The sequence below is a fragment of the Streptomyces sp. NPDC050546 genome (assembly GCF_044457425.1).
Classification (GTDB): Bacteria; Actinomycetota; Actinomycetes; order Streptomycetales; family Streptomycetaceae; genus Streptomyces.
Genome location: NZ_JBITGX010000032.1, coordinates 1 through 56,295 on the forward strand (window position 1 = coordinate 1; position 56,295 = coordinate 56,295).

At 70.6% G+C, this 56,295-nt stretch carries 50 protein-coding genes, 2 tRNA genes and 1 pseudogene (1 of these 53 only partly in view); 19 read left to right on the forward strand and 34 right to left on the reverse strand.

The annotated features are described in order from the left end of the window. Positions 1-88: 88 nt before the first annotated feature. The 5 genes from ACIBK5_RS43080 to ehuB all read right to left on the reverse strand — a co-directional run bounded on the left by ACIBK5_RS43080 (position 89) and on the right by ehuB (position 4,128). Positions 89-847 carry an IclR family transcriptional regulator gene (locus ACIBK5_RS43080; RefSeq protein ID WP_399028889.1) on the reverse strand — a complete coding sequence of 253 codons (759 nt, stop codon included), beginning with the start codon at positions 845-847 and terminating at the stop codon, positions 89-91. A 207-nt stretch (positions 848-1,054) separates the two neighbouring features. Further along, complete coding sequence (ehuA, locus tag ACIBK5_RS43085) at positions 1,055-1,852, reverse strand: ectoine/hydroxyectoine ABC transporter ATP-binding protein EhuA (protein ID WP_399028891.1); 798 nt, start codon at positions 1,850-1,852, stop codon at positions 1,055-1,057. Beyond that, the gene (gene ehuD / locus ACIBK5_RS43090) at positions 1,842-2,492 is read right to left on the reverse strand and encodes an ectoine/hydroxyectoine ABC transporter permease subunit EhuD (RefSeq protein ID WP_399028893.1); all 651 of its coding nucleotides are present in this window, start codon (positions 2,490-2,492) and stop codon (positions 1,842-1,844) included. Before ehuD ends, ehuA begins: the two co-directional genes overlap by 11 nt. Further along, positions 2,489-3,190, reverse strand: coding sequence for an ectoine/hydroxyectoine ABC transporter permease subunit EhuC (ehuC, locus tag ACIBK5_RS43095; protein ID WP_399028895.1), 702 nt, complete (start codon positions 3,188-3,190; stop codon positions 2,489-2,491). The genes ehuD and ehuC overlap by 4 nt, the downstream gene beginning before the upstream one ends. Continuing rightward, complete coding sequence (ehuB, locus tag ACIBK5_RS43100) at positions 3,187-4,128, reverse strand: ectoine/hydroxyectoine ABC transporter substrate-binding protein EhuB (protein ID WP_399028897.1); 942 nt, start codon at positions 4,126-4,128, stop codon at positions 3,187-3,189. Before ehuB ends, ehuC begins: the two co-directional genes overlap by 4 nt. 106 nt (positions 4,129-4,234) lie before the next feature. On the opposite strand from ehuB, the gene ACIBK5_RS43105 reads away from it, so the two are divergent. Then, positions 4,235-4,729: a DUF3830 family protein gene (locus ACIBK5_RS43105; protein WP_399028899.1), complete on the forward strand. Its 495-nt coding sequence runs from the start codon at positions 4,235-4,237 to the stop codon at positions 4,727-4,729. On the opposite strand, the gene ACIBK5_RS43110 is transcribed toward ACIBK5_RS43105, so the two are convergent. Then, positions 4,710-6,119, reverse strand: a complete 1,410-nt coding sequence (locus ACIBK5_RS43110; protein WP_399028901.1) for an amidase — start codon at positions 6,117-6,119, stop codon at positions 4,710-4,712. The two genes, ACIBK5_RS43105 and ACIBK5_RS43110, sit on opposite strands and share 20 nt — an antisense overlap. A gap of 155 nt (positions 6,120-6,274) precedes the next feature. Between ACIBK5_RS43110 and ACIBK5_RS43115 the strand changes: the two genes are divergently transcribed. Then, positions 6,275-7,471, forward strand: coding sequence for an RNA-guided endonuclease InsQ/TnpB family protein (locus ACIBK5_RS43115; RefSeq protein ID WP_399028902.1), 1,197 nt, complete (start codon positions 6,275-6,277; stop codon positions 7,469-7,471). A gap of 53 nt (positions 7,472-7,524) precedes the next feature. Here ACIBK5_RS43115 and ACIBK5_RS43120 read toward each other — a convergent pair whose 3' ends face one another. Continuing rightward, positions 7,525-8,472 carry a D-2-hydroxyacid dehydrogenase gene (locus tag ACIBK5_RS43120; RefSeq protein WP_399028904.1) on the reverse strand — a complete coding sequence of 316 codons (948 nt, stop codon included), beginning with the start codon at positions 8,470-8,472 and terminating at the stop codon, positions 7,525-7,527. Between the two features lie 197 nt (positions 8,473-8,669). On the opposite strand from ACIBK5_RS43120, the gene ACIBK5_RS43125 reads away from it, so the two are divergent. After that, a complete protein-coding gene (locus ACIBK5_RS43125) occupies positions 8,670-9,485 on the forward strand; it encodes an aspartate/glutamate racemase family protein (protein WP_399028906.1) in 816 nt (271 codons plus the stop codon). Then, positions 9,482-10,213, forward strand: coding sequence for an aspartate/glutamate racemase family protein (locus ACIBK5_RS43130; protein WP_399028909.1), 732 nt, complete (start codon positions 9,482-9,484; stop codon positions 10,211-10,213). Before ACIBK5_RS43125 ends, ACIBK5_RS43130 begins: the two co-directional genes overlap by 4 nt. A gap of 66 nt (positions 10,214-10,279) precedes the next feature. On the opposite strand, the gene ACIBK5_RS43135 is transcribed toward ACIBK5_RS43130, so the two are convergent. Then, entirely contained in the window at positions 10,280-10,408 is a 129-nt protein-coding gene (locus ACIBK5_RS43135) for a hypothetical protein (RefSeq protein ID WP_399028911.1), read from the reverse strand. A gap of 430 nt (positions 10,409-10,838) precedes the next feature. Then, positions 10,839-14,078, reverse strand: coding sequence for an RHS repeat-associated core domain-containing protein (locus tag ACIBK5_RS43140; protein WP_399028992.1), 3,240 nt, complete (start codon positions 14,076-14,078; stop codon positions 10,839-10,841). Between the two features lie 559 nt (positions 14,079-14,637). On the opposite strand from ACIBK5_RS43140, the gene ACIBK5_RS43145 reads away from it, so the two are divergent. Then, positions 14,638-15,714, forward strand: coding sequence for an LLM class flavin-dependent oxidoreductase (locus tag ACIBK5_RS43145; protein ID WP_399028994.1), 1,077 nt, complete (start codon positions 14,638-14,640; stop codon positions 15,712-15,714). Here ACIBK5_RS43145 and ACIBK5_RS43150 read toward each other — a convergent pair. Continuing rightward, on the reverse strand, positions 15,690-17,579 hold the full coding sequence (locus tag ACIBK5_RS43150; RefSeq protein WP_399028913.1) for a putative bifunctional diguanylate cyclase/phosphodiesterase: 1,890 nt from the start codon (positions 17,577-17,579) through the stop codon (positions 15,690-15,692). The two genes, ACIBK5_RS43145 and ACIBK5_RS43150, sit on opposite strands and share 25 nt — an antisense overlap. A 277-nt stretch (positions 17,580-17,856) precedes the next feature. Between ACIBK5_RS43150 and ACIBK5_RS43155 the strand changes: the two genes are divergently transcribed. Next, complete coding sequence (locus ACIBK5_RS43155) at positions 17,857-19,152, forward strand: M6 family metalloprotease domain-containing protein (protein WP_399028915.1); 1,296 nt, start codon at positions 17,857-17,859, stop codon at positions 19,150-19,152. 59 nt (positions 19,153-19,211) lie between these two features. Here the strand turns inward: ACIBK5_RS43155 and ACIBK5_RS43160 are convergent. From ACIBK5_RS43160 to ACIBK5_RS43190, 7 genes and pseudogenes are all read right to left on the reverse strand, one after another. Next, positions 19,212-19,285, reverse strand: a tRNA-Lys gene (locus ACIBK5_RS43160). After that, positions 19,276-19,984, reverse strand: a pseudogene (locus ACIBK5_RS43165) (bifunctional DNA primase/polymerase). Before ACIBK5_RS43165 ends, ACIBK5_RS43160 begins: the two are co-directional and overlap by 10 nt. A gap of 141 nt (positions 19,985-20,125) precedes the next feature. Continuing rightward, a complete protein-coding gene (locus tag ACIBK5_RS43170; protein WP_399028917.1) occupies positions 20,126-20,494 on the reverse strand; it encodes a hypothetical protein in 369 nt (122 codons plus the stop codon). A 339-nt stretch (positions 20,495-20,833) separates the two neighbouring features. Continuing rightward, on the reverse strand, positions 20,834-22,168 hold the full coding sequence (locus ACIBK5_RS43175) for an AAA domain-containing protein (protein WP_399028919.1): 1,335 nt from the start codon (positions 22,166-22,168) through the stop codon (positions 20,834-20,836). After that, positions 22,165-23,757 (reverse strand): hypothetical protein, encoded by a 1,593-nt coding sequence (locus tag ACIBK5_RS43180; protein ID WP_399028922.1) that lies wholly within the window; start codon positions 23,755-23,757, stop codon positions 22,165-22,167. Before ACIBK5_RS43180 ends, ACIBK5_RS43175 begins: the two co-directional genes overlap by 4 nt. Then, positions 23,748-24,869, reverse strand: a complete 1,122-nt coding sequence (locus ACIBK5_RS43185) for a hypothetical protein (RefSeq protein ID WP_399028996.1) — start codon at positions 24,867-24,869, stop codon at positions 23,748-23,750. Before ACIBK5_RS43185 ends, ACIBK5_RS43180 begins: the two co-directional genes overlap by 10 nt. Then, on the reverse strand, positions 24,820-25,857 hold the full coding sequence (locus tag ACIBK5_RS43190) for a phosphatase PAP2 family protein (protein WP_399028924.1): 1,038 nt from the start codon (positions 25,855-25,857) through the stop codon (positions 24,820-24,822). Before ACIBK5_RS43190 ends, ACIBK5_RS43185 begins: the two co-directional genes overlap by 50 nt. Before the next feature lie 189 nt (positions 25,858-26,046). On the opposite strand from ACIBK5_RS43190, the gene ACIBK5_RS43195 reads away from it, so the two are divergent. After that, positions 26,047-26,643 (forward strand): histidine phosphatase family protein, encoded by a 597-nt coding sequence (locus ACIBK5_RS43195; protein ID WP_399028927.1) that lies wholly within the window; start codon positions 26,047-26,049, stop codon positions 26,641-26,643. A 14-nt stretch (positions 26,644-26,657) separates the two neighbouring features. Here ACIBK5_RS43195 and ACIBK5_RS43200 read toward each other — a convergent pair whose 3' ends face one another. After that, positions 26,658-28,109, reverse strand: coding sequence for a hypothetical protein (locus ACIBK5_RS43200; RefSeq protein WP_399028929.1), 1,452 nt, complete (start codon positions 28,107-28,109; stop codon positions 26,658-26,660). 298 nt (positions 28,110-28,407) lie between these two features. On the opposite strand from ACIBK5_RS43200, the gene ACIBK5_RS43205 reads away from it, so the two are divergent. Together ACIBK5_RS43205 and ACIBK5_RS43210 are read left to right on the forward strand one after the other, a co-directional pair. Next, positions 28,408-28,758, forward strand: a complete 351-nt coding sequence (locus ACIBK5_RS43205) for a hypothetical protein (RefSeq protein WP_399028930.1) — start codon at positions 28,408-28,410, stop codon at positions 28,756-28,758. Positions 28,759-28,822: 64 nt separating this feature from the next. Continuing rightward, positions 28,823-29,692 (forward strand): spermidine synthase, encoded by an 870-nt coding sequence (locus tag ACIBK5_RS43210; protein ID WP_399028932.1) that lies wholly within the window; start codon positions 28,823-28,825, stop codon positions 29,690-29,692. 89 nt (positions 29,693-29,781) lie between these two features. Here ACIBK5_RS43210 and ACIBK5_RS43215 read toward each other — a convergent pair whose 3' ends face one another. Next, the gene (locus ACIBK5_RS43215; RefSeq protein ID WP_399028935.1) at positions 29,782-30,303 is read right to left on the reverse strand and encodes a hypothetical protein; all 522 of its coding nucleotides are present in this window, start codon (positions 30,301-30,303) and stop codon (positions 29,782-29,784) included. A gap of 99 nt (positions 30,304-30,402) precedes the next feature. Between ACIBK5_RS43215 and ACIBK5_RS43220 the strand changes: the two genes are divergently transcribed. The 5 genes from ACIBK5_RS43220 to ACIBK5_RS43240 all read left to right on the forward strand — a co-directional run bounded on the left by ACIBK5_RS43220 (position 30,403) and on the right by ACIBK5_RS43240 (position 35,851). Continuing rightward, positions 30,403-31,107, forward strand: coding sequence for a response regulator transcription factor (locus ACIBK5_RS43220; protein WP_382494342.1), 705 nt, complete (start codon positions 30,403-30,405; stop codon positions 31,105-31,107). Continuing rightward, a complete protein-coding gene (locus tag ACIBK5_RS43225) occupies positions 31,104-32,504 on the forward strand; it encodes an ATP-binding protein (RefSeq protein WP_399028937.1) in 1,401 nt (466 codons plus the stop codon). Before ACIBK5_RS43220 ends, ACIBK5_RS43225 begins: the two co-directional genes overlap by 4 nt. Positions 32,505-32,682: 178 nt before the next feature. After that, the gene (locus ACIBK5_RS43230) at positions 32,683-33,996 is read left to right on the forward strand and encodes an ABC transporter substrate-binding protein (protein ID WP_399028939.1); all 1,314 of its coding nucleotides are present in this window, start codon (positions 32,683-32,685) and stop codon (positions 33,994-33,996) included. Beyond that, on the forward strand, positions 33,993-34,967 hold the full coding sequence (locus tag ACIBK5_RS43235) for a carbohydrate ABC transporter permease (protein WP_399028941.1): 975 nt from the start codon (positions 33,993-33,995) through the stop codon (positions 34,965-34,967). The genes ACIBK5_RS43230 and ACIBK5_RS43235 overlap by 4 nt, the downstream gene beginning before the upstream one ends. Further along, positions 34,964-35,851, forward strand: a complete 888-nt coding sequence (locus tag ACIBK5_RS43240) for a carbohydrate ABC transporter permease (RefSeq protein ID WP_399028944.1) — start codon at positions 34,964-34,966, stop codon at positions 35,849-35,851. Before ACIBK5_RS43235 ends, ACIBK5_RS43240 begins: the two co-directional genes overlap by 4 nt. Positions 35,852-35,878: 27 nt before the next feature. On the opposite strand, the gene ACIBK5_RS43245 is transcribed toward ACIBK5_RS43240, so the two are convergent. The 6 genes from ACIBK5_RS43245 to ACIBK5_RS43270 all read right to left on the reverse strand — a co-directional run bounded on the left by ACIBK5_RS43245 (position 35,879) and on the right by ACIBK5_RS43270 (position 42,355). Beyond that, a complete protein-coding gene (locus ACIBK5_RS43245; protein ID WP_399028946.1) occupies positions 35,879-36,967 on the reverse strand; it encodes a hypothetical protein in 1,089 nt (362 codons plus the stop codon). Then, on the reverse strand, positions 36,968-37,321 hold the full coding sequence (locus ACIBK5_RS43250) for a hypothetical protein (RefSeq protein ID WP_399028948.1): 354 nt from the start codon (positions 37,319-37,321) through the stop codon (positions 36,968-36,970). A 229-nt stretch (positions 37,322-37,550) separates the two neighbouring features. Beyond that, the gene (locus ACIBK5_RS43255; RefSeq protein ID WP_399028950.1) at positions 37,551-38,990 is read right to left on the reverse strand and encodes a GH1 family beta-glucosidase; all 1,440 of its coding nucleotides are present in this window, start codon (positions 38,988-38,990) and stop codon (positions 37,551-37,553) included. 102 nt (positions 38,991-39,092) lie between these two features. Next, on the reverse strand, positions 39,093-39,998 hold the full coding sequence (locus ACIBK5_RS43260; RefSeq protein ID WP_399028952.1) for a carbohydrate ABC transporter permease: 906 nt from the start codon (positions 39,996-39,998) through the stop codon (positions 39,093-39,095). A gap of 12 nt (positions 39,999-40,010) precedes the next feature. Further along, on the reverse strand, positions 40,011-41,024 hold the full coding sequence (locus tag ACIBK5_RS43265; protein WP_399028954.1) for a carbohydrate ABC transporter permease: 1,014 nt from the start codon (positions 41,022-41,024) through the stop codon (positions 40,011-40,013). A gap of 5 nt (positions 41,025-41,029) precedes the next feature. Beyond that, entirely contained in the window at positions 41,030-42,355 is a 1,326-nt protein-coding gene (locus ACIBK5_RS43270; protein ID WP_399028956.1) for an ABC transporter substrate-binding protein, read from the reverse strand. A gap of 399 nt (positions 42,356-42,754) precedes the next feature. Here ACIBK5_RS43270 and ACIBK5_RS43275 point away from each other — a divergent pair, with 399 nt between their 5' ends. Then, complete coding sequence (locus tag ACIBK5_RS43275; RefSeq protein ID WP_399028958.1) at positions 42,755-43,810, forward strand: LacI family DNA-binding transcriptional regulator; 1,056 nt, start codon at positions 42,755-42,757, stop codon at positions 43,808-43,810. A 30-nt stretch (positions 43,811-43,840) separates the two neighbouring features. On the opposite strand, the gene ACIBK5_RS43280 is transcribed toward ACIBK5_RS43275, so the two are convergent. The 5 genes from ACIBK5_RS43280 to ACIBK5_RS43300 form a co-directional block, all read right to left on the reverse strand. After that, positions 43,841-45,031, reverse strand: coding sequence for an MFS transporter (locus ACIBK5_RS43280; RefSeq protein ID WP_399028960.1), 1,191 nt, complete (start codon positions 45,029-45,031; stop codon positions 43,841-43,843). Positions 45,032-45,126: 95 nt separating this feature from the next. Next, positions 45,127-45,199, reverse strand: a tRNA-His gene (locus tag ACIBK5_RS43285). Positions 45,200-45,314: 115 nt separating this feature from the next. Further along, the gene (orn, locus tag ACIBK5_RS43290; protein ID WP_399028962.1) at positions 45,315-45,917 is read right to left on the reverse strand and encodes an oligoribonuclease; all 603 of its coding nucleotides are present in this window, start codon (positions 45,915-45,917) and stop codon (positions 45,315-45,317) included. Between the two features lie 133 nt (positions 45,918-46,050). Further along, positions 46,051-47,313 (reverse strand): helix-turn-helix domain-containing protein, encoded by a 1,263-nt coding sequence (locus tag ACIBK5_RS43295; protein ID WP_399028964.1) that lies wholly within the window; start codon positions 47,311-47,313, stop codon positions 46,051-46,053. A gap of 377 nt (positions 47,314-47,690) precedes the next feature. Continuing rightward, the gene (locus tag ACIBK5_RS43300; RefSeq protein WP_189723843.1) at positions 47,691-48,023 is read right to left on the reverse strand and encodes a hypothetical protein; all 333 of its coding nucleotides are present in this window, start codon (positions 48,021-48,023) and stop codon (positions 47,691-47,693) included. Between the two features lie 305 nt (positions 48,024-48,328). Here ACIBK5_RS43300 and ACIBK5_RS43305 point away from each other — a divergent pair, with 305 nt between their 5' ends. Continuing rightward, positions 48,329-48,856 carry a universal stress protein gene (locus ACIBK5_RS43305; RefSeq protein ID WP_399028966.1) on the forward strand — a complete coding sequence of 176 codons (528 nt, stop codon included), beginning with the start codon at positions 48,329-48,331 and terminating at the stop codon, positions 48,854-48,856. Between the two features lie 114 nt (positions 48,857-48,970). Beyond that, positions 48,971-49,531 (forward strand): GPR1/FUN34/YaaH family transporter, encoded by a 561-nt coding sequence (locus ACIBK5_RS43310; protein WP_399028968.1) that lies wholly within the window; start codon positions 48,971-48,973, stop codon positions 49,529-49,531. Positions 49,532-49,691: 160 nt separating this feature from the next. On the opposite strand, the gene glmS is transcribed toward ACIBK5_RS43310, so the two are convergent. Both glmS and ACIBK5_RS43320 read right to left on the reverse strand, forming a co-directional pair. Further along, entirely contained in the window at positions 49,692-51,509 is a 1,818-nt protein-coding gene (gene glmS, locus ACIBK5_RS43315) for a glutamine--fructose-6-phosphate transaminase (isomerizing) (RefSeq protein WP_399028970.1), read from the reverse strand. 12 nt (positions 51,510-51,521) lie between these two features. After that, entirely contained in the window at positions 51,522-51,779 is a 258-nt protein-coding gene (locus ACIBK5_RS43320) for a hypothetical protein (protein ID WP_399028973.1), read from the reverse strand. Positions 51,780-51,944: 165 nt separating this feature from the next. Here ACIBK5_RS43320 and ACIBK5_RS43325 point away from each other — a divergent pair, with 165 nt between their 5' ends. Further along, a complete protein-coding gene (locus ACIBK5_RS43325) occupies positions 51,945-53,510 on the forward strand; it encodes a fibronectin type III domain-containing protein (RefSeq protein ID WP_399028998.1) in 1,566 nt (521 codons plus the stop codon). Positions 53,511-53,522: 12 nt separating this feature from the next. On the opposite strand, the gene ACIBK5_RS43330 is transcribed toward ACIBK5_RS43325, so the two are convergent. Next, positions 53,523-54,404, reverse strand: coding sequence for a DUF4429 domain-containing protein (locus ACIBK5_RS43330; RefSeq protein ID WP_399028975.1), 882 nt, complete (start codon positions 54,402-54,404; stop codon positions 53,523-53,525). 95 nt (positions 54,405-54,499) lie between these two features. Here ACIBK5_RS43330 and ACIBK5_RS43335 point away from each other — a divergent pair, with 95 nt between their 5' ends. After that, the gene (locus tag ACIBK5_RS43335) at positions 54,500-56,089 is read left to right on the forward strand and encodes a beta-N-acetylhexosaminidase (RefSeq protein ID WP_399028977.1); all 1,590 of its coding nucleotides are present in this window, start codon (positions 54,500-54,502) and stop codon (positions 56,087-56,089) included. A gap of 143 nt (positions 56,090-56,232) precedes the next feature. Here the strand turns inward: ACIBK5_RS43335 and ACIBK5_RS43340 are convergent, their stop codons facing one another. Continuing rightward, positions 56,233-56,295, reverse strand: the 3' portion of a protein-coding gene (locus ACIBK5_RS43340; protein WP_399028979.1) for an IucA/IucC family protein. 1,707 nt of this gene lie beyond the right edge of the window; 63 of the gene's 1,770 nt are visible here — the last part of the coding sequence; the start codon falls outside the window, past its right edge; it ends in the stop codon at positions 56,233-56,235.

Sequence of the window (56,295 nt, forward strand, 5' to 3'; positions counted from 1 at the left end):
TCCACGCCTACAACCACCACCGCTGCCACACCGCACTCGCAGGTCAGCCACCCATCAGCCGTGTGAACAACCCCGCGGGTCAATACACCTAGATCGCCATGGACAGCAGGACCGGTGCGGCGTTGCGGTTGAGGGCGTCCGCGGCCTGGCGGAGGCGGTGGGCGTGCTCGACCGGGAGGGACAGGGCCAGGCAGCCGACGGAGGAGCCGGCCGTGATGGGGACGGCCGCGCAGACCGTGCCGACCGCGTACTCCTGGAGGTCCAGGACGGGCACGGTCGCCGGCTGGGCCTCCAGGCGGGAGAGCAGCAGCCGGTCGCTGGTGATGGTGCGCGAGGTGAGGCGGGCCATCCTGTGCCGGGCCAGGTGGTCGCGGCGGCCGGCGTGGTCGAGCTGGGTCAGCAGGCTCTTGCCTATCGCGGTGGCGTGGGCCGAGGAGCGGAAGTCGACCCACTCGTTGACCTTGGGCGTGGCCGGGCTGTCGGCGTACTGGGTGATGCTGATCTCGCCGTCGACGTAGCGGCTCATGTAGACGGCGGCGCCGACCGAGTCACGCAGCCGGTCGAGGGTGTGCTGGAGCTTGTCGCGCAGGGCCTGCTCGCGATGGCGGGCGGAGCCGAGGCGGGCCAGGGCCTCGCCCGTGACGTACGCGCCGTCGGTGATCTGCTCGACGTAGCCCTCGCGGCGCAGCATGCGCAGCAGCGCGGTGAGCCGCTCCGGCCCGATGCCGGTGCGCCGGGCGAGCTCGGCGTCGGTGACGCCGGAACTGTTTCGCGCCACCGTCTCCAGGACGCGCAGGGCTTCCTGGGCCGAGTGGTACGGGGTGGTCGGCTCGTTCCTCAGCGCCACGGTGGTCTCCCCCTGCGCTTGCTGTTGGCCGTAATCCGGACAGCGAATCACCTCCACGATAACCGGCAAAGGGGTTGTGCAGAGCGGAGGTTGACAAGATTCCGGGCCCTCGGACTGGGGCATTGACCCGCTGGCATATGCCAGGAGCATGCCCCGATCCGAGGGCCCGGTGTTCGGCCTCGCGTCGGCCCTGTTCACGGGCCGTAGTCAGAGGACCGCGCTGAGGAACTCCCTCGTCCGGTCCAGCTCCGGGTCGCTGAAGATCTTCTCCGGCGGGCCCGACTCGATGACCCGACCCGAGTCGAACATCAGTACCTGGTCGGAGATGTCCCGGGCGAAATTCATCTCGTGGGTCACGCAGAGCATGGTGATGTCCGTGCTGCGGGCGATGTCCCGCAGCAGGTCCAGCACGCCCGCGACCAGCTCCGGGTCGAGCGCGGAGGTCACCTCGTCCAGCAGCAGCACCTTGGGCTGCATCGCCAGCGCCCGGGCGATCGCCACGCGCTGCTGCTGACCGCCGGAGAGCTGCGAGGGGTGGGCGTCGCACCGGTCGGCCAGGCCCACCATGTCCAGCAAGCCCTTGGCGCGCTCCACCGCCTCGTCCTTCGACATGCCGAGGACGGTGACCGGCGCCTCGGTGAGGTTGCGCAGCACGGTCATGTTCGGGAACAGGTTGAACTGCTGGAAGACCATCCCGATCTGCTTGCGGACCTCGCGGACCTCCTTGTCGGAGGCGGGGAACAGCTTCTGCCCGTCGACCGTGATCGTGCCCTCGTCGGGCTTGAGCAGGGTCATCAGCAGCCGCAGGATCGTCGTCTTGCCGGAGCCGGACGGCCCGATCAGGGTGACGTGCTTGCCGGCGTCGACCGAGAAGTCCAGGTGGTCCAGAACGGTGTTCTGGCCGAACCGCTTGGTGACCTGTTCCAGCCGGATCAGCTCGCCGCTGCTCTTGGCGGGGTCCTTCTCGGGGTTGGTCCCGGGGGTGGGGAGAGTGTCAGTGGGCAAGGCGTCGCTCCAGGGATCGCAGGGCAAGGGAGGCCAGGTAGGAAATGACGATGAAGGCCACGCCGATCACCGTGAGGGGCTCGGTGAACTGGAAGTTCTCCTGCGAGAACAGGCGCGCGTGACCGAGCATCTCCAGGACGGTGATCGCCATCAGCATCGGCGTGTCCTTGAGCATCGCGATGACGTAGTTGCCGAGCGCGGGCACCACCCGGCGCACCGCCTGCGGCAGGATCACCGCGGTCCACGTCCGCCGCAGCGGCAGGTTCAGCGCCGTCGCCGCCTCCCACTGGCCGACCGGCACGGCCTCGATGCCGGCCCGGTAGACCTGCATCGTGTACGTCGAGTAGTGCAGCCCGATCGCGAAGACGCCGGTGACCAGCGCCGAGAAGGTCAGGCCCCACTCGGGCAGCACGTAGAAGAGGAAGAACAGCTGCACCAGCAGCGGGGTGTTGCGGACGAACTCCGTGACCGCCCCGACCGGCCAGGTCACCCAGCGCGAGGGCGCCCGCATCAGCAGCGCCCACACCAGGCCCAGCGCGAACGAGATCAGCGAGCCGAACAGCAGGATCTGCAGGGTGACCAGCAGGCCCTCCCAGAAGTCCGGCATGAAGTCGGAGACCGCGCTCCAGTCCCAGTTCATCGGACCCCCTCCACCACGACCGGCTCAGGCGCCCGGGTCTTGCTGTCGGGCTTCTTCCCGACCCCGGCCTTGAGCTTCTTCTCAAGACCGCGCATGACCCGGGTGAGCAGGAAGGCGATCACGAAGTAGATGAGCAGGATGTACGTGTAGATCTCAGCGCTCTCCTGCAGCGCGAGGCGCACCAGGTTCGCGCTGAACGTCAGGTCGCCCATGCCCGTGATCGACACCAGCGCGGTGCCCTTGAGCAGCTCGATCAGCAGATTCGAGAACGGCGGGATCATCTCCGGCACCGCCTGCGGCAGCAGGATCAGCCGCAGTCGCTGCCAGGGCGTGAAGCTGAGGGCGATGCCGCCCTCCTGCTGCGCCGGGTCGACGGAGTTCAGCGCGCCGCGCACGATCTCCGCGCCGTACGCGCCGTAGGTCAGCCCGAGCGCCAGCGTGCCCGCCCACAGGGGTACGAGCTGCCAGCCGAAGGCGACCGGCAGCACGAAGAACACCCAGAAGATCATGACCAGGGCGGAGGTGCCGCGGAACACCTCGGTGTAGAAGCCCGCGAGGAAGCGGACGATCTTCAGCCGGTGGCTGCGCGCGACGCCGACCACGAAGGAGACGGCCGCGCCCAGCAGGGCGCTGCAGACGAGCAGCTGGACGGTGGTCCATACGCCCTTGAGTACGAGTTCCCAGAGTCCCGAGGTCATCCGCCGCACAGCTCCTTCGCGGTCAGATCCGTCATCTCGGCCTTGGTGAAACCGAAGGGCTTGAGGATGCGGAACAGTTCGCCGCTCTTCTTGAGCTTGCGCAGCTCGACGTTGAAGGCGTCCCGCAGGTTCGTCTCGGTCGGCCGGAACGCGAAGGCGCCTCCGTCGACGTGCGGCTTGCCGCCCACGATCGGCGTGAAGGGCTTGGTCGCCTCCGCCTTGGCGGACTTCTTCACCACCTCACGGGCGGTGAGCGCCGTACCGGCGAACACGTCCACACGCCCCGCCTCGACCGCGTTCAGGCCCGCGACCTGGTCCGGGACGATGAGGATGTCGCTCTCCTTGTACCCCGCCTCGACGGCGTACTGGATCTCGGCGTAGCCGGTCCCGGTGGCGAACTTCGCCTTCTTCCCGACGACGTCCTTGTAGTTGTGCAGCCCCATCGGGTTGCCCTTGCGCACGATGAACGCGTCGAGCATCTGGTAGTCGGGGTCGGAGAAGATGACCTGCTCGCAGCGCTCGGGGTTGACGTACATCCCGGCCGCGACGACGTCGAACTGCTGGGAGTTCAGGCCCGGGATGAGCGAGCCGAACTCGGTCGGCACGGGCTGCACCCGGTCGACGCCGAGACTCTTGAAGATCACCTTGGCCAGCTCCGGCGCCTCACCGGTCAGCTTGCCGTTCTTGTCGATGAACCCGAACGGGATCTCGCCGGCGATGCCGAGGCGGACGACGCCCGCGGCCCGGAGCCGTTCGAGCAGATCACCGCCCTCGACGTCCGAGGCGGTGGCGACCCGGCTGCATCCGGTGGCGCCCAGCGCGCCGAGCGCCGCGACCCCCGCGAGCAGCGATCGGCGTGTCGGACCGGACACGGCCCCGGACGCGGTCCGGGATATGGGTTCCGGAATTCTGAGGGGGCTTCTCTGTGGTGGAGCCATGGGCGCGCGGCTACCCGACCGCACCTGAGTTATGCCGATCTTTTCAAGCCCCGCACTCTCCCCGTGCGCCCTTGACCGCAGGGCCGAGGGGCACTCCCATGGAGGCATGGCTGATCGCTACATCGAACTCTCGCTGGTCAAGCGTGACGTGACCTGCACGGCCAAGCTGCTGGACGACCGCGCGCCGATCACCTGCGCCGCCGTCTGGGATTCCCTTCCGCTGGCCGGAGACGTCTACCACGCGAAGTACGCACGCAATGAGATCTACGCTCTTTTCCCGCCATTCGCGGAAAACGAGCCACCCCTGGAAAACCCGACAATCACCCCAATCCCCGGTGATCTGTGCTATTTCACCTTCGCCGGGGCGGAGCTGGGCACCAAGTCCTACGGCTACGACCGCGAGGTACGCGCCGGGACCACGCTCGTCGACCTGGCCCTGTTCTACGAGCGCAACAACCTGCTGCTGAACGGCGATGTCGGCTGGGTCCCCGGCATCGTCTGGGGCCAGGTCGTCGACGGCCTGGAGAACATGGCCGAGGCGTGCAACGACCTGTGGAGGTCGGGAGCGGCGGGGGAGACGCTCAGCTTCCGGAGGGCCTGACCCGGCCGGCGGACGCCACCCCGGCCTCGTACAGCGCGTGGGCCGCCCGCAGCACCAGATCGTCCCGGTGCCGGGCGGCCACGAGCTGCAGACCGATCGGCAGACCGTCCCCGTCCGCGCCGACCGGCACGCTCGCCGCGGGCTGCTGCGTCATGTTGAACGGGTAGGTGAACGGGGTCCAGCCCGTCCAGCGCCGGTGGCCTGATCCTTTCGGTACCTCGGCGCCCGCCTCGAACGCCGTGATCGGCAGGGTCGGGGTGAGCAGCAGGTCGTAGGTGTCGTGGAAGCGGCCCATCCGGCGGCCCAGGTCCATCCGGACGTCCACGGCGGCCAGATAGTCCAGGGCCGAGTAGCGAGCCCCCCGGTCGCAGATCTCCCGCAGTCCCGGGTCCAGCAACTCCCGCTGGTGCGGGCCCAGATGCTCGGTCACCCGGGCCGCCCCGCTGAACCACAGGGTGTGGAAGGCCTCCACGGGGTCCGTGAGATCCGGGTCGGTCTCCGTGACGTACGCGCCGAGCTCCGCCAGCCGCTCCACCGCCCGCCGCACCGCCGTGGCGACCTCCGGACGCACCGCCACCTGCCCGCCCAGCGACGGCGAGTACGCCACGCGCAGCCCGCGCACCCCGCCCGCCAGACCGTCCGTGTACGGACCGGGCGGCGCCGTGAGCGCCGACCAGTCGCGGGAGTCCGGGTGGCCGATCACATCCATCAGCAGCGCCGAGTCCGCCGCGTCCCGGGTCATCGGCCCGACGTGCGCCAGCGTGCCGAACGCGCTCGCCGGGTAGAGCGGCACCCGCCCGTACGTCGGCTTCAGCGCGAAGATCCCGCAGAACGACGCCGGGATACGGACGCTGCCGCCGCCGTCCGTGCCGAGCGACAGCGGCCCCGCACCGAGCGCCACGGCCGCCGCGCTGCCGCCGCTCGAACCGCCGGCGGTGCGCGAGGGGTCGTACGGGTTGCGGGTCACGCCGCTGAGCGGCGAGTCCGTCACGCCCTTCCAGCCGTACTCCGGGGTCGTCGTCTTGCCGATGAAGACCGCCCCGTGCTCCCGCAGCCGGGCCACGGACGGGGCGTCCTCGTCCCAGCGGCCCGCCGGATCCACGGCCTTCGACCCGCGCAGGGTCGGCGCGCCGCGCTGCAGCAGGATGTCCTTCACCGTGACGGGCACCCCGTCCAGCAGCCCCTGCGGCTCACCGCGCCGCCATCGCTCCTCCGACTCCCGGGCCCGGGCCAGCGCGTCCTCGGCGGTCAGCCGGACGAAGGCGTTCACCTCCGGCTGGATCGCCTCGGCCCGCTCCAGCGCCGCCCGGGTCGCCTCCACAGGACTCCACTCGCCCTTGCGGTACCCGTCGAGGAGCCGTACGGCGGTCAGGTCGGTGAGCTCGGTCATCGGTATTCCTCCGTAGACACCCCGGCCTTCAGGCGGGGGAGGGAACGGGCTCCTGCGGAGCAGGGCAGGGAGCGCCGGTTCGCCCTCCGGGCGGCCCGGCGTACATCACCAACAGCTATCATATGGCTACAATTTGTGATGATATTCTGTGAGTCGTGGCCACTCACGTGAAGCGGGCCTTCAAGTACCGCTTCTATCCGACCGATGCTCAGGCAGCGGAGCTGTCGCGCACGTTCGGATGTGTGCGCAAGGTCTACAACATGGCGCTCGCCGCCCGCACCGAGGCGTGGGCGCGGCAGGAACGGGTCAACTACAACCAGACCTCTGCCATGCTGACCGCGTGGAAGAAGACCGAGGAACTGGCCTACCTGAACGAGGTGTCCTGCGTTCCCCTGCAGCAGACACTGCGGCACCTGCAGATGGCCTTCGCGAACTTCTTCGCCAAACGTGCCAGGTACCCGCGCTTCAAGGCCAGAAAGAAGTCCCGGGCGAGCGCGGAGTACACCTCCTCCGCCTTCCGTTTCCGCGACGGCCGGCTGACGCTGGCGAAGATGGCCGATCCGCTGGACATCGTCTTCTCGCGTCCCCTGCCTGAAGGGGCATCGCCGAGCACGGTGACCGTGAGCCGGGACAGCGCCGGACGCTGGTTCGTCTCCCTGCTGTGCGAAGACCCGACGGTCACGCCGCTCCCGGCCTCCCCAGCGGCGGTTGGCATCGACGTCGGTCTGGATCACCTGCTGACCCTCTCGACCGGAGAGAAAATCGCCAATCCCCGGCACGAGCGCCGCGACCGTGAGCGTCTGGCCCGGGCCCAGCGGGAGCTGTCCCGCAAGGCCAAGGGGGATGGCGCCAACCGGCGCAAGGCGCGGGCGAAGGTGGCGAAGATCCATGCCCGGATCGCCGACCGCCGGCGGGATGTACTGCACAAGCTGACCACTCGACTCGTGCGTGAGAACCAAACGCTCGTGATCGAGGACCTGGCCGTGCGCACTATGGTCAAGAACCGGACTCTGGCCCGCGCCATCAGCGATGCCGCGTGGTCGCAGTTCCGGAGCATGCTGGAGTACAAGGCCGGCTGGTACGGGAAGGACGTGATCGCGGTGGACCGCTTCTTCCCCTCCTCCAAGCTGTGCTCCCACTGCGGCACCCTCCAGGCGGAGATGCCGCTGGACGTCCGTACCTGGACGTGTGACAGCTGCGACACGACCCACGACCGGGACGTGAACGCGGCGAACAACCTTCTGGCCGCCGGGCTGGCGGTGACAGTCTGTGGAGCCGGTGTAAGACCTCAACGGAGAACTCCGGGCGGGCAGTCGGCGGCGAAGCAGAAAACCCCAGGGCGCGAGCCGTAGGAACCCCCTCGTTCACGAGGAGGAGGAAGTCAACCACCCTCCAAGGAACGACGTCAGTGTCCGGGTACATACCCGCGCTGTTTGTCGACCACGTTCACCAGCGGCTTGCCCGCCTCCCAGAGTTCGTACAGGTCCACGAACTGGGCGCCGAGCTCGTCCCGCCAGCCGACGATGTCGCCGCTCATGTGCGGGGACACGATCAGGCCCGGGAGCTGCCACAACGGGCTGTCGGGGGTCAGGGGTTCCGCCTCGAAGACGTCCAGTGCGGCGCCCGCGATCCAGTGCTTGGCCAGGGCGTCGGCGAGGTCGTCCTCGACGACCAGCTGGCCCCGGCCGATGTTGATGAACCGGGCGGACGGCTGCATCACGCCGAAGCGGCGGGCGTCGAACATGCCGTGCGTCTGGTCGGTGAGCGGTGCCGCCGCGATCACCCAGTCGGCGCGCGCCAGCAGCCGGTCCAGGTCCTCCGGGCCGTGCACGCCGGAGCGCGGGGCGCGGCCGACCAGTGCGGTCGTGATGTCCAGTGCCTTCAGCGTGCGGGCGATCGCCCGGCCGATCGGTCCGGAGCCGACCACGACGGCCTTTCCCCCGGCGACCTTGTGCGACTCGCGGTGCCGCCAGGTCCGCTCCCGCTGGAGGTCCAGCGTCCGGGGCAGATCCTTGGCCATCGCCAGCACGAGCGCGGCGACGTACTCGGCGATCGGCTGGTCGAAGATGCCGCGCGCGTTCGTCACCACCGTGTCGGAAGCGGCGAGTTCCGGACACATCAGATGGTCCACCCCGGCGCTCGCCGTATGCACCCAGCGTGGCCGCGGACCCTCGCCGGGCCACGCGTCCCGCACGGCGCGCGAGGTGAAGTCCCACACCAGGAGTACGTCCGCACGCGGGAGGCTCTCGGCCAGTCCGGCCTCGTCGGTGTGTTCGATACGGGCGCGGCCGGTGAGGCGGCCGAGGCGGGGGAGGGGTTCGGCGTCCAGGACGAGGAGGGTGGGAGTGGGCATGAGCAGCCGTTTCTCCAGCCGTGCGGCGGGGCGGGCCGGCCTGTGGGCGCCGACCGGTGACGACGAGTTAACCGGGTGTTGACCAAGGAGTGATCCGGACGGATTGACCACGCTCGCACCCGAACCTACCGTCGTCAACACGGGCGTTCCCACGATCCGTTGCACACTAGTTGCCCAGCGTGAGGCCGGTGCCTGCCATGGACGTCTCTTTTCTCGGCGGGCCCAGCCCGCAGCGCGGGGTCGGCGTTGTCGCACCCTTCGACTTCGCACTCGACCGCGAGCTGTGGCGCTGGGTGCCGGACGAGGTCTCCCTGCACATGACACGAACACCGTTCGTGCCGGTCGAGGTGAGCCTCGATCTGGCCCGCCTGGTCAGCGAGCACGAGACGCTGAGCGAGGCGGTCCGCACCATCAACGCGATCGCACCCGAGGTCATCGCCTACGCCTGTACGTCGGGCAGCTTCGTCGGCGGTGTCATGGGCGAGCGCGCGATGTGCGAGGCGATGAGCCGGGCGGGTGCCGTACCCGCGATCACCACCTCGGGTGCGCTGCTGGAGGCCCTGGTGGAGCTGGACGTACGGCGCGTGGCGCTGGTGACGCCGTACACGGTGTCGGTCACCCAGTCGCTGGAGGCGTATGTCGCCCAGGCGGGCGTCACGATCTCCGGGTGTGCCTTCATGGGCCTGACCCGGCACATCTGGAAGGTCCCCTACCGGGAGGTGGTGGACATGGCGCGGGAGGCCGTACGCGGCGACGCCGACGCCCTGTTCATCAGCTGCACCAACCTGCCCACCTACGACGTGATCCCGCAGCTGGAGGCCGAGCTGCGGATCCCGGTGATCTCGGCCAACCAAGTGACGATGTGGGCTGCGCTGCGCCGACTGGGTACTCGTGCGGTGGGACCGTATCAAGCGCTGATCAATCCGGAGGCGCGTTCCGGTCTGGTATCGCCGGGGGTCGACCCCGGACCTGTAGTGCCGGAAGAAGAACAGCAGCAGGAAGGCTGGACATGACAGCACTGGGATTTCTCTACCCGGGACACTCCGCCGAGGACGACTATCCGCGTATCGAGCAGTTGCTGGGCAGCGACATCCGGGTGGACCTGGTGCACACCGATATCGGTGAGGACGCGCACCGGGTGGACGCGCTGCTGGAGATGGGCTCCGCCGGGCGGCTCGCGGCGGGCGTCCAGGAGCTCCGCCATGCCGGCGCGGAAGCGGTCGTCTGGGCCTGCACGAGCGGCAGCTTCGTCTACGGCTGGGACGGCGCCCAGGAGCAGGTCCGCTCGCTGGCGCAGACGGCCGGCATGCCCGCCTCCTCGACGTCCTTCGCCTTCGCGCACGCGGTGAAGGAGCTGGGGGCGCGGCGGGTCGCGATCGGCGCGACGTACCCGGACGACGTGGCGCGGCTCTTCGCCGAGTTCCTGCGGTCGGACGGTGTGGAGGTCGTGGCGGTCAACAGCTCCGGCATCATCACGGCCGCCGAGGTCGGCACCTGGGGCGAGGCGGAACTCCTCGCCCTGGCCCGGAACTCCGACCACCCCGACGCCGAGGCCCTCCTTCTCCCCGACACGGCCCTGCACACGGCCGCGCACATCCCGGCCCTGGAGAAGGAACTCGGCAAGCCGGTCCTCACCGCCAACCAGGTCACGGTCTGGGAGTGCCTGCGCCTGGCCGACCGCCGGGTGAACGCGCCGGAGCTGGGAGCCCTGTTCACGAGGGAGCCGATCGTCCAGGCGTAAGGCTCCCGGCCCCGCCCCCGCCGCCGACGGCAGTGGCCGCCGGCGGCGAGGAGGACGGTTGTTCGCCTACCGCTTGCGCTTGAAGAAGTAGGCGGCAACAAGACAGCACACGGCGAGAACGCCGAACAGCAGTGCCACCTCCACACCCCCGGGAAGCGCCGCTCCACGGGCCAGGTAAGAGATCCCGTACTTCATGCGCTTCTCCCTTCTCTGGGCTCGTCTGCACCCATGACCAGGGCAGCCTTGCCACGGCGCTTCTCTGCTCGCTTCGGGTGTCTCACCACGGCGCTTCGAGGAGCCGGTACTCATCCGTTTCTTTTCCGTGGGCAAGGAGGCGAGGCTTTGCGGATTGCCGGATCGTGCGCTTCCTCGCGGTGTTATTGGTCGCGATACAGAGACTTGCGGACCGCTCGGTTCAGTGGCGGCTGGACTATCCCAACGACGGCACCGATGGCTCCCATCACGACCGCCGCCTGCCACGGCGCCCCTATGAACCCTGAGGTCAGGCTCAACACCACACCGAGCAACGCACCTATCAGCCCAAAGAGGACTCCGCGTTTCCAGGCGACTGCACGTGCCCTGTTCGCTTCACGCACCAGGTTCTCCCTTTCATCCTGGGGCTCGGTCAGACTTTCGCTCCGCCGATGAGGCCACCGATGACGCTCCCCAGAACAGCGTTCTTGGCGTCTTCGCTGTCTCCGCCGGCGATCACTGCCCCTGCACCGGCACCAGCACCGCCCCAAAGGGCGCCCGTTACTGCCCCGGCGGCTATGCAGCCGACTCCTGCGGTTCCCGCACAGGCAGCCCCCACCACCGCGGCGGCTCCCAGACCGGCGACGGCGCCGCCGATCGCGCTTCCGACGTCAGGCAGGCTGAAGAGCCCCGTCGGATCCGTGTTGTTGACCGGATCGCCCTCCGCGTACAGGTACGGGTTGCTCTCCTGGCCCGACGGGTCGGGCTGGGTGAAGCGGCCCAGGGTCGGGTCGTAGTAGCGGGCGCCCATCTTGTAGAGGCCCGTGGGGTCGAGGTGGGCGCCGGTGTAGCGGAACGGCTGGGGAGCGGCCTCGGTCGGGGTGGTGCGGGGCAGGCCCGTGGGGCCGTAGGCGTACGTGTGCGTGCGCTTGCCCGTGGCGTCGGTGAGGCCGAGCACGTTCCCCGTCGCGTCCGTGAGGTAGTAGTAGGACTTTCCTCCAGCCACCATGGAGTTCAAGGTGCCCCCGGGTTCGCGGATGAATCCGGTGTCGGCGCCGTTCGTCGTCGTGGACGCCAGGCCGAGGGCCGTGTGGTGGAACCACGTCGAACCCAGCTTGGTGCGTTCGGAGTTGTCCGTGCCCGCGTGGACCAGGTCGTAGGACGAGCCGCCGGCGGTGACGCCGGAGAGCTGGCTGTGGTCCGTCCAGGTCTCGTTCGTGCGGGCGGTGGCGCTCGAGCCCGCGGTCTCGTTGCCGAGCCTGTCGTAGGACCAGCCGGTGGTGGAGCCGTTCTTCCCGGTCACCTCCAGGGCGTCGTCGTAGGTGTACGTCGTCCCGCCCGGGCACGCGCTCTTGTTGCCGTCCTGGGAGGTGAGGTTGCCCGCCTGGTCCCAGCAGTACAGCCAGGAGGCCTTGCGGGTGCCTGAGGCGTCGGCCTCCAGGGCGTAGGACAGCCGGTCCTGCGAGTCGTAGGTGTAGGACGTCCTCAGCTTGGTGGCGTTGTCCGTGCGGGTCCGGATCTTGGTGGTGTCCTTGCCCGCGTTCGCGTAGCTGTAGGTCAGGTCGACCAGTGTCGCCGTGCCTGACGTGGTCTTCACGGCCGACGGACGGCCGTTCTTGTCGATCGTGAACGACTGGGTCGTGCCGCCGGGGTAGACCGTCTTCGTTCGCTTGTCGTTCTCGTCGTGGTCGAAGTCGGTCTTCTTGCCGTCGGGCGCGGTCAGGTGGTCCAGCCGGCCCGCCTTGTCCCAGGTGTAGTCCGTCGTGCCGGTCGGGTCGGTGTAGTAGTCGACCTCGCCGCCCGGGGTGTACGCGAGCGCGGCCTGCGCGCCGTTCTGGAGCGTGCGGAGCTTCTCGCGGTTGAGGCCGTCGTAGTCCCAGCGTGTGGTGCCGGAGGCGTCGGAGCGGGACTTCAGGTTGCCGTCACCGTCGTACTCGAAGGTGACCGTCGCGTTCGTCGAGGACACCTTCCGCACCCGGTCCCGGGAGTCGTACACGTAGACGGTCTTGACGCCCCGCCCGTCCGTGACGGTCTCCACCCGGCCCAGCGCGTCGTAGGTGTACTCCGTCTTCCCCAGCGGCGCCGGCGGGGTGACCTTGCGCAGGTCGCCCTTGTCGTCGTACTCGAACGACGTCGTCGCCGTCTTCGTGCCGGAGACCTTCACCTTCGCCGAGCAGCGCTGCCCCTCGAAGCCGCCGCAGGTGGGCGTGGACTCGTTGTAGGTGTACGTCCGCTGCCCGCCCGCCGTGCCCGACGTGGTCACCGACATGGTGTTGCCGTTGGTGTCGTACTTGAAGCTGTCCTTGCGGCCGTCGGCGCTGGTGAAGTCGTTCGGCAGATCCGTTCCGGCGACCGTCTGGTACGCCGACACCTGCGCGGTGGCGCCCATGGGCAGCTTCGCCGAGGTGGCGTTGTTGCGGGTGTCCCAGCCGTAGGTGGTGACGTTGCCGCCGGTGCCGTCCGCGCCGGTGCCCATCGCGTCGGTCGCGGTCTGGGTGAGGTGGTTGACGTACTTGGCGTGCCGGGAGTGGTTCAGCGGGTCGGTGACCTTGCTGACCTCGCCGTCGGCGTTGTGCGTGTAGACCGTCTCGTCGCCGTCCGGGTCGGTCACCTTCGTCGTGCCCGCGTCGGACGGGGTCTCGGCCGTGTGGTCGAAACGCCAGGTCGGGCCGTCGGCCCGCTGCATGGAGGTCACCCGGCTGTGGTCGTCGTAGGTGAAGCGCGTGACCGTGCCCTCCGGCGTGGTCACCTTGGTCACCCGGCGCGAGGAGTCGTAGGCGTACGACGTCGTCTTGCCCGCCGTGTCCGTGGTGCGCTCCAGGTTCCCGGACGGGTCCAGGTCGAAGACGGCCGTCCGGCCCGTGTGGTCCTTGGCCTGCCACTGGCTCGCGTCCGTCTTCACCAGGTCGATCCAGCGGCCCGAGCGGGTCTCGGTGAGCTTGAAGCCCTTGTGCTCACCGCCCTCGTCGTGCTGGCCGACGGTGATCGTGCCGTCGTTCTTGTCGGTGACCTCGGTCAGCGTCCCGTGCTCGTCGTAGGTGTCCTTCGTCCCGGACTTGCGGTCGGTCAGGGTCCAGGTGCCGTCGGCGTTCTTCTTCAGGTCCTTGGAGTAGCCGGTCGGCGTGGTGTAGCCGCCCGTGCTCGTCTCCTCGAAGCGCAGGGCGTCGCCGGTGGCGTCGAACACCACCACCTCCCCGTCGCCCGCCTGGAGATACCGCTCGTACGCCTGCCACCAGCGCTGCGAGACCTTGCCCCAGGGCGCTTCGAGCGAGTTGAACGTCCGGGTCAGCTGGAGCTTCTGCCCCGCACCTGCGATGTCGAAGTCGGTTCCGGCCAGCATGAGGTTGCCGTCGGAGAGGTTCACCCGGGCGACCAGGGCGTCGCTCAGCCGGGTGTCGAGGATGCGGTGCCAGGGCACATCGCCCTGCCCCTCGGGCACGAACGCGGCGGCGGCGACCCGGCTCGCTTCCCCGCCGGTACGGGCCTTCTGCGCCGCGCGCCAGGCCGCCACCTCCGCCGAGGGTGCGGTCTCGGCCTTCGACGCCGGCGGCCGGGTCACCCCGGCCGGAGTGGCGGGCGCCTTCACCTTGGTCGGCTTGGTCCACGGGCTCTCCGGCTTCGGCAGCTCCGGCTCGGGAGCCGCCGCGAGGCCGGGCGCCGCGGCGACCACCAGAGCGGCGGCCGTGAGCGCGGCGACAAGCGAGGTTCTGTACGTCGTTCTGTGTGATCTCCGGGCACGCCGAGACGGCGTGCGGGCAGCACGCGAATGCATCAGCTTCCCCCCACAGGAAGTCGGACAGGGTGTCAGAACCGGTGCCGAGAAGGGCCACCGGGGCCACACAAGCTGTCACGGGAACCACCCGAAACGGCGCGCCGTGCCCTCGAACACACCTTCCATACGGGCCGGAATCGGCCCCGCCCCTTCGCCGGTGCGGATCGGGCAGAGAGGTGCGAACCGTCGATCGGTGCTGAGGAATGCCGGGCTCCGCCGAAACACCGCACGCCTGAACTGCCCGAAAGCGCGTCCCCCGCGAGGTGGGCCGGGGCCAAGCGGCGGCGGTCCACGGGGAATAACCGGAGACAGTCCCCTGTTAAGCCCGGGACGACAGCACACGGCCCACAGCAGGAGGCATCCCACCGTGGCGGCAGCAGAGACACCCGGCGACGACCAGACATCCGGCGACGGGACCCGCGGCGCCGAGACACCTGGCGACGGGACCCGCGGCGACGGGATACGCGCCCGCGCACAGGGCAGCGCCCCCGTCCCCCTCTCCGTACTGGACCTGGTCACCGTAGGGGCCGGCCGGACCGCCTCCGACGCGCTGCGCACCAGCGTCGAGCTGGCCCGCCTCGCGGAGGCCCGCGGCTTCCACCGCTACTGGGTCGCCGAGCACCACTCCATGCCGGGCGTGGCCTCGTCGTCCCCGGCCGTGATCCTGGCTCACCTCGCCGCCCACACCGACCGCATCCGGCTCGGCTCGGGCGGCGTGATGCTGCCCAACCACGCCCCGCTGGTGATCGCGGAGCAGTTCGGCACGCTGGAGGCGATGGCCCCGGGCCGGATCGACCTCGGCCTCGGCCGCGCCCCCGGCACGGACGGTGCCACGGCCGCCGCCCTGCGCCGCACCGACCGGCTGAACGAGGGAGCCGACGACTTCCCCGAGCAGCTCGCCGAGCTGACCCGCTTCCTCGACGACGACTTCCCCGACGGGCACCGCTACCGCCGTATCCACGCCGTGCCGGGCCCGGTCCAGGCGACCAGCCCCGGCGGCGTCCAGTCCCCGCACCGGCCGCCGGTCTGGCTGCTCGGCTCCTCCGGCTTCAGCGCCCGCCTCGCCGGCGTCCTCGGACTGCCCTTCGCCTTCGCGCACCACTTCTCGGCGCAGAACACCGTCCCGGCCCTGGACCTGTACCGGGAGTCCTTCCAGCCGTCCGCCGTGCTCGACCGGCCGTACGCCCTCATCGGCGTCTCCGCCCTCGCCGCCGACGAGGAGAAGGAGGCCCGCCGGCAGGTACTGGCCGCGGCCCTCAGCATGGTCCGGCTGCGCACCGGCCGCCCCGGCCTCGTGCCCAGCCCCGAGGAGGCGGCGGCCTACGAGTTCAGCCCCATGGAGCGCGACTTCGTCGACTCCTGGAACGCCAACGTCATCCACGGCACCCCCGACGAGGTCCGCTCCGGCCTGGACGACCTCGCCAAGCGCACCGGCGCCGACGAGCTGATGATCACGGCCAACGCGCACGGCGGTGACGTGCGCGTCCGCAGCTACGAACTCATCGCCGACGCCTACGGGTTGCCGACGCCCGCCTGAACGTCCGGCGTGCCCAGCAGCTCGGAGATACGGTCCGGCGACACCGGGCGGGAGTACAGCCAGCCCTGTCCGGTGTCGCAGCCGATGCGCCGCAGCCGGACCGCCTGGGCCGAGGTCTCCACGCACTCCGCCGTCACGGTCAGCCCGAGCCGGTGCGCGAGCTGGATCATCGCCTCGACCACGACCTCGTCGGCGGGGTTCGGGCGCGCGGCGGCGTCCCGGTCGTCGTACTGGAAGCCCCGCACGAAGGAACCGTCCAGCTTCAGCACCGACACCGGCAGCCGGCTCAGATACGCGAGGTTCGAGTAGCCCGTGCCGAAGTCGTCGATGGCGATGCGCACGCCCATGTCGCTGAGCGCCTTCAGGGCCTGCAACGGCCGGCCGCCCGAGCCCATCACCGCCGACTCGGTGAGCTCCAGCTGGAGCAGATGCGGCGCGAGACCCGTCTCGGCCAGGGTCTCGGCCACGTCCGCGACCAGGTCCGAGTCCCAGACCTGGCGGACCGCCACGTTGACGCTGACGAAGATCGGCGGCTCGTCCGGGTGCTCCCGCTGCCAGCGGCGGGCCTGCCGGCAGGCCGTACGCAGCACCCAGCGGCCCAGCGGGACGATCGAACCGTCCTCCTCGGCAAGTCCGATGAACCGATTCGGCGTCAGTACGCCGAACTGAGGATGATTCCAGCGGATGAGCGCCTCGACCCCGTGCAGCCGGTCGTCCTCCATGCCGACCAGCGGCTGGTACTCCAGCCGGAACTCGCCCCGGTCGATGGCCGGACGGAGCGTGGAGGCGAGGGCCTGGCGGGTCATGCGGTGGGCGTTGCGCTCCGGGTCGAACAGCGTCCAGCGGGCCTTGCCGTCGGCCTTCGCCCAGTACAGCGTCGTGTCCGCCGCCTGCACCAGGGCGGTGGGGGTGGTGCCGGCCGCGTGCCGCTCCACCACCCCGATCGACGCCGACACCGACAGCCGCTGGCCGGAGATGTCGAAGGGGTCCTGGATCGCCCGCAGCACGGCTTCGGCCAGCTCGGCCAGTTGTTCGGTGCCCGTGGAGTCCTCGACGAGCAGCGCGAACTCGTCACCGCCGAGCCGGGCCACCAGCGGGGTGCTGGTGCGGGCGAAACCGGTCTCGTCCGCGCAGCGCATCAGACGCTCGGCGACGGCGGCCAGCAGCCGGTCGCCGACGCGGTGGCCGAGGGTGTCGTTGATGGCCTTGAAGCCGTCCAGGTCCAGATAGCACAGCCCGATCCGGCCCGTGCCGCTCTGCTCGTACGACTCGGCCTCCAGTGCGGCAGACAGGCGTTCGAAGAACAGTGTGCGGTTGGGCAGCCGGGTCACCGCGTCATGCATCTGCAAGTGCCGCAGCCGGGCCTGGAGTTCCCGGCGGGAGCTGATGTCGGCGACGGACATGAGCACGCCCCGGTCCTCGGCGGGCAGCGGGGCGACCGTCACCTGCACCCACAGCGAGTGCCCGTCGGGGTGCTTGAGGCGGCGTGTGCAGCGCAGCCGCGACTGCCGGCCGCGCAGCACCTCGCGGTAGGCGTGCCAGGTGCGGGCGTCGGAGGTGAGGTCGACCAGATCGGCGGCGACGGCCCCGGTGAGTCCGTCCGGGGCGGTGCCGAGCAGCGCGGCGAGTGAGTCGTTGGCGCTGACGACCGTGCCCTCGCGGTCCACGACTGCCATGGCGAGCGGGGCGGCCGTGAAGACGGAGCGATAGGGCGGCTGCGACAGATGCTCGGTACGGGCGTTCTCGGTACGGGCGTTCTCGGTACGAGGGGGCGTATCGATCTCACTCTCTGTGACGACCGGTCGGTCGAGGTCTGCCGCGGGCGTCGGCCCTTCGGAGGTTCCGCTCACCGCTCGCTCCCGCATGTATTCGATCTCTGTCCGTGCAGGAAAGGTCAGGAAAGTGTGCCGATCATAGAGGCTGGCCCCAGGGCCTTCCAGCCGGTGTCCAGTGTTCCCGACCAACCGGCCCTTCTGCCAGATCGTTTCTGCTCGCACCTGGACGGCTTCTTCAGGCCCCCGACCAGTTGTGACGTTCCGTGAGTGCTTCTGGGATGTCGGCTTCCGCGATTTTTCGGCTCCTTCACCCGACTGGTGCAGGCAAACAGGGCGCAGTACTACAAATCGCCACAGGCTGGGTGCGGTGTCCCGCGAACCGTACCCGGAGGTATCCGTGCCGCGTCAGTTCTCGCGCGCCCGACTGCGCAGTACCGCGGCCGTGTTCACCACCATGTCGGCCCTCGCCGCCACCTCCCTCGGCGCCGGCCACTCGGCCGCCGGGCCCGGTTCGGCCGAGCCCTGCGCGCTGACCCGCACCGACGCCCACCACTCGGAGGGCCTGGACACCTGGAACGCCGCCTATCCGCGCCCCGCCCGGTCGCTGGACGCGGTCATGGTCTTTCTGTCCTTCCCGGACGCCCGTCCGCTGACCACGCCGCAGGAACTGACCGCCGACCACTTCCCGGACACCACCCGATTCTTCGAACAGGCCTCCTACGGCCGTTTCACCCTGCGCCCGCACCCGCTCGGGCACTGGATCCAGATGCCGCGCCCGTCCACGGCGTACGCCATACAGCGCGACTGGAGCGCCGAGCACCGGGCCGCGTATCTGCGGGACGCGCTCGCCGCGGCCGACCCGGAGGTCGACTTCTCGCGCTACGACGTCGTGTACTTCGTCGCCGACCCGGACGCGCCCGGCGTGGACTCCGACGCGACCAAGGTCGTCAACCTCACCAGCCCGATGCGGGCCGACGGCACCGACCTGCGCCGGGTCGTCACGGTGTTCGAACAGCATCCGCCGGACCGGCTGGTCCTCGCCCACGAGACCGGGCATGTCTTCGATCTGCCCGACCTCTACCACCGGCCCGCCGACGGCAAGGGCGACTGGGACACACATGTCGGGGACTGGGACCTGATGGGCAGCCAGTTCGGACTCGCCCCCGACCTGTTCGGCTGGCACAAATGGAAGCTGGGCTGGCTGGATCCGCGGCAGGTGCGGTGTGTGCAGGACGCCGGGCCCGCCCGGCTGACCCTGGAACCGCTGGCGGCGGCGCCCGGGGTGCCGGTCTCGGGTGCCGCCGGGGCGCCGGTCTTCGGTCTCGGGCGGGGCACCAAGCTCGCGGTGGTGCGGACGGGCCCCGACAGTGTGCTCGCCCTCGAGGCGCGGGGGCCGGCGGGCAACGACGCGGCCGCGTGCCGGCAGGGGGTGCTGGTGTACCGGGTGCGGGGCGAGGCGCAGTCCGGGGGCGGTCCCATCGAGGTGATCGACGCCCACCCGCGGACCGAGGCGTGCTGGGAGGACTCGGTGTACCCGCCCCTCGCGGACGCGCCGATCGCCCTCGGGGAGAGCTTCACGGTGCCGGGGGAGGGGGTGCGCGTGGAGGTGGAGGGGCGTACGGCTTCGGGGGCGTGGACGGTGAAGATCACGGTGGGCCGCTGAGGGGGTCACGGACATGCGAAAGACCCCCTCGCTCTCGCGAGAGGGTCTTCCACCGTCTGTGCGCCGCCAGGGACTCGAACCCCGGACCCGCTGATTAAGAGTCAGCTGCTCTAACCAACTGAGCTAGCGGCGCCTGCTGACGTCGTAGACCTTAGCACCCTGGTCGGCGGGAGGAAAAATCGAAATCCGCACCGCCGAACGGGCCGCCCGCACGGCCGCCCACAGCAGTACCTCGGGGCCCGGGAGCCAGGGCTGCCGGGTGTCGGGGGCGACGAGCCAGCGGGAATCCGGACGGCTGGGGGCGGCGGACTCCGTCGAGGCGGGGGCGGGTGCGGGGGTGGCGGGCTGCGCCGGTGCGGGGGCGGGTGCGGGGGTGGCGGGCTGCGCCGGTGCGGGGACGGGTGCGGGGGAGGCGGCCTCCGCCGGTGCGGGGATGGTCACGGCGTCGCCCGTGCCGTGGCACAGCAGAGGCGGTACGGCGCCTGTTGCGGCCGGTCTCCCCGCCGTCGCGGCCGTGTGTGCCCCACTCCTCCCACTCCAGCAGCGCCGGCAGCCGCTGGGCCGTGCCCGGCGCGGCGAACAGGAGCATGCGGCCGCGGAACTCCGCGACCGGGCCCGAGCCGGGGCCGTCGTCCCAGAGCCGGTCGAGCATCCGCCGCCCGAACATCGAGGGCGCGCTGACCACGTCGAAGACCGCCCCGCACGGCAGCACGACCGGCGCTTCCGGCCGCTCCTCCCAGAGGGCGAGCGTGCTTCGCGGATACGTTCCTGCCGAAGCGAGCCAGGCGGCTCCGTCGGGGGTGACCTGGGAGGCGTTCCATCCGCTGCTCATGACATCTACATCTACCGGCCGTGAGCGCGCGGTTCCCGAGGGTTGCGGGAAACCGGGACAGGAGGGGGTGGGAGGGAGTATCTTGCCCGCCTGGCATATGCCACGTAGATCGGGAACGGGGCGGATCTCCGCCCTCCGCTGTCACACCGGGTCGACGGGCCCCCGGCCCTCGACACCGCCCCGCATCAGGTCCCGGCCGAACTCGACCATCTTCTTGGCGTAGTCCTCGGTCCACTCGGCCCGCTCGGCAATGTCCGCGGCCGTCAGCCGGTCGAACCGCCGGGGATCGGCCAGCTGCGCCGCCGCGATGGCCTGGAACTCCAGGGCGCGGTCCGCCGCGGCCCGGAACGCCAGCGTCAGCTCCGTGGACCGGGCCAGCAGAGCCCGTGGATCGTCGATCGACTCGAGGTCGAAGAAGTGCTCAGGGTCGGAGGCCGCCTCCGCGGGCTCGAAAAGCAGGGGCGCGGGGCGTAGCCGCGGTTCGTTCCGACGCGGCGTGGGCTCCGCCATGTCTTCTCCTCCTCGTACGTCGCGCACGGCCCTCCCGGTGGAGCGGGCCACCGTCCATTGTCTCGCGGGCGCGCAAGTGGGCATCGCGGGAGTGGGTACGGCTGCCACACCACCCGGCGTTCGCCGGGGACGCCGGAACCCATGATGTTCGGCCACATGTTCCCCCGGGGCCTCTGCCTGTCCGGGTCAGGGGCGCCACGTCACGCGGTGCTCGGCCAGATGCGCCAGCACGGCGTGATTCGCCTCCCACCCGTCAGGGCTGTGTTCATGGGCCGCCTCCGGCGGCGTGCCGGCCTCCGGCCGGCGGGAGGTGGTCGGGCAGGGGGCTGCTTGGGCGGGTTACGGGCGCCACGTCACGCGGTGCTCGGCCAGATGCGCCAGCACGGCGTGGTTCGCCTCCCACCCGTCAGGGAACTTCACCACCGTCCCCAGCTGCACCGGCTCCGTCGACGGATAGTCGTCCAGCAGGTCGCTCACCCCAGCTCGGCACACCACGATGCACGCGTGCCGGTGCCGGGAGGCCAGGACGCAGAGGCGGCCTGTCTCCAGGTGGAAGGCCGTGGCGTCGGGGCGGCCGGAGAGGGGGTGCAGGACCACCGTGACGTCGTACTCGCGCCCCTGCAGCCGGTTCGCCGTGTCCACGACCACGGCGGTGACGCCGAGGTCGGCCAGGGCGGCACGTACCGCCGCCGCCTGGTCCCGGTGCGCCGTGCCGACGGCGACGCGGTCGGCGGTGAGGGGCGCCGGGTCCGGTGAGCGCTCCGACGTCGCCGCGCCGCCCCGGTCCAGCAGGCGCCGTACGACCGTCGCCACCGCCCGTACCGCCTCCGGGTCCGTGCGCGGGGTGTGCCGCGCGGGCAGTTCCAGCAGGCCCCAGCCCGACAGGGCCGCCTCGTCGATCACCCGGTCCGGGCCCGAGCCGTCGGAGGGGACGGCGAAGGACAGGGCGCGGTCGCCCGGCCCGGTGCCGCTGCGGAACGGCGTGTAGGGGTAGAACGCGTCCGAGACCAGGGGAGCCGCCGAGGCCGGGAGCCGCCAGGAGACCGGCAACCGGTGCTGGGGCAGCTCCGGGTTGTGCGCGAGCAGGGTCGTCACCGCCGAGGCCGACGGGTCGTAGGCGAGGCCCGCCCACTGCTCGCTGCCCACGATCGCGAACGGGTCCAGCTGCCCCGGGTCGCCCACGAACAGCGCCCGCTCGAACAGCCCGGCCACCGCGAGCAGCGCGTCCGAGCGCATCTGGTACGCCTCGTCGACGATCGCGTGCCGCCACGGCTCGTCGACCTTCACATGCGCCCACTTCGCCGCCGTCGAGAGCACCACCGCCAGCCCCGCGAGGTCACCCGCCTTCGCCGACTTGCGGACGTTCGGCAGATCGTCGAGCGCCTTGTCGTACGGGTCGGCGTCGCTGCTGTGCAGCCGGCCCACCGGCAGCTCGGGGTTCTTCTCGGCGAGCCTCAGGACGAGATCGTCGACCTGGGCGTTGGTCTGCGCCACGACCATCAACGAGTGTCCGGCCTCGGCGAGTTCCAGGGCCGCGCGGACCACCAGCGTGGACTTGCCCGCACCGGGCGGGGAGTCGACGACCACACCGCGCGCGGTGCCGTGCAGCGTGTCGTGGAGGATCGCGTCGGTGGCCTGTGTCGCGGCGGCGGAGGGGTCGAAGACCGTCGTCACAGCACATCCTCCTCCGTCACGGGGTCGGCCGGCTCCAGCGCCGCCTCACCCGGCGGCCCGCCGTGCGTCCACGGCGTCTCCTCCGGGTCGGGCAGCTTCGCGCCGCCCCGCTGCTCGTGCTCGAAGAGCGTGAAACAGACCCGGTCGCCCTTCTCCGGCACCGACCCCGCCTCGGGCTCCTTGCCGCGGCCCATCTTGTCGAGGACCCGCAGCACGACGTACGCGCCGTCCTCCTCGTCCCCCACGAACTCCGCCGACTGCGGCTTCCCGCCCAGCGACCGGTACACCTTCGTCCGCTCGCCGAGATGCGGCCGGTCGTCCGTGCGGACCGTGACCAGAGGGCGGGGGCTCGGCCGCTTGCCCTCGCTGTACGCCATCACGACATCGGTGACCTCGCCCGCGAACGCCTCCCCGGACAGCCGCCGGCCCGCCATCACCAGCGGATCGTCCAGGGCCTCCTGGGCCTCCAGCCGGGCCTGTTCGCGCTCGCGCGTGGCCAGCTTGTTCGCCGCGGTGACCGCGTCGTCGCGGCGCGGCTGCGGGGGCTCGCCGGCCAGGACTCGGTCGCGGTGGCCGGTGAAGGACCAGCGGTCGCGCGTCCACCGCTCCTCGGCATACGCCCCCGCGGGCAGCTCCCGCAGCAGGTCCAGCCCGCGCCAGATCGCATCCCAGGTGGGCCGGGTGCGGCTGAGCACCAGGTCGCGGATCTCCCGCTCGGCGACGGCCAGCGAGCCGAGCCGGTCGTCGGCCTGGGGACCGTCCTCGGCGACGGCGTGGGCGGTGCGGGCCCGGTCGTAGCGCTCGATGGCCGGGGCGAGCAGCTTGTTGTCGAACGCCGGGTCGGTGGCCGGACCGGCCGGGGGACACGTCAGCTGGCCCCGGTCGTCCCGCTCCAGCTCGGCCCGCAGCGCCGCCTCGGCACCGGAGAGGCCCTCCGGCGGGTCGATCCAGGCGAGCAGCGCCCCCAGGTGCTGGTCCTCCAGGGTGGACTGCCCGGTCGCCCAGTGCCGGCCCAGGACGTCGGTCATCGCCAGCAGCAGCGAGGAGCCGGGCACCCGGGCCCGTTCCCCGAAGTGCGTCAGCCACCGCCCGAGCAACGGCACCCGGGGCGGCGCCGGATACGGGGCTTCCGGGTCCTGTTCCGCCGTACGCCGGAAGCGCGTGGAGCGCCCGAGCAGCCGCACCAGGTCGATGCCCGCGCGGCTCGGCACGATCAGCTGCGGGGCGTCCGCGCACAGGTCGACCTCGACCTTGACGCGCTTGCCGGTCTCCGGGTCGGACTCGGTGCGCTCGGCGGCTTCCACGACCTCGGCGTAGGTGTCGACGTACGGCAGCACCACATCGGCCAGTTCGGCGAGGAACGCGAATCTGAGGTCGCGGTCGCGGGGCTGCGGGACGGCCAGCAGCCGTGGTGCGTCCCGGTCGGTGCCGACCAGGGCGCCGAGCGGGGCGCCGGCCTCACCGGCGGTGATGAGCGGCACGAACACCAGCGGGCGGTCGCCGAGATGCCGGTGCCGGACGGTGGCGGCGGGCTGGGCGCGCCCGGTGCTGACGGCCTCCAGCCGGGCGAGGGTGGAGATCAGCGACACGCCGCCTCCAGGGCCTCAGCGCGCAGGGCCGCCGCCCGCCGCAGCGCCGCCACCGCCGGGTCGCCGGGATCCCCGGCCTCCCCGCGGGCCGCCGCGAGGACGTCCTCGACGGTTTCGAGGCCGCCCAGTTCCGCCCGCGCCGGGCGGCCGAGCGTCGTCACCGCGCCCGCCTCCCGGGACCGGCCCCGGCAGTGGAAGGCCAGCTCACACGCGGACAGGCAGTCGGGCGCGTACGTCGCCGGGACCGACTCCACGGCGGATGTCAGCTCGTCTGCGGGCAGCCCGGGGGAGAAGCACATGCCCTCGGGGAGCTCGTCGGCGATGTCCTCGATACGGGTCAGCCGGGCCAGCTGGCGGGCCGTCACCGCACGCTGCTTGCGAATGTCGACGGCGGACGCGGCCGGCAGGTTGGAGAAGTCCCGGGGACAGACGAGCAGAATCCGGTGCCGCACGCGTGGGGCCGGATCCAGATGCTCCGCGACCTCCTCCAGCGCCAGCACGTACACCGCCGCCTGCCGTGCCGCCGCCCCGACCTTCGCCGGGTCCGCCGAACCGTCCAGCAGCGGGAAGGACTTGATCTCGACGACCGTCCAGCTGCCGTCCGGGTGCACCACCACCGCGTCCGGTTCGAGGAACGCCGGGGAGCCCGCGACGTCCAGCGCGAGCATCGGGTGGTCGAGCAGTGTCCACGCGCCCGGGTGCGCGGTGGCCTCGCGCAGCTCCAGCGCCGTACGGGCGGTGCGCCCCTGGGGGCCGGTCGCGGTCAGGTCGGGCACGCGCGCCTCGGTGGGCGGCTCGGCGGCCCGGTCCAGCTTCTCGTGCACCAGCCTCAGCAGCTCCGCGCCGCCGTCGGCCTTGACCCGCGTCTCGAACGCGTTGCCCCGGGTGAGCGCGAACTGGGACTGCCCGAAGACCGACGGCGCACCGAGCGCGCTCGCCAGCTCCGCCTTGTCCACCCCGGCACCGTCGAGGATCGCGCGCCGCGCACAACCGGGGTTGGCGGCCAGCGCCGCCAGAGCGCGCGCGTCCAGTGCCTTCGCGGGTACGTCGGGCCCGCGCAGCTCAGCGAGCCGCTGCCGGAGCGCCGTCCCCCGCGTCCTGGGGGGAGGCACTCGGCTCGGCTCCCGCTCCGAACCGCGCATCGCGCTGCCGTGGAATTCGCTCACCCGCGGAAGTCTGGCATCCGGCACTGACATTCGAGGAACCCGCGGCGGAAGAGGCCGTGGAAGTGGCGGCAGAGGTGGCGGCGGAGGCGGATGCGGAAGAGGCCGTTGAAGTGGCTGCGGCAGCGGAGTTCGCCGTGACCGGCGCGCCCGCCGTGAACCGCGGCACGAACCGTGTCCTGACCCGGTCCGCCGCGCGCATCACCAGCGGCGCCAGCAGCAGTCCGACGCCCATGACGGCCGCGCCGGCGACCGCGTCGAGGAAGTAGTGGTTGGCGGTGCCCATGACCACGATCGTGGTGATCAGCGGATAGGCGACAGCGGCCGTCTTCGCCAGGCGCGTACCGCCGTAGCGCCACAGCATCACTCCGCACCACAGGGCCCAGCCCACGTGCAGACTCGGCATGGCCGCGTACTGGTTGGTCATACCGCCCATGCCGCGCGGTGCGCTGGCCTCGGCGCCCCACCAGCCGTAGGAGCTGTACTGGGCCATCGTGTCCACGAAGCCGTGGCTCGCGGAGAGCAGCCGGGGCGGGCAGGTGGGCAGCAGGGTGAACCCGATGAGGCCGACGAAGGTCGACGTCCACAGCCAGGTGCGCGCGGCGCGGTAGCGCACGGTCCGGGAGCGGAAGAGCCATATGAGGATCGCCGGCGTGACCAGGTAGTGCAGCGACGCGTACCAGAAGTCCGCCGGTATGCCTATCCACGCCTCGTGCGTGAAGAGGCGGTTGAGCGGGTGCTCGGCGTTGAGATACAGCGCCTTCTCGATGCGCAGGATCGCCAGACCGTTGTCGACCGCCCCGGACACGTCGCCCCGCACGAGGAGCCGGCCCGCCGAGTAGCACGCGTACACCAGCAGGATGAGCGGCAGCTCCGTCCACCAGCGCAGCCGGGGCGCAGGGGCCGCCTCGGTGCCCGGTGTCTCGGTGTGCGGCATCCGATCGCCCTCCCCCTTCGTCGTCACGGCTCCCCGCCGGCCGGTCGTGCCACCTTACGGCGTATGTGCGCGCCCTTGGGGCGCCCTCCGGCCCTCAAAGACGCAGAGATCGCCCCCCGGGTTGCCCGCTACCAGCGTGCGCGATGATGGAGGAGTTCCGCTCGCGTTTTTCTCCCGGAAAGGTCCTCCATGGCTCCGCGCATCCTGCTGGCCCGGCACGGACAGACCGAGTGGTCCCTGTCCGGCAAGCACACCGGCAGGACCGATGTACCCCTCCTGGAGGAGGGCAGGCGTGGCGCCAAGCTGCTCGGCGAGCGCCTGCACCGGGCCCCGTACGACGGTCTGCCCGGCGTCGAGGTGCGCACCAGCCCGCTGGCACGCGCGCGTGAGACATGCGAACTGGCCGGTTTCGGCGACCGCGCGCATGCCTGGGACGCGTTGCTGGAGGTCGACTACGGGGCCTACGAGGGCATGACCCCGGCGGACATCCAGGCCGTCCGGCCGGGCTGGCTGATCTGGCGCGACGGCGTCCCCGGAGGCGAGACCCTCGCCGAGGTGACGGCCCGGGCGGACGAGGTGGTCTCCTGGGCACGCTCCGAGGACCGTGACGTCCTGGTCTTCGCCCACGGGCACATCCTGCGCACCCTCGGCGCGCGATGGCTGGGCCTGCCGATCGACTTCGCGGCACGGATACGGCTGAATCCGACGTCCTTGTCGGTCCTGGGGTGGGCGTACGGCGAGCCGGCGATCGAGAGCTGGAACGACATCGGGCACCTGGGCGGCTAGACCCGTCGTTCGGATCAGGTGATCCTCGGCGCCGACGCGTGCCGTTCCAGGAACGCCGACACCCCCGAAGCCCGGCGATGCGGCAACAGCACGCGTGCCGTGGCCGCCAGCATCGTCTGGATGCGGGACGACTGGACCTCCTCCAGCAGATCCAGCACCTTCATCCCCGCCACCGCCGCCTCGTCGGGCCGGCCGCCCCGCGCGAGGTCGTCCGCCAGTTCCGCCGTGTACAGCGCGATGTTCCGCGTGAAGTGCGGATCCTGAAGGTCCGCCGCCCGCCGCGCGTGCCGCGCCGCCCGGGGCCAGTCGCCGAGCGCGGACCAGCACTGCGCCTCCAGGCCCTCCAGTTCGGCCTCTCCGTAGAAGCTCATCCACTCGGGGTCGGCCTCCGAGGTGCCGCGGTCGAAGAAGGTCTGCGCCCGGGCCAGTGCCTGCTCGCAGCCGACGCGGTCGGCGAGTCCCGCCCAGCCGCCCGCCTCGCGCAGCGCGAGCAGCGACATCAGCCGGGCCGAGGCCACGGGCCGGGCCACGCGCTGTGCGGCCTGGGCCGCCCGGACCGCCTCACGCGGCCGGCCCGCGTCGCGCGCGAGGAACGCCGTATTGCAGAAGGCATGCGCCTCCAGGCCGGGATCGCCGGTCATCCGGGCGGTCGCCAGGGCCTCCGCGTAGTGGGAGCGGGCGTCGTCGAAGCGTCCCGAGTCGTGGGCCAGCCAGCCCACGGAGATGGCCAGTTCACCGGCGCCGGAGTAGAGCCGGTCCGCGGTGGTCTGCCGGGTCGCGCCGGCGTCCAGCAGGGCGTAGGCGGCACGCAGCGGGGCGGCCGCGCGACGGTAGAGGCCGTCGGCTCCGTGCCGGTCGTCGAGCAGCCGGATGCGGCGGACCGCTTCTTCCAGGGCACCCGCGTCACTCGCCCCGGAGCGGCGCACGGGGCGCTGTGCCGCCGAGGCGTCGAGGGCGAGGCCGACGGGTCCCAGCGAGGCGGCTGCCACGGTGGCGCCCCCGCTGGTCATGAATGCGCGACGTAGCACGTCGCTCTCCTCGTAGGTGTCGTGCGGGTGGTACGGGTCGTACGGGTTCTGCGTTTCATACGGCTCGCACGCCCCGCTGGTCTCACTCGTGGCGTTCGCCGGGTTCGCGGTGCACGTCAGGGGCGCGTCCTCGGTGTCGCGCGCCCGGCGTCCGCGTACCGACGAGCGGGGCGCGAACCCCAGGTCGGTGAGCGTGCGGCCTGGGAACATATGCAGAAACACCCGTTCGTACGCGTAGTTGGGGCAGCGGATCTCACCCGCCTCGACGCGGCCGATGTACCGCGCGTCACAGCTGACCTGCTCGCCGATCTCGAGGGCGGCCCGGCGGATCACCGCGGCGAACTCGGCCGGCGAGCGCTGTCCACGCAGTTGCCGGAAGGCGAGGTTCGGCCGTGGCGGCCGATCGGGTGGGGACGAGGTCACTGTTGACGACGCCATGGCCGGGTCCTCTCGTGCGAACCGTCGAACCATGCCGGAAATGGGGTGACTTGTACGTGTTGTCCGCAAGGCCACGCCCTGTGTCCGGCGAGCAAGAACGTACCTGCTGTGCCGGAGTCGTCACGCTGGGTTTGGCTACAAACCGGATATCTCATACGTGATCTGCCATGAACTGCCATCCTTTGCGGCTGACTTCCGCCGTAGCCGTTGACGGGCGGCCGCGTTGAACCCCGCGGACCGGGAGGCCCCCGACTTCCGACCGCTCGTCCAAGCAGGGGTTCTCGTGGTGGAGGCCGGGATGGAGATCAGCTGCGATGTCGTGACGGTGCCGGCCCGGCAGGGGCTGGAGGCGGTCGACATCCTCCGGCGCGGCACCGCCGAAGCGGTCGGACCCGTCCTGCACGACGACGGGGGCGGCACCCTGGGGTTCCTGGTCCCGCCCGGGACGGCCGCGGCGTGGGACATGCCGGGGAGCACCTGCACCGGGACCGACGGGCGCGGCATGACCCTGGCCCCCGAGCCGCCGGTGGAGGGCTCGGACTGGCTGCTGCCGCCCGGGGAGGCGGACCTGGCGACGGACCCCGCGGTACTGCGCGAGGCCCTGGGGGAGGCGGCCCGGATGATCAAGGCGGCGGACAGCTGCCGCTGAGGCGCCGGAGCCGCCGCCGGGGAGCGTACGCCCTGCCTACCGGCCGGACCCCGATAATGACCCCATGGGAAAGTCGAGGAGCGGCCGGCGCAGACAGGCCGACGCGGAGGCCGTCGTCGAGAGCGTCGACGGCGGGCTCGCCGAGCTGATCCCCGACCGCGAGCGGACCCGCGCCTGGACCCTGGTGATCGACGGAGCCCCGCAGTCGCACGTCGACCTGGACGATCCCGCGTACCTGTCCTTCGAGTACCAGCGCCGGCTCGGGCATGTCGTCGACCTCGCCGCCCCGCCGGGCCGGCCCGTGCACGCCGTGCACCTCGGCGGCGGCGCGTTCACCCTCGCCCGCTACGTCGCCGCCACCCGGCCCCGCTCCACCCAGCAGGTCGTCGAACGGGACGCCGCCCTTGTGCAACTGGTCCGCCGCGAGCTGCCGTTGGATTCGAACGCCCGGATCCGGGTGCGGTCCGTCGACGCCCGCGAGGGCCTCGCCAAGGTGCCGGACGGCTGGGCCGATCTCGTCGTCACCGATGTGTTCAGCGGGGCCCGGACACCGGCCCACCTGACCTCGACCGAGTTCCTCGACGATGTGCGCAGGGCCCTCAAGCCCGGCGGTGTCTACGCCGCCAACCTCGCCGACGGGCCGCCGCTGACCCACCTGCGCGGCCAGATCGCCACCGCCGCCGCCCGTTTCGAGCAGCTCGCGCTGGTCGCCGACCCCACGGTGCTGCGCGGTAAGCGCTTCGGGAACGCCGTCCTGGTCGCCTCCGACCACCCGCTGCCCGTCGCAGAACTGACCCGCCGCGCCGCCTCCGACCCGCATCCCGGCCGGGTCGAGCACGGCAGGACGCTCACCGACTTCACCGGCGGGGCCGCGCCCGTGACGGATCTCGCGGCGGTGGCGTCCCCGGCCCCGCCGGCGTCGGTGTTCAGATGACCCCGCACGTGACGACCCTGCACGTGACGACCCCGCACGGGACTTGACCCCGCACGGGACTTGACCCCGTACGGCACTCCGTACGTCTCTCAGTAGTTCCCGATCTCCACGCGCGGCGGTCCGTCGTGCCAGGTGCAGAACACCGACACCCGGTCCGCGCCCGAGGAGAACTCCACGCGGATCCACGACTCCGTCTTCCACACCTGCATCGACCAGCCCGCCCCGGGGGTCGCCGAGACCAGCGAGGCGGAGGTCCGCCCGAGGTCGAAGACGGCCCGCCCGCCGTCGGTGTCGTAGCTCTTGACCTCTCCGGGGGCGGAGGCCGAGGCGGGAGCCCTGGGGGAGGGGCTGGACGGCTCGGTGCGGGCCGGGCTCGGCTTCTTCGGGGCGGGCGGTGCGCTCGGGGTGCGCCGCGGCGGACTCGGCACCCGCGTCGGCGTGGCCGACGGCTCCGGCTTCCGCCCGGTCGTGTCGGCGGCCTTGATGGGCAGGGCGCGCGGCGGGTCGTAGGCCGTGCCCGCCATCACCGTGTGGACACCCCACCACGACAGCGTGACCGCCGCGCCCGTGGCGAGCAGCCAGGCCAGTACGTGTACGAGTCCTCTGCGCATCGCGGGCCATACTGCCCCACCCGTCCCACGAGTTGTCCACAACCGAGAGTTATCCACAGGCCCGCACCCGGCTGTTCGAGATGGCGTACGGTGCGGCGCATGGCACGTGTACTCGTGGTCGAGGACGACCAGTTCGTACGCTCGGCGCTCATCCGGCACCTGACCGACGCCTCGCACACCGTGCGCAGCGTGGGGACGGCGCTGGAAGCGCTGCGCGAGGTCGCCCATGTCCGCTTCGACGTGGTGATCCTGGACCTCGGACTGCCCGATCTCGACGGGTCCGAGGCCCTCAAGATGCTGCGTGGCATCACGGACGTGCCGGTGATCGTCGCCACGGCCCGGGACGACGAGACGGAGATCGTCCGGCTGCTGAACGCGGGAGCGGACGACTATCTGACCAAGCCCTTCTCGGTCGAGCACCTGTCGGCCCGTATGGCGGCCGTGCTGCGCCGCGCCCGCTCCGGAGCCGGAGAGGGGGAGCCGTCCCCGGTGATCCGGGTCGGCGGTCTGACCGTCGACCCGCTGCGGCGCCAGGCCGAGCTGGACGGCGCCCGGCTCGACCTCACCCGCCGCGAGTTCGACCTGCTCGCCTTCCTGGCCCGCCGGCCCGGTGTCGTCGTCCCCCGCAAGGAACTGCTCGCCGAGGTGTGGCAGCAGTCGTACGGCGACGACCAGACCATCGACGTCCATCTGTCCTGGCTGCGCAGGAAACTGGGTGAGACCGCCGCGAACCCGCGCTATCTGCACACCCTGAGGGGCGTCGGTGTGAAGCTCGAACCGCCGGGGGCGGAGGTGCCGCGATGAGGTGGGCCCTGGTCAAGGTGTCGCTGGCCGTGACCACCATGGTCGTGCTCGCCTTCGCGGTGCCGCTCGGGCTCGTCATCCGCGAGATGGCCCGGGACCGCGCCTTCTCCAACGCCGAGCGGGAGGCCGCGGCCGTCGCCCCCGCCCTGTCCATCACCACCGACCGCGATCAGCTGGAGCGGGTCGTCGCCTCCGCCGGCTCCGATGCCGGGATGGCCGTGCACCTGCCGGCGGGCGACGGCCAGGACGCCATCGAACTCGGGCGGCAGCGCGCCGCCGACGAGGACATCGCGGCCGTGCGGAAGCTGGGCCGCGCCTCCTCCACCGCTGTCGCCGGCGGCTCGACGCTGCTCCAGCCGGTCGCGCTGAGCACCGGCGAGATCGCGGTCGTCGAGGTGTACGTACCGGAGTCCGAGGTCACCAACGGCCTGGGCACGGCCTGGGCGGTGCTCGCCGCGGTCGGTGTCGCGCTGATCCTCGGCTCGGTCGCGGTCGCCGACCGGCTGGGCGTGCGGATGGTCCGGCCCGCGAAACGCCTGGTCGAGGGGGCGCATGAACTGGGGGAGGGCAAGCTGGGCGCCCGGGTGCCCGAGGAGGGCCCGACCGAACTGCGGCTCGCGGCGGTCGCGTTCAACTCCATGGCCGACCAGGTCGTCCAACTGCTGGCGAACGAGCGGGAGCTGGCGGCCGACCTGTCCCACCGGCTGCGGACGCCCCTGACCGTGCTGCGGCTGAACACCGCCTCGCTCGGCGACGGACCGGCAGCCGACCAGACCCGGACCGCGGTCGAGCAACTGGAGCGCGAGGTCGACACGATCATCCGCACGGCCCGGGAGGCCAAACCGCAGACGGCGGCCGCCGGTCCCGGCGCCGGGTGCGACGCGGCCGAGGTGGTCCGGGAACGGATGGCGTTCTGGTCGGCGCTGGCGGAGGACGAGGGCCGCAAGTGGCGGGTGGCCGGTGCCGAGCGGCCGGTGCGCATACCCGTGGCCCGCGCCGACCTGGTCGCCGCGCTCGACGCGCTGCTCGGCAACGTCTTCCGGCACACCCCGGAGGGCACCGCCTTCGCGGTCGACCTGCACAACGGCGAGGACGCGGTGATCGTCCTCGTGTCCGACGCGGGCCCGGGCATACCCGACCCGCAGGCCGCGATGGCGCGGGGCCGCGGTTCCGGGAGCGACGGCTCGACCGGGCTCGGCCTGGACATCGTGCGCCGGCTCGCCGAGTCGACCGGCGGGGACGTACGGATCGGCTCCTCCGTGCTCGGCGGGACCGAGGTGCGGATCTGGATCCAGCTGGACGGGAGAGCACCGGTCGGCGGGGGGCACCGCGGGGCGGTGCGACGCCGGCGGCCCGGCAGGCTGGCCGCCGCCTACCAGCGCTCCCGCTCCGCCTGACCGAGCCGCTCTCACGGGTCGGTCACGTTTCGACAAATGAAGTCAACGGCTCTTGACGCATGACCGGACATACGGCTGTCATTGCGCCACCGTGTTCGGTCAAGTTGATTTCTGGTTGATTACGACCGGATTTCAAGCCACACCCCTCGTGACCGAACCCTGCCCTCAGGAGCCGTTCATGCACGACCTCTCCCCCTCCGGACTCGCTCTCCCCGCTCCCAGCCGCCGCACCCTGCTGCGCGGCGTCGGTGGCGCCGCCCTGCTCGGCGCCGGCATACCCCTGCTGAGCGCCTGCGGCGGCAGCGGTACGGCAGCCGACCCGAAGACGGTGACCCTCGGCTCCAAGGCCTCCGACCCGGTGCCGAAGAAGGCCTTCGCCGACATCTACGCGGCCTACACCAAGCAGTCCGGCATCAAGGTCGACGTCAACACGAAGGACTCCAACACCTTCCAGGAGCAGATCAACGCGTATCTGCAGGGCACGCCCGACGACGTGTTCACCTGGTTCGCCGGCTACCGCATGCAGTTCTTCGCGGCCAAGGGCCTCGCCACCCCGGTCGACGACGTGTGGCAGAAGATCGGGGGCAACTTCCCGGACGCGATGAAGGCGCTCAGCAAGGGCGAGGACGGCAAGTACTACTTCGTGCCGCTGTACACGTACCCGTGGGCGGTCTTCTACCGGAAGAGCGTCTTCCAGGAGAAGGGCTACGAGGTCCCCACCACGTGGGACGACTTCGTCGCCCTGTGCAAGCGGATGCAGAAGGACGGCCTGGTCCCGATCGCCTTCGGCGACAAGGACGCCTGGCCCGCGCTCGGCACCTTCGACCAGCTCAACTTCCGCAAGAACGGCTACGACTTCCACGTCGACCTGATGGCCGGCAAGGCGTCCTGGACCGACGCCAAGGTGAAGGCCGTCTTCGACCTGTGGACCGAGATCCTCCCCTTCCATCAGGAGGGCGCCGTCGGCCGTACCTGGCAGGACGCGGCCCAGACGCTGGTCGCCAAGAAGGCCGGCATGTATCTGCTGGGCACCTTCGTGGCCCAGCAGTTCACGAACAAGGCCGACCTGGACGACCTGGACTTCTTCGCCTTCCCGGAGATCGACCCGGCGTACGGGCAGGACACGGTCGAGGCGCCCACCGACGGGTTCATGCTCAGCAAGAACCCGAAGAACAAGGAGGGTGCGGCCAAGCTGCTGGAGTACCTGGGCGGCCCGGCCGCCGAGGAGATCTACCTCAAGTCCGACCCGAGCGTCGTCGCCGCCTCCACCAAGGCCGACACCTCCGCGTACACGCCCCTGCAGAAGAAGGCGTACGAGATGATCGGCGGCGCCAAGAACCTCACACAGTTCATGGACCGCGACTCCCGCCCGGACTTCACCTCCACGGTGATGCAGCCGTCGTTGCAGAACTTCGTCCGCAACCCCAAGAACGTCGACAGCATCCTCTCGTCGATCGAGCGCCAGAAGAAGACGATCTTCGCCTCCGCATGAGCACCGACACCACCACCGAGAACCCGGAGGCGGCCGCCGAGCCGTCTCCGGGAGCCGCTCCCCGCAAGAGCCCGACGGGCCACCGTCGCCTTCTCACCCGCCGCGACCGGATCACGCTCGGTCTGATGGCGGGCCTCCCCACGATCCTGCACGTCCTCCTCGTGTGGCTCACCGCCCTCGCCTCCATCGCGCTGGCCTTCACCAGCTGGAACGGCATCGGCTTCGACTCCATCCAGTGGGTGGGGCTGCAGAACTTCAGGGAACTGTTCACCAACAACCCGCAGTTCTGGCCGGCCGTCGAGCACAACGTCGTCTGGTTCGTGGTGCTCATCCTGCTGCCCACGCCCTTCGGGCTGTTCCTCGCCGTGCAGCTGGACAAGAGGATCCGCTTCAGCCGCGTCTACCAGACCGCGTTCTTCCTGCCGGTCGTGATGTCGCTCGCGGTGATCGGGTTCGTCTGGCAGCTGGTCTACAACCCCGACACGGGCCTGATCAACAGCGTCATCGGCGCCAACAAGCCCGGCCACTACATCGACTGGATCGGCGACCCCGACCTCAACCTGTGGGCCGTACTGATCGCCGCGTCCTGGCGGCACGCCGGCTACATGATGATCCTGTACCTGGCCGGCCTGAAGGGCGTCGACCCCGCCCTGCGCGAGGCCTCCGCCCTGGACGGCGCCAACGAGTGGCAGACGTTCAAGAACGTCGTCTTCCCCACCCTTAGGCCCACCAACACCGTCGTCCTGGTCGTCACCATCATCGAGGCGCTGCGCGCCTTCGACCTGGTCTTCGTCTTCAACAAGGGCGCCCAGGGCACCGAACTGCTGTCGATCCTCGTGACCAACAACATCATCGGCGAGTCCAGCCGCATCGGATACGGCTCCGCCATCGCCGTCGTCCTGCTGGTGATCTCGCTCGCGGTGATCATTCCGTATCTGATCGCCACCTTCCGGAAGGAGCGGCGCGCATGAGCACCGTCGCAGGCGCTCCGAAGCAGCGCACCCCGATCCGCCCCGCCCGGATCCTGCTGCACACCTTTCTCGTCGTCACGGCGCTCGCCTGGCTCGCGCCGCTGCTGTGGGCGGTCCTCGCGGCCCTGCGGCCGTACGCGGAGACCAGCGAGAAGGGCTATGTCTCCTGGCCCGACAAGCTGACCCTGGACAACTTCACCAACGCGTTCACGCAGTCCGAGATGACGCACTACTTCGTGAACACCCTGATCATCGCCGTCCCGGCGGTGCTGCTGACGCTGCTGCTGTCGTCGATGGTCGCCTTCTACGTCAGCCGCTTCGACTTCCGGGTCAATCTGTCGCTGCTGCTGCTCTTCACGGCGGGCAATCTGCTGCCCCAGCAGGTCATCATCACCCCGCTGTACCGCCTGTACCTGCTGATCGACCTGCCCGGCATCACGATGAGCGGCAAGCTGTACGACTCCGCGCTCGGCCTGGTGCTGATCCATGTGGCGTTCCAGTCCGGCTTCTGCGCGTTCGTGCTCAGCAACTACATGCGCTCGCTGCCGCACGAGCTGACCGAGGCCGCCCTGGTCGACGGCGCCTCCGTCTGGCGGCTGTACTGGCAGATCGTGCTGCCCCTGTGCAAGCCCGCGATGGCCGCCCTCGCGACCCTGCTCTCCATCTGGATCTACAACGACTTCTTCTGGGCCATCGTGCTCATCTCCACCGGCGAGAACATGCCGATCACCTCGGCGCTGAACAACCTCTCCGGCCAGTACTTCACCGACCCCAACCTGGTCGCCGCCGGCGCCCTGCTCACCGCGATCCCGACCCTGATCGTCTACTTCGTGCTCCAGCGCCAGTTCGTCAGCGGCCTGACCCTGGGGGCCAACAAGGGCTGACCCGTCCACGCGATCGAGTCTGGGAGGTCAGCGCCTGGAGAACACCGGCGTCCAGCGGCCGCCGTAGTGGAGGTCGGCCTTCCGGAAGCCGGACAGCGGGGTGACGCTCTTTCCGTCCAGGCCCACCAGGACCAGCTGGTTGCGGAACTCACCCTTGCCGGGGTCGCACCGCTCGGGGTCGCATCTCCATGCGATGAGCGAGTCGTCGTCGGCCCAGGCGAGCAGTTGCTGGCCGGGCACGAGCGCGACCCGCCTGCCGTCGCTCGCGTCCAGCACCTCGGAGACGATCCGGCCGTCATCGCCCGCGAAGTTCCCCGTGACGAGCTTCTTGTCAGGGGAGAGGAGCGCCCCGGGAGCGCCCAGTCGCGCCTCCTGTTCCGGAGCGGGCACCTCCTTGCCGGCCACGTCGTAGAACACCTTGCCCGTCTCGTTCGCCCAGGGCTCCCACACCAGGGTGCTGTCACGGCTCCAGAGGAAGTCCTGGCGTCCGCCGCGGGCGCTGGACCCGCGGTCGGCCTTCCGGGGCGGGAGCTCGGTGAAGTCCGCCCGTCCGGAGGCGACGTCGACGACGTAGAAGCCGGTCCGGCTCGGCTCCGGCCCGAGAGCGTCCGGGTCGCGGCCGTAGGCGGTCGCCACCAGTCGCTTGCCGTCGGGGGAGAACCGCACCCCGCCCACGCCCCGGTCCACCTCGATCCAGCGCTCCACCTTGTGCGTGGCCGGATTCAGCAGTCCGATGCGGTCGGCCGGCAGACCGCGCTCCAGCACCGCGGCGGTCTTCATCCCGGGAGCCACGTCGAGCCAGGCCCAGTCGGTCTTCCGGTAGCGGCCGGTGGTCGTGTCGAGCAGACTCCACTCGTACGCGACGGCGCCGTCCCCCTTCGGCTGCCGCACGGATCTCGAGGTGAAGTACGCCGAGAGGGCGACCCTGCCCGCTGCGATGCGGTCCCGTGGCGGCGACTGGTCCGGCCGTGCCCGGACGTCCGGGGCCGGGAGCCCGCTCGCGGACCGCTCCGGCGAAGGGTCACCCCCGGCCGTGGCCAGCGACACCGCCACCCCGCACGCGACGACCGCCGCGACGGCACCGGCCACCACGGTGCCTCGGATCGTCGTCCTCATCTACTCGTTGAACCACTCGGACTTCACGTCGTAGCCGTCGCCGTTCCACGAGAGCTGCATCTGGTACGAGCCGGACTGACCGACGTCGTAGCCCTTCTTGCCGCAGCCGGAGTCGCCGCCGTCGGTGATGTAGAGCTTCTCGTTGTAGTTGTTGTCGATCAGGCGGCCCGAGACACCATGGCCGTCGGCCTTCGTGTCGCAGACCTTGAACATGTCTCCGTCGTCGATGAAGGTCATCGTGCCCCGGCCACCCGGAAGCGAGATCTTCTTGTCGCTGTCGAGAGTGGAGAAGTCGGAGGCCTGAGCCGTCGACGTGGTGCCGACGAGGACCGTGGCCACAGCCGCACCGGCCATGGCTATACGGGTGAACGATCTGAACACTGCACTTCCCTTTCACCGCAGGACTGCGGAGCAGCCCCACGGCCCCCCGCCCTGATCGACATCGACCTTAGACACATCATGATCAAATGGGAATCGAATTCAGGTCATGTGCGACTTAACGGAATTCGGGATTCCAGAAACGTCGGGGCGCGGCACCCCCCGTCGGGTGCCGCGCCCCTTTCCCCGTTCCCCCAGGGATGGCCTACGCGGCCGGCTCCAGTGGCGGCAGCGCCCCGGTGCGCGCCGCCTTCCCGTACCACAGCGCGCTGGACTTCGGCGTCCGCTGGAGCGTCGCGTAGTCCACGTACACCGCGCCGAAGCGCTTGCCGTAGCCGTACGCCCACTCGAAGTTGTCCAGCAGGGACCACAGGAAGTAGCCGCGGACGTCCGCGCCGTCGGTGATCGCGCGGCGGACCGCGGACAGATGGCCGTGGAGGTAGGAGACCCGCTCCGGGTCGTGCACCCGGCCGTCCGAGTCGATCTTGTCGTCGTAGGCCGCGCCGTTCTCCGTGATGTACAGCGGCAGGCCCGGCGCTTCCCGGTGGTAGCGCATGATCAGCTCGTGCAGACCCGTCGGGTCGATCGTCCAGCCCATCTCCGTGCGGTCACCGGGCGTCTGGTGGAAGGCGACGTCGCCCGCGGCCGGCCACGGCGAGTGGTCGCTCGCCCCGTGGCCGTCGGCGCGCGGCGCCCGCGCCGCCGCGTCCGCCGCCGAGACCAGTGCCGGCGTGTAGTAGTTGAGGCCCAGCGCGTCCAGCGGCTGGTTGATCAGGGGCAGGTCGCCGTCCAGGACATAGTCCCAGTCGGTGAGTTCCGCCGTCGCCGCGTACAGCGACTCCGGGTAGGCGCCGTGCAGGATCGGGCCGTGGAAGACCCCGTTGGCCAGGTCGTCGATCTTCTGGGCCGCCGCCAGGTCCGCCGGGCTCTGCGAGAGCGGCCGCACCGTCGCGGAGTTGAGGGCGATCGCGACCTGGTTGCGGGCCGGCATCACCGACCGCAGCGCCGCCGCGCCAAGCCCGTGCGCCAGGTTCAGATGGTGCGCCGCACGCAGTGACGCCGCCGGATCCGTACGGCCCGGCGCGTGCACCCCCGACGCGTAGCCCAGGAACGCGCTGCACCACGGCTCGTTGAGCGTCATCCACTGCTCGACGCGGTCGCCCAGCGCCTCGCCGACGATCTGCGCGTACTCCGCGAAGCGGTACGCCGTGTCGCGCTCCGGCCAGCCGCCCGCGTCCTCCAGCTCCTGCGGCAGATCCCAGTGGTAGAGCGTGACGGCCGGCTTGATGCCCTTGGACAGCAGCTCGTCGACCAGCCGGCGGTAGAAGTCCAGGCCCTTCTGGACGGCCGGGCCCCGGCCGGTCGGCTGCACCCGCGACCACGAGACGGAGAAGCGGTAGGCGCCCAGGCCCAGGTCCGCCATCATCGCCACGTCCTCGCGGTAGCGGTGGTAGTGGTCGACAGCGATGTCACCGTGGTCGCCGCCGACGGTCTTGCCCGGCGTATGGCTGAAGGTGTCCCAGATCGACGGCGTACGGCCGTCCTCCCGCACCGCGCCCTCGATCTGGTACGCGGAGGTGGCCGCGCCCCAGACGAAGGCGGGCGGGAAGGTCACCGCGGTGGCCGGGTTCTCGGAATCAGGCATGGAAGCGCTCCCATTGGGGGTCGTGGAGAGGCGACGGTGGAGGGAAGAGAAGCGAGGGGCCGAGGCGGCGATGACCCGGCCCCCGGGAAAGGAATGAGGGCGTCAGCCCTTCACGGCGCCCTGCATGATGCCGCCCACGATCTGCTTGCCGAAGATCGCGAAGACCAGCAGCAGCGGCAGCGTGCCCAGCAGCGCGCCGGCCATGATCAGGGACTGGTCGGGGGTGTACCCGCGGCCCAGGCCCGCGACCGCGACCTGCACGGTCGGGTTGCCCATCTGGGTCAGCACCAGGAACGGCCACATGAAGTCGTTCCAGGTCTGCACGAACGTCAGCATGCCCAGCACGGCCATCGCCGGCCGCGCCGCCGGGAACACCACGTGCCACACCACGCGCCAGCTGCTCGCCCCGTCGACCCGGGCGGCCTCTATGATCTCGTCCGGCAGCGCCTGGATCAGGTACTGCCGCATGAAGAACACACCGAACGCGCTCACCAGCGACGGGAAGATCACCGCCTGCAACTGGTCCGTCCAGTCGAGCTTGGCGACCATCATGTACAGCGGGATCACGCTCAGCTGCGGCGGCACCATCATCGTGCCGATCACGATCAGCATCAGCGCGCCGCGGCCCCTGAACCGCAGCTTGGCGAAGGCGAAACCGGCGATCGTCGACAGGACGACGATGGTGGCCGCCGAAACCCCCGCCACGATCGTGGTGTTGAGGAACGCCTCCCCGAGGTTGGCGTCCTTCCAGGCGATCTCCAGCTTGTCGAAGAGGCCGGAGCCGAACCAGAACGGCGGCGGCGTCTCGGCGAGCCGCTGATTGTCACGCGAGGCGGCGATCGCCGTCCACACCAGCGGGAACAGCGAAACGATCGTGAACAGGATCAGGATCGCGTAGGCGATCGGACCGCCGTGCAGCTGCCCGCCGGCCCGTGCGGACTTCGGTAGCCGGGGGCGTTTGGAACTCTCGACGGGCTTGGTGTCCGGGGGCGTCACAGTCGTCGTCACGGCCACCACTCCTTAACTACTGGCGCGCAGCCGGCGCGAGATGACGTAGTTGACGATGCCGATGACGATCAGGATCAGGAACATCGTCCAGGCGATCGCCGAGGCACGGCCCAGGTGCTGGGCGACCCAGCCCTGCTCGTACAGATACAGGCCGAGCGTCTGGAACTGGTGCTCCGCGCCGCCCGAGGTGCCCTTGTTGGCGTCGAACAGCAGCGGCTCGCCGAAGACCTGGCTCGCCCCGATCGTCGAGACGACACAGGTGAACAGGATCGTCGGGCGCAGCGACGGCAGCGTCACATGGATGAACTGCTGCCAGCGGTTGGCCCCGTCCAGGGCCGCCGACTCGTACAGATCCTGCGGGATCGCCTGCATCGCGGCCAGGTAGATCAGCGCGTTGTAGCCGGTCCAGCGCCAGATGATGATCGTCGAGACGGCGATCTGCGAGGGCCACTTGTCGTTCTGCCAGTCGAGCGGGTCGATGCCGGCGAAGTCCAGCGCCCAGTTGATCATGCCGTAGTCACGGCCGAAGAGCAGCACGAACACCAGCGAGGCGGCGGCGATCGACGTCGCGTACGGCGCGAGCATCGCGACCCGGAAGAAGGTCGAGGCCCGCAGCTTGTAGTTGAGGATGTGGGCGATGCCCATCGCCATCAGCAGCTGCGGGACGGTGGAGATGATGCCGATGGTCAGGGTGTTCTTCGCCGCGTTCCAGAAGAAGTCGTCGTCGAAGATCCGGGTGTAGTTGCGCAGCCCGACCCAGTTCATGTCGGTCGGCGCGGTCAGCTCCACCTGGTGCAGCGAGGCCCAGCCCGTGTAGACCAGCGGAAACAGGCCGAACGCGACGAACAGCAGGAAGAACGGGGACACGAAGGCGTACGGGCTCCAGCGGATGTCCCGCTGCCAGCGCCGGGACAGCCGGTCCCGGCGCCGCCGCTCCTTCTCCACGGCAGCGTCGCCCCCGGGCGGGCGGCCCGGGGCCGCGCCCCCCTCCACGGGGGGCGCGGCGGTGTCGTGACGGGTGGCCATACGGGTCACTGGTCCAGCTTGTTGTCGATGGTCTTGACCGCGGACTCCCAGGCCTCCTTGGCCGACTTGCCCTTCGTCACCAGGATCACGCCGTTGTCCGACAGGCCCTGCATGATGATCTGGTCCTTCGGACCGATCACCTGGACCGGAGCGGCCTTCGCGGCCTCGGCGAAGATCGGGCCGATCTCCTGCTTACCCGTCATCTCGTTCGTGGCGCCCGTCACTTCGGGCATGGTGTAGGAGGACGGGGCGCTCGGGAAGCTGGCCTGCACCTTGAACAGCTTCGCCTGCTGCTCCGGCGCGGTCAGCCAGGCCACGAACTTCTGGGCCTCCTTCACGTTCTTGCCGCTCTTCGGCACGGTGAGGAAGGTGCCGCCCCAGTTGCCGCCCTTGGGCGCCTCGGCCACGGCCCACTTGCCGGCCGCGTCCGGCTTCGCGTTGCCCTTGATCGTGCCCAGCATCCACGGCGGGCAGGCGATCGAGGCGAACTTGTTGTTGGCGATCGTGGAGTTCCAGGACGGCTGGAACTGCGTCTGCGACTGCACCAGGCCCTTCTCGGCGGCCTCGGAGGTCAGGTCGAAGGCGGCCTTCACGGCGGGGTTGGTCTTGTAGATGACCTTGCCGGAGGCGTCGTAGAACTTCTCCTTCTCGCTGCCCAGGATCGCGTTGATCAGACCGCCGGGGGAGTCCATGAAGAAGGTGCCCTTGGGCGCCTTCGACTTGTAGCGCTCGCCGACCTCGACGAGCTTGGCCCAGTCACCGGCCCACAGCTTGCCGACCTCGGCCGGGTCGGTGGGCAGTCCGGCCTGCTTGAAGAGGTCCGTGCGGTAGCAGATCGCCATCGGGCCGACGTCGGTGCCGAGGCCGATCGTCTTGCCGTCCTTGGTGGTGGCCTGCTGCCACTTCCAGTCCAGCCAGTTGCTCTCGCTCACGCCCGAGATCTTGGACATGTCCTCGAGCTTGTCGGCCTGGGTGGCCGTGACCTCGGCGATGTTGGCCACTTCGACAGCCTGGACGTCGAGCAGACCGCTGTTGGTGGTGAGGTGGTTCAGCAGCGCCGGGTAGTAGTTCTCGTTCCGCTCGACGACGTTCTGCTCGATCTTGATCTTCGGGTTGAGCTTCTCGTACTCGTCGTAGAGGCCGGCCTCCTTGAAGCCCATGGTGCCGAAGAGCCCCACCGAGATCGTGGTCTTGCCGCTGCTGTCGCCGGACGAGGAGCCGGAACTGTCGTCGCCGCCGTCGTCGGCACAGCCGGCCAGCAGCCCGGCGCCCAGCGACGCGACGGCCGCGACGACCATCGCCTTGCGGGCGGTTCGGATGCGTGCTCGCATGTCGTCCTCCTGTTGCCCTGACGTGCCGACCCCCCGGCCAACTGCATTGTTGGACCCGTTTTTACTCGCTTCGGCTCGGGCGGGGAACGTGCGGGTTGTGTATGTGTCAGGTACTGTGGGAGCGCTCCCACCGGTGATGTGTTGAAGGTTGTCCGGTCGGGGCGGGGGTGTCAAGGGACCGGACAGGGAGAGATGCGTTCAGTTATCGGGCCGTTAACTGGACCCGGACCGGGGCCCGTTGCGACGCGGTCCGGCGGTGCCGAGCCGGCCGGACCGGCTTGTGGAGGCTCAAGCGGAGGCCGGGGGCGGCAAGCCCTCGGCGGCGGTCACTACAGCTGACGAGCCTGTTAAATTCCAGGCCAGCCGCAGAGTGCGGGTGTGGACGGGAAGGCGGAGCCCATGGCAAGCCACGGAGCGCGGGGCCGAAGCGGTGGCCGGCCCACCCTCGAAGAGGTGGCGGCGCGCGCCGGTGTCGGCCGCGGCACCGTCTCCCGGGTGATCAACGGCTCGCCCCGGGTCAGCGACGCGACCCGCGCGGCCGTCGAGGCGGCGGTCGCGGAGCTCGGCTACGTCCCGAACACCGCGGCGCGCGCCCTGGCGGCGAACCGCACGGACGCGATCGCGCTGGTCGTGCCCGAGCCGGAGACCCGGTTCTTCGCGGAGCCGTACTTCTCGGACATGCTGAAGGGCGTCGGGGCGGCGCTCTCCGACACGGAGATGCAGCTGCTGCTGATCTTCGCGGGCAGCGACCGCGAACGCGCCCGTCTCGCCCAGTACCTGGCGGCTCATCGGGTGGACGGTGTCCTGCTGGTCTCCGTGCACGCGGACGACCCGCTGCCCGACCTGCTGGCCCAGCTGGAGATACCCGCCGTGATCAGCGGCCCGCGCTCGTCGGCGGAGACCCTCCCGTCGGTCGACTCCGACAACTACGGCGGGGGCCGCCAGGCCGTCGAGCACCTGTTGTCCGGTGGCCGCCGCCGGATAGCCCACATCACCGGCCGTCTCGACGTCTACGGCGCCCAGCGCCGTATCGACGGCTACCGCGACGCCCTGAGCGACGCGGGCCACGAGCCGGACGAGGCCCTGATCGAGGCGGGCGACTTCACGGAGGAGGGCGGCCGCCGTGCCATGGCGGCCCTGCTGGAGCGCCGCCCCACCCTGGACGCGGTCTTCGCCGCCTCCGACGTCACCGCGGCCGGTGCCCGCCAGGCCCTGCGCGAGGCGGGCCGCCGCATCCCCGATGACGTGGCACTCGTCGGCTACGACGACTCCGCCATCGCCCGCCACATGGAGCCGCCCCTCACCAGCGTCCGCCAGCCCATAGAGGAGATGGGCCACCGCATGATCGACCTCCTCCTCACGGAGATCGCCGACCGCCGCCCCTCGGCGTCCCGGGGCCTGGAACGCCGCCAGATGGTCCTGGCCACGGAGCTGGTGCCCCGGTCGTCGTCGTGACAGCCGTGACAGCCGTGACAGTCGTGCGAGTCATGTCCTGGCCGGGGCCGGCCGCCGGAGCAGATAGGCGGCCGCCGTCGAGACCAGGACCGCCATGCACGCGATGAACACCAGGCCCGCGCCCTCCAGACCGATCGGGCCCGCCAGCAGGCCCACGCCGATCACCGGGACCGAGATGCCCGCGTAGGCCACCACGAACAGGGCCGAGATCACCGCGGCGCGCTGATGCCCGGGCGAGGCCCCGGCCACCTCGGACAGCGCCCCGCGGAACGCCAGCCCCTGCCCGGTCCCGCCGATGAGCGCGCTCAGCACCACCAGCGCCATCAGGTCCCACCGCAGCGCCCCCGCGAGCAGGGCGAGCCCGGCGAGAAGCCCGGCGCATCCCAGCGGCAGGGAGCGCCGTACACCGACCCGGCCGACCGCGAGTTGGCCGGCGGTCGAGGCGAAGAAGGCCAGCGCGACGATCAGCCCGCTCACGGCGTGGTCGGTCACACCCAGGGACTCGGCGAGGAACTCCGGGCTGACCGACGTGAACACCCCGAACAGCGCGAACCCCACGAACGAGGCGGTCGCCGCCGGCCCGAACACCGCCCGCACCCGCGGGGGCAGAGCGGGCCGCTGCGGCCGTACGGTGCGCAGCGGCCGCCGCTCCCGCACGGTCTCCGCGAGCCTCAGCAGGACGGCGGCGGAGGCGGCCACCAGGGCGAGATGCGTGACGAAGGGCAGATACAGCGGCCACGGCGCGTACTGCGCGAGCACCCCGGACAGCAGCGGACCGCAGCCCAGTCCGCCCATGTTGGCGGCGGTCGCCACGAACGTGGCCCGGGAGGCGCCGCCCTCGGGTGCCAGCTCCATCACATACGCGGTGGCCGCCCCGGTGAACAGCCCGGCGGACAGTCCCGACAGCAGCCGCCCCGTGTACAGCCAGCCGAGCCCGGTGGCGCACAGGAAACAGACGGCGCTCGCCGCGGCGAGGCCCAGGCCGCACAGCAGCACCGGGCGTCTGCCCACGGCGTCCGAGGCGTCGCCGACCAGCAGCAGCACGCCGATGACGGCGAAGGCGTACAGGGCGTACACCACGGTCACCGTCAGCTCGGAGAATCCGAACTTGTCCTGATAGAGGGGGTAGAGGGGGGTCGGCAGCGTGGTACCGGCCATGCATACGGCGAACACCGCCCCACTGAGCACACACGCGCGCCACTCTCGGCGTCCACCGTCCATGCCGCCGACGGTAGCCAGCCTGCCGTGTCGCCCCGGAGAGGCGCGCAAAAAGCTTCAGCCGGTGGCTTCGTCGAAGCCACCGGCTGATTACTCAGGGTGAGTGACGGGACTTGAACCCGCGGCATCCTGGACCACAACCAGGTGCTCTACCAGCTGAGCTACACCCACCATGACCGGCTTGGAGGTCCCTGACTTCCTGACCGGCCGAGAAAAAGTGTACAGGGTCCGAAGGGGTGCTCGCGCCCGGCTTTCGCGGCGCCCCCCGTCGGGCCCCCGGATGTCCTTACTGAGCAGGCAGGACGTGCTTCGCGGCGATCGTCTTCGCCGTGTCCGAGTCGGGCCCGGGCTGCGGGACGAACACGGCCTCGCGGTAGTAGCGCAGCTCCGCGATGGACTCGCGGATGTCGGCGAGCGCGCGGTGGTTGCCGTTCTTCTTGGGGCTGTTGAAGTACGCCCGCGGGTACCAGCGGCGGGCCAGCTCCTTGACCGACGAGACATCGACGATCCGGTAGTGGAGGTAGTCCTCCAGCGTCGGCATGTCGCGCAGCAGGAAGCCGCGGTCCGTGCCGACGGAGTTGCCGCACAGCGGGGCCTTGCCCGGCTCCTTGACGAACTCCCTCACATACGCCAGGACCTGCTCCTCGGCGTCCTTCAGCGTCGTGCCGTCCGCCAGCTCGGCGAGCAGCCCGGACGCGGTGTGCATCTGACGCACCACGTCCGGCATCGTCTCCAGCGCCCGGTCCGGCGGCCGGATCACGATGTCCACGCCTTCGCCGAGCACGTTCAGCTCGGAGTCGGTCACGAGGGCGGCCACCTCGATGAGCGCGTCGTCCGACAGCGAGAGGCCGGTCATCTCGCAGTCGATCCACACCATGCGATCGTTCATGTGTCTAACCTTACGGCCCACTGCCCCGAGCTCGGCCCGTCCGTGCAGCGACCTCGTGGTCGAGGGCCGGCCCGCTCCGAAACGGCGCCGGGCCCGCGGGGAGGTCGTCCTCCCCGCGGGCCCGGTCACCGGCTCAGGTCGCGCTGCGCTGCCCCGGCAGACTCGCCCGGGCGGATATATAGGCCTCCCGGCCGTTGTCGGACGCGGCCGCCGACAGTGCCGGGGACGCCCCGACCGCGCTCGCGGCCGCCGTACGGCGGGACTGGAGCGGGACCGGGTGCTCCGGGTGCAGCGCGGCGGGCGCCTGGCCGGGATGCCCGGTGTGGCCGGGCATGCCTCCCGGTCCGCCGTCGACGTCCTGCTGGGGCCGCTCGGCCTGCGGACGCCGGGCGCGGTACGCCGCCCGGTAGGCGGCCGGGGACGAGCCCAGCTGCCGCCGGAAGTGCCCGCGCAGGGCGACCGGCGACCGGAAGCCGCAGCGTCCCGCCACCTCGTCCACCGAGTAGTCCGACGTCTCCAGCAGGCGCTGCGCCTGGAGCACCCGCTGCGTGATCAGCCACTGCAGCGGGGCACTCCCGGTCAGCGAGCGGAAGCGGCGGTCGAACGTACGCCGGCTCATGTACGCGCGTGCCGCCAGTGTCTCCACGTCGAACTGTTCGTGGAGGTGCTCCAGCGCCCAGGCGACGACCTCCGCGAGCGGGTCGGCGCCGATCTCCTCCGGTAAAGACCTGTCGAGGTAGCGCTCCTGGCCGCCCGACCGGCGCGGCGGGACCACCAGACGGCGGGCCAGCGCGCCGGCCGCCTCGTTGCCGTGGTCCGTCCGCACGATGTGGAGACAGAGATCGATTCCGGCCGCGGTGCCCGCCGACGTCAGCACGTCCCCGTCGTCGACGAACAGCTCGCGCGGATCGACGTGCACCGACGGATAGCGCTTCGCCAGCGTCGGCGCGTACATCCAGTGTGTCGTCGCGGGCCGGCCGTCCAGCAGGCCCGCCGCCGCGAGGACGAAGGCGCCGGTGCACAGCCCGACGATGCGGGCGCCCTCCTCGTGGGCGCGGCGCAGCGCGTCGAGCGCCTCGTCCGGTGGCGGAGAAGTGATCGAACGCCAGGCCGGTACGACGACCGTGCCCGCCCTTGAGATCGCTTCCAGGCCATGCGGTGCGCTGAGTTCGAGGCCCCCTGTGGTCCGCAGCGGGCCGTCCTCACCGCCGCACACCAGCAGTCGGTAGCGCGGCACGCCGGCGTCCTGGCGGTCGATCCCGAACACCGACAGTGGTATGGAACTCTCGAAGATGGGGCCGCCGCTGAACAGCAGCACCGCGACGATCTCCTTGCGGCGTCGCCCGGAAAGCTTCCGGACGCCGGCTTCCGGCGCGGCAGTGGAGTCGTGGCTCATACTGCTAAGCCCCCCTCGGTGGTCGCGGCTCCTCGGTTGTGTCGCTCCTGCACGTTTCCCCTCGGTCCTGCACGAGTCCCCCGCCGTAGACAGTCAAGATCGAATCTACTGTGTCCCGTCGTGCCGAGGTGGCCGGTTCGGCACTCGGCACATTGTCGACTTGGCAACTTGGCGTGAAGCATTCGATCACGAAGCGTTGCACTCGTGGGGCGTGCAGGGAAGTGCGCCTTGTCGCGGTGGCCAATCCGCGTAGGGTGCGCAGGCCCCCTGAGGCCCTTTCCGTGCAGGTCGAACGAGGGTTGGGGGGTGCTTCGGCAGGGTGATGCACAGGTACGAGAAGTTGGCTGAAAACCAACGTGCACGTGCACTGAAACCGGTCAGCCGACCGGTGTATCTCCTCCAGTGTGCCGTCCGCCCCGATGTGACCCCGTTCCGGTGCGGTGGTGCCGTCCCCGGTGGGGTGCCCGGTCCTCGGCCGCCAGCCGGGCCGCGCCGCGCTCGGACTGGCGCAGCAGCACCCGGCAGGCGCCCGTGACGGCGGCGAGCCCTAGGGCCGTGCCGGCGGCACCGGCCAGGGAGCTGCCGTAGCCGAGGAGTACGACCGGGACGAGCAGGCAGCTGAAGGCCGCCCAGCGAACCACATCCGTCGCGGTGTCCCGCGGCGGCGGGGCCGCGCGGTCCGCCTCGGCGGCGATGCTCGGTCCGGACATGGGCGCTCCCTGTGGCGTGACTCACGGGGTTCAACGCGCGGCCGGGGCGTCGGTCACTGGGTGAGCCGATCACCACCACGGGTAAGTGAATCCTGTGCAAACCGCCTGTACAGCGCAGCAACCATTGCGTTACGGGCGTCGCCTCGTGCATGCTCCCTGGAACCCGCACGCACGGTGAGCGGGATCTGGGCTGAGGAGGCGTGCCGCCGTACCCTTGGGGGTATGGGGCTGGAAAGACCATTCCCGGACACAGCTCAGCCGCACACTGTTGTCCCCCATATAAGGATCACGACGCCGAGACAGCCATGGCCGGTCACGAATTCTTCGAACCAGCGGACCGCAAGCGGCCCGTCGCCGATCCCACGGCGGCCGAGCCCCTGGCGGCGGAAGAGCCACGCCATTCCTGCGATCCCGCCTTCAAGCACGGCGTCGTCGTCGGATTCGACGGCTCCACGTCCAGTGAACGCGCCCTGGCCTATGCGATCGGGATGGCCCATCGCTCCGGGTCGGGTCTGGTCATCGTCCATGTCGCCAACCGGCTGCCGACCACGGTGTGGGCCGGCTGCGAGCCGCCCGTCTTCGTGGACGTGCCGGACCACCGGACCGAGGTGCTCGGGCTGGAGCTGGCGTGTGCGGAGTATCTCTCCGAGGTGCCCTGGATCCTCGTCGAGCGGGGCGGGGACATCTGCCACGAACTCGAAGAGGTCGGCCGGGAGTACGAGGCCGACGCGATCGTCGTCGGGTCGAGTCACGGCATCGTGGGGCGCATCTTCGGCTCGGTCGCGGGGCGGCTCGCCAAGCGGGCGCAGCGGCCGGTCGTCGTCATCCCCTGAGTTCAACTCCCTTGGTGCCACGCGTGAACCTACTCGCGCGTAGAGGTGTTTGTGCCCTTGTGAAGGGCATATACGGAGCACCGCACAACTGCACATGCACGAAGGGAGCCCGCCGTGGACAAAGACGTCTCCGCGGGAAGCGGAATCACGACCGTGGCCGGTCGACTCGCCCTCGGAATCACCCTGTTGGCCTTCGGGCTGGGGCATACCGCTGTGATCGACGGGGTGTCAGCTTCTGACGCGACATCAATCGCCCAGTACGTGGGCGGTATCGCACTCTTCGTCGCCGGGCTGATGGCCCTGCGGGAGGGGGACTCCGCCGGTGGTACGGCGTTCTCGGTGCTCGGGGCGCTGTGGTTCACGTGGGCCGTGGCGGGCGGCGCCGCCGGTAACGAGGCCGGGCTGTTCCTGCTGTTGTTCGCCCTTGTGGCGCTGTCTTTGACCCTCGCGGGTGAGGACCAGCTCGGTCAGGGGATGTACGGGCTGTTCTTCGTCGCCCTGTTGCTCATGGCGATCGCCGAGTTCGCCGGTAACGAGGGGCTCGCCAAGGTGGGTGGATGGTTCGCCGTGGCCTCGGGCGCGGTGGCCTGGTATGCGGCGACGGCGGTGCTCGCGCACTGGCCGACGGTGCTTCCGCGGCGTGCTGCCGGTCGGGGCGTGACGGCCACCGGCTGAATTCGGCAGCCGATGCCGGGGTATTGGGCGGCCCCGGCGTGTGAAAACGGACCCCCTGTGCGCTTGGTGGCAGCGCGTGGGGGTCCGTCCTCTTGTTTGGCCTGTGCGGGTGCGTGGGGGTTGATCGCGCAGTTCCCCGCGCCCCTGACAAGAAGGCCGATTACTCCACTGTCACCGACTTGGCGAGGTTCCTCGGCTTGTCGATGTCCCGGCCCAGGGCCAAGGCCGTGTGGTACGCGAGGAGTTGGAGGGGGATGCCCATCAGGATCGGGTCGAGTTCGTCCTCGTTCTTCGGGACGACGAGCGTCTCGTCGGCCTTCTCCTGGTGCTGGTGGGCGACCGCGAGGATCTTGCCGCTGCGGGCCTTGATCTCCTCCAGGGCCGCGCGGTTCTTCTCCAGCAGGTCGTCGTCGGGGACGATCGCGACCGTCGGGAGGGCCGGCTCGATCAGGGCCAGCGGGCCGTGCTTGAGCTCGGAGGCGGGGTAGGCCTCGGCGTGGATGTAGGAGACCTCCTTGAGCTTCAGGGAGGCCTCGCGGGCCACCGGGTAGCCCCGGACGCGGCCGATGAAGAGCATCGAGCGGGCCTCGGCGAACTGCAGGGCCAGCTTCTTGACGTCCTCCTCGTGCTCCATGATCTCGGCGATCTGGGCGGGCAGCTTCCGCAGGCCCGCGATGATCCGCTTGCCGTCCCGGACCGAGAGGTCACGGGTGCGGCCCAGGTGGAGGGCGAGCAGGGCGAAGGCGACCGTGGTGTTGGTGAAGCACTTGGTGGAGACCACGCAGACCTCCGGCCCGGCGTGCACGTAGATGCCGCCGTCGGCCTCGCGGGCGATCGCCGAACCGACCACGTTCACCACGCCCAGGACCCGTGCGCCCTTGCGCTTGAGCTCCTGCACGGCGGCGAGGACGTCATAGGTCTCGCCGGACTGGGAGACCGCGACGTAGAGGGTGTCGGGGTCGACGACCGCGTTGCGGTAGCGGAACTCGGAGGCGGGCTCGGCGTCGGCGGGGATACGGGCCAGTTCCTCGATCATCTGGGCGCCGATCATGCCCGCGTGGTACGAGGTGCCGCAGCCGAGGATCTTCACGCGGCGGATCCGGCGGGCCTCGCGGGCGTCCAGGTTGAGGCCGCCCAGGTGCACGGTGGAGAAGCGGTCGTCGATGCGGCCGCGCAGCACGCGGTCCACGGCGTCGGCCTGCTCGTGGATCTCCTTGTGCATATAGGTGTCGTGGCCGCCCATGTCGTACGACGCCGCTTCCCACTCCACGGTGGTGGGCTCGGCCGTCGTGCGGGTGCCCTCCGTGGTGTAGGTGCGGAAGTCGTCGGCCTTGAGGGTGGCCATCTCGCCGTCGTCCAGGGTGACGATCTGGCGGGTGTGGGCGACCAGCGCGGCGATGTCCGAGGCGACGAACATCTCCTTCTCGCCGATGCCGAGGACGACCGGGGAGCCGTTGCGGGCGACGACGATCCGGTCGGGGAAGTCGGCGTGCATGACGGCGATGCCGTACGTGCCCTCGATGACCCGGAGGGTCTCGCGGACCTTGTCCTCCAGCTTGGTCGCCTGGGAGCGGGCGATGAGGTGGGTCAGCACCTCGGTGTCGGTCTCGGAGAGGAACTCGACGCCGTCCGCCTCCAGCTTGCGGCGCAGGTCGGAGGCGTTGTCGATGATGCCGTTGTGCACGACGGCGACCTTGCTGTCGGCCGACATGTGCGGGTGGGCGTTGACGTCCGAGGGGGCGCCGTGGGTGGCCCAGCGGGTGTGGGCTATGCCGGTCGTGCCCTTGAAGCGGGCCGGGACCTTGGCCTCCAGGTCGCGCACGCGGCCCTTGGCCTTGACCATCTTCAGGCCCGACGTCTTCGGGGACGTGACGACGATGCCCGCGGAGTCGTAGCCGCGGTACTCCAGGCGCTGGAGGCCCTCCAGGAGCAGGGGAGCGACGTCACGCTTGCCGATGTAGCCGACAATTCCGCACATAGATACGTATTCCTAGCCGTAGACGATGCGTCGCAGCTGCCGGAGCGAGAGTTCCGGCGGTGCCACCACGCGATATTTCAGATCCGCCTCGATCCGTTCGAAGATCGCCGTGTTCACCAGGCCCTGGGCCTGGAGCTCACGGTGGCGGCGACGGACGTACTCCTCGGTCGTCTCGTCGAAGTACGCGAGCACGTCCTGGATCACGCGCAGCGCCTCGCCCCGGCTGAGGGGGCTGGACCGCGTCAGATGATCAACGAGTTCGTCGTGCACTCGCTAGATCCTGAGGCACCGGCAGTACTTTCGCAAGAAATCTGCCCGGTTTCGGGCAGATGAGTGTTGGAACACTTATGGGACGCCCATGGGAGTCTGATGGGTGATTGTTCCCCGGGCGGATGTGTCAGGGGAGCAATTTGTGGCGCCATGGACATACCTCGTATGGGCGTACCCGAGCGGCTCGCCGAGCGCATGAGCATGGCTGAGCAGCACGAGTACCTGCGCGCCAGATTCTCCCGGCGCACGATGATCAGAGGCGGTGCCGTCACGCTCGGCGCCGTCGCGGGTGGCGCCTTCGTTCCGGGTGCCACCGCCCAGGCGGCCGTACCGACCGCCCGCACCGCCCCCGCGACCGAGACCGTCGACGGCGCCTTCGTCGCCCCCTTCGGCCGCCACCTCGCCTACGGCGCCGACCCGCGCACGGAGATGACCGTCTCCTGGCAGGTCCCGGTCGCCGTCAAGAAGCCGTTCATCCGGATCGGCGCCCACCCCACCGACCTCTCCCGGAAGATCGACGCCGAGGTCCGCACCCTCTTCACACCCGCCGGAGTCGGCGCCAGCGGCAACCACACCCAGTACTACGTGCACGCCGAGCTGACGCATCTGCGCCCGGGCCGGACGTACTACTACGGCGTCGGCCACCAGGGCTTCGACCCGGCCGCCCCGCACCTGCTGGGCACCCTCGGCACCTTCACCACCGCCCCCGCGCACCAGGCGCCCTTCACCTTCACGGCCTTCGGCGACGAGGGCGTCAGCTACCACGCGCTCGCCAACAACAGCCTGCTGCTCGGCCAGAACCCGGCGTTCCACCTGCACGCGGGCGACATCGCGTACGGCGACCCGACCGGCCAGGGCAGGACCGACGACACCGGCTTCGACTCGCGCGTGTGGGACCAGTTCCTCGCCCAGACCGAGTCCGTCGCCAAGTCCGTCCCGTGGATGCCCGCCTACGGCAACCACGACATGGAGGCCTGGTACTCGCCCAACGGCTACGGTGGCGAGGAGGCCCGCTGGAACCTCCCGGGCAACGGCCCCGACAAGAAGAACCTGCCGGGCGTCTACACCTTCGTCTACGGCAACACGGCGGTCATCTCGCTCGACGCCAACGACATCTCCTTCGAGATCCCCGCCAACCTCGGTATCTCGGGCGGCACCCAGACCAAGTGGCTGGAAGCCCAGCTGAAGAAGTACCGCGCGTCGAAGGACGTCGACTTCATCGTGATCTTCTTCCACCACTGCGCCTACTGCACCTCCACCTCGCACGCCTCGGAGGGGGGCGTGCGCCAGGAGTGGGTGCCGCTGTTCGAGAAGTACACGGTGGACCTGGTCATCAACGGCCACAACCACCAGTACGAGCGCACGGACGTCATCAAGGGGAACAAGGTGGCCAAGAAGCTGCCCATCGGCGGCACGGCCTACCCCGAGACCGACGGCGTCGTGTACGTCACGGCCGGTGCGGCGGGCCGCAGCCTGTACGCCTTCAGCGCCCCGCTGTCCTACGAGGGCTACGAGCAGAACGTGGACTCCGTGGCCTCGTTCGTCAACGTCAAGGGCGGCAAGCAGAACGAGACCGTCGCCTGGTCCCGGGTGCGCTACCTCGACTACTCCTTCCTGCGCGTGGACGTCACCCCCGCGCCGAAGGGGCGGACGGCCACGCTCAAGGTGCGCGGAATCGCCGAGAGCGGTGAGCAGGTGGACCACTTCACGGTGGCGCGCCGGGCCAAGTAGCGTCCAGGGGCGCTACATCCGCTTGAGGATCGCCTGCTTCGCGAGCGCGAACTCGTCGTCCGTCAGGACGCCCGTGCGGTGCAGTTCGCCGAGCTCGCGCAGGCGGCGCAGGAAGGCGTCGTGGTCGTCCTCCGTGGGCGCGACCGGAAGAGAAGGCGTTTCCGGTCGCGCCTCCGGTACGTCGGCGGTGGTCCCGGCCGGGTGCGGAAGCCTGGCCTGGACCGCCGCCGCGACCAGTGCCATCAGCGGGTCCTTCTTGAAGCCCCACAGCTCCACGGAGTTGGGGTCGTACTTGGGCGGGGCCTTGGTGGGCGCGTTCCGCACGGTGAAGCGGACGTAGCCGTTCTCCAGGCCGGCCGCCGGCTGCCACTCCACGGCCGTGATGTCGGTGAGCGCGAGCGTGCGGGCGCCGGCGGCTGCCTTGGCGTCCTCCGTCTTCCAGTTCCACTCCAGGCGTATGCGCTCACCGTCGAAACTCGCGGTGCCGTCCCCGGCGGAGACCGAGAGCGGCACGGCGGGCCCCGGCAGCAGGTACGCGGTCACCGGGTCGGCCGGCACCTGGTCCAGGAGCAGCGCGCTCCGCACCTCGTCCGTGAAGTACTCGGCCACCCCGTAGCGGTCGGACTCGACGAGCAGCTGGTACGGGTCATGGGGCTCGGTGAGCCGCCCGCCGGTCGCGTGCAGCAGCGGATCGGCACCGTCGCGCAGGCGCAGCCGCAGCCGCCCGCTCCTCTTGCCCTGCTCGAACGAGATCCCCGCCAACGCCCCGAGCGGGACGACCAGTTCACCCAGCTCCCTGCGCAGCAGGCTGACGTTCTTGTCCCGTCCGGGAGTCAGTCGCAGGGCGTCGCTGTCGAAGGCCCATGTGCCGTCCTTCTGGATGATTTCCGCCATGGGGTGGATTGTTCCACCAGTCTCACGAGAGAGTGGTCCAGACCTCTTAGGGCTCAATGGCTCGTGGAAGGGACACGCTTGTGAGAGACGGCCGTGTGAGACAGCACCACAGAACGCTCCGCCTTCTCGGTTCCCTGCTGCTGGTCGCGATGGGCGTCTCCGTGACCGGAGCCGCCCCCGCACCGGCGGCCTCGCCCACTCCGCTGGACCGTGTGGTCCCCGCGCCCGCCTCGGCCGCCCCGAGCGGGTCCGCCTACCGGATCACCCGCGGCACGCACATACGCGTCGACGGTTCCCTCGAGACCCGGCGCATCGGCGAGTACCTCGCGAAGATCCTCCGGCCGTCCACCGGTTACCGCCTCCCCGTCACCGACCGTGGCGCCGGAGGCATCCAGCTGCGGCTCGCCGAAGGCCCCTTCGGCGCCGAGGGCTACCGGCTCGACAGCGGGCGCAAGGGCGTCACCATCACCGCGGCGAGGCCCGCCGGCCTCTTCCACGGCGTGCAGACCCTGCGCCAACTGCTCCCGGCGGCCGTCGAGAAGGACTCCGTCCAGCCCGGCCCCTGGCTGGTCGCCGGCGGCACGATCAAGGACACCCCGCGCTACGGCTGGCGCGGCGCCATGCTCGACGTCTCCCGGCACTTCTTCACCGTCGACCAGGTCAAGCGCTACATCGACCAGTTGGCCCTCTACAAGATCAACAAGCTGCATCTGCACCTCAGCGACGACCAGGGCTGGCGCATCGCCATCGACTCCTGGCCTCGGCTGGCCGCCTACGGAGGTTCGACGGAGGTCGGCGGTGGCCCCGGCGGCTTCTACACCAAGGCCGACTACAAGGAGATCGTGCGGTACGCCTCCTCCCGCTATCTGGAGGTCGTCCCCGAGATAGACATGCCCGGCCACACCAACGCGGCGCTGGCCTCCTACGCCGAGCTGAACTGCGACGGTGTCGCTCCGCCGCTCTACACCGGGACCGAGGTCGGCTTCAGCTCGCTGTGCGTCGGCAAGGAGATCACGTACGACTTCGTGGATGACGTCGTGCGGGAGCTCGCCGCGCTGACTCCGGGCAAGTACCTCCACATCGGGGGCGACGAGGCGCACTCCACGAGCCATGAGGACTACGTGGCGTTCATGGACCGGGTGCAGCCGGTCGTCGCGAAGTACGGCAAGACGGTGGTGGGCTGGCACCAGCTGACCGGGGCGACCCCCGCTAAGGGGGCTCTCGCGCAGTACTGGGGGCTCGACAGCACGAGTGCGGAGGAGAAGGCGCGGGTGGTGAAGGCCGCGCAGGGTGGGACCGGGCTGATTCTGTCCCCGGCGGACCGGGTCTATCTCGACATGAAGTACACGAAGGACACGCCGTTGGGGTTGTCGTGGGCGGGGTACGTTGAGGTGAAGCGGTCTTACGACTGGGATCCCGGGGCTTATCTGCCGGGGGTGCCGGGTGGGGCCGTGCGGGGGGTCGAGGCGCCCATGTGGTCGGAGACGCTGGAGAATTCAGGGCATATCGAGTTCATGGCGTTTCCGCGGTTGCCGGGGGTCGCGGAGTTGGGGTGGTCGGCGGCTTCGTCGCGTGACTGGGAGCGGTACAAGGTGCGGCTTGCTGCGCAGGCTGAGCGGTGGGATGCGCTGGGGATTGAGTGGTATCGGTCGCCGCAGGTGCCGTGGGGCTCCGCCGGGCGGTGATTCGTCTGCGGGTGCGTGGGGGCTTGTCGCGCAGTTCCCCGCGCCCCTAAAAGATTGCGCAGTTCCCCGCGCCCCTAAGGCAAAAGAAGGGCATGACGGGCACCCCGGAGGACCGTACTCCGGGGTGCTCGTCTGCTTGGGGGTCAGAACTCCGTGATGGGGTTCTTGAGGGTGCCGATCAGTTGGAGGGCGCCGGAGGGGTCCGA

Bases quoted from the DNA above. Each gene is read 5' to 3' on its own strand.
- ehuD (WP_399028893.1), bottom strand. From the start codon at position 2,492: ATGAACTGGGACTGGAGCGCGGTCTCCGACTTCATGCCGGACTTCTGG.
- ehuC (WP_399028895.1), bottom strand. From the start codon at position 3,190: ATGACCTCGGGACTCTGGGAACTCGTACTCAAGGGCGTATGGACCACC.
- ehuB (WP_399028897.1), bottom strand. From the start codon at position 4,128: ATGGCTCCACCACAGAGAAGCCCCCTCAGAATTCCGGAACCCATATCC.
- ACIBK5_RS43105 (WP_399028899.1), top strand. From the start codon at position 4,235: ATGGCTGATCGCTACATCGAACTCTCGCTGGTCAAGCGTGACGTGACC.
- ACIBK5_RS43110 (WP_399028901.1), bottom strand. From the start codon at position 6,119: ATGACCGAGCTCACCGACCTGACCGCCGTACGGCTCCTCGACGGGTAC.
- ACIBK5_RS43120 (WP_399028904.1), bottom strand. From the start codon at position 8,472: ATGCCCACTCCCACCCTCCTCGTCCTGGACGCCGAACCCCTCCCCCGC.
- ACIBK5_RS43125 (WP_399028906.1), top strand. From the start codon at position 8,670: ATGGACGTCTCTTTTCTCGGCGGGCCCAGCCCGCAGCGCGGGGTCGGC.
- ACIBK5_RS43130 (WP_399028909.1), top strand. From the start codon at position 9,482: ATGACAGCACTGGGATTTCTCTACCCGGGACACTCCGCCGAGGACGAC.
- ACIBK5_RS43135 (WP_399028911.1), bottom strand. From the start codon at position 10,408: ATGAAGTACGGGATCTCTTACCTGGCCCGTGGAGCGGCGCTTCCCGGG.
- ACIBK5_RS43150 (WP_399028913.1), bottom strand. From the start codon at position 17,579: ATGCGGGAGCGAGCGGTGAGCGGAACCTCCGAAGGGCCGACGCCCGCG.
- ACIBK5_RS43170 (WP_399028917.1), bottom strand. From the start codon at position 20,494: ATGGCGGAGCCCACGCCGCGTCGGAACGAACCGCGGCTACGCCCCGCG.
- ACIBK5_RS43190 (WP_399028924.1), bottom strand. From the start codon at position 25,857: ATGCCGCACACCGAGACACCGGGCACCGAGGCGGCCCCTGCGCCCCGG.
- ACIBK5_RS43195 (WP_399028927.1), top strand. From the start codon at position 26,047: ATGGCTCCGCGCATCCTGCTGGCCCGGCACGGACAGACCGAGTGGTCC.
- ACIBK5_RS43200 (WP_399028929.1), bottom strand. From the start codon at position 28,109: ATGGCGTCGTCAACAGTGACCTCGTCCCCACCCGATCGGCCGCCACGG.
- ACIBK5_RS43205 (WP_399028930.1), top strand. From the start codon at position 28,408: ATGGAGATCAGCTGCGATGTCGTGACGGTGCCGGCCCGGCAGGGGCTG.
- ACIBK5_RS43210 (WP_399028932.1), top strand. From the start codon at position 28,823: ATGGGAAAGTCGAGGAGCGGCCGGCGCAGACAGGCCGACGCGGAGGCC.
- ACIBK5_RS43215 (WP_399028935.1), bottom strand. From the start codon at position 30,303: ATGCGCAGAGGACTCGTACACGTACTGGCCTGGCTGCTCGCCACGGGC.
- ACIBK5_RS43220 (WP_382494342.1), top strand. From the start codon at position 30,403: ATGGCACGTGTACTCGTGGTCGAGGACGACCAGTTCGTACGCTCGGCG.
- ACIBK5_RS43225 (WP_399028937.1), top strand. From the start codon at position 31,104: ATGAGGTGGGCCCTGGTCAAGGTGTCGCTGGCCGTGACCACCATGGTC.
- ACIBK5_RS43230 (WP_399028939.1), top strand. From the start codon at position 32,683: ATGCACGACCTCTCCCCCTCCGGACTCGCTCTCCCCGCTCCCAGCCGC.
- ACIBK5_RS43235 (WP_399028941.1), top strand. From the start codon at position 33,993: ATGAGCACCGACACCACCACCGAGAACCCGGAGGCGGCCGCCGAGCCG.
- ACIBK5_RS43240 (WP_399028944.1), top strand. From the start codon at position 34,964: ATGAGCACCGTCGCAGGCGCTCCGAAGCAGCGCACCCCGATCCGCCCC.
- ACIBK5_RS43245 (WP_399028946.1), bottom strand. From the start codon at position 36,967: ATGAGGACGACGATCCGAGGCACCGTGGTGGCCGGTGCCGTCGCGGCG.
- ACIBK5_RS43250 (WP_399028948.1), bottom strand. From the start codon at position 37,321: ATGGCCGGTGCGGCTGTGGCCACGGTCCTCGTCGGCACCACGTCGACG.
- ACIBK5_RS43255 (WP_399028950.1), bottom strand. From the start codon at position 38,990: ATGCCTGATTCCGAGAACCCGGCCACCGCGGTGACCTTCCCGCCCGCC.
- ACIBK5_RS43265 (WP_399028954.1), bottom strand. From the start codon at position 41,024: ATGGCCACCCGTCACGACACCGCCGCGCCCCCCGTGGAGGGGGGCGCG.
- ACIBK5_RS43270 (WP_399028956.1), bottom strand. From the start codon at position 42,355: ATGCGAGCACGCATCCGAACCGCCCGCAAGGCGATGGTCGTCGCGGCC.
- ACIBK5_RS43275 (WP_399028958.1), top strand. From the start codon at position 42,755: ATGGCAAGCCACGGAGCGCGGGGCCGAAGCGGTGGCCGGCCCACCCTC.
- ACIBK5_RS43280 (WP_399028960.1), bottom strand. From the start codon at position 45,031: ATGGACGGTGGACGCCGAGAGTGGCGCGCGTGTGTGCTCAGTGGGGCG.
- orn (WP_399028962.1), bottom strand. From the start codon at position 45,917: ATGAACGATCGCATGGTGTGGATCGACTGCGAGATGACCGGCCTCTCG.
- ACIBK5_RS43295 (WP_399028964.1), bottom strand. From the start codon at position 47,313: ATGAGCCACGACTCCACTGCCGCGCCGGAAGCCGGCGTCCGGAAGCTT.
- ACIBK5_RS43300 (WP_189723843.1), bottom strand. From the start codon at position 48,023: ATGTCCGGACCGAGCATCGCCGCCGAGGCGGACCGCGCGGCCCCGCCG.
- ACIBK5_RS43305 (WP_399028966.1), top strand. From the start codon at position 48,329: ATGGCCGGTCACGAATTCTTCGAACCAGCGGACCGCAAGCGGCCCGTC.
- glmS (WP_399028970.1), bottom strand. From the start codon at position 51,509: ATGTGCGGAATTGTCGGCTACATCGGCAAGCGTGACGTCGCTCCCCTG.
- ACIBK5_RS43325 (WP_399028998.1), top strand. From the start codon at position 51,945: ATGGGCGTACCCGAGCGGCTCGCCGAGCGCATGAGCATGGCTGAGCAG.
- ACIBK5_RS43330 (WP_399028975.1), bottom strand. From the start codon at position 54,404: ATGGCGGAAATCATCCAGAAGGACGGCACATGGGCCTTCGACAGCGAC.